Source organism: Chrysiogenes arsenatis DSM 11915, from assembly GCF_000469585.1.
In the GTDB taxonomy this organism is placed as follows: domain Bacteria; phylum Chrysiogenota; class Chrysiogenetes; order Chrysiogenales; family Chrysiogenaceae; genus Chrysiogenes; species Chrysiogenes arsenatis.
Genome location: NZ_KI273144.1, coordinates 46753 through 104423 on the forward strand (window position 1 = coordinate 46753; position 57671 = coordinate 104423).

A 57671-nucleotide genomic window follows, 5' to 3' on the forward strand; every position below is an offset into this window, starting at 1 on the left:
TCACCCCTTGCGTCACTTGATGCGCCGTAACCGTAGCGACATGCGTTCCGTCGGCCGCATAGCGTTCCATACTCAAACGATCACTGGTAAGCAATTGTGCCGCACCCTGAAGTTCCTGCACGGTTGGCAGGCGACTGTGTTGCAACCACATACTTCCAAACACCAGCAAAAGTGCCACCAGGGCGATGCCATAGGCAATTCGCCTCATCTGCGGTAGCGTTCCATAATCTGTTCCCAATGGCCGGCATGGCGCAGAATCAGCTCGATAAATTCGGCAACGGCCCCATTACCGCCCGTCGCTTGCGTTACATACTGCACCGATTCGCGCACCTCTTGTGGTGCTTCCGGCACACACGCCGCAAAGCCAACGCGCGCCAGCACCGGCAAATCGATATAATCATCGCCAATATAGGCAATCTCGCTATCACAAAGCGCGTGCTCGGCTTTCAACTGCTCATACACTTCAAGCTTGTCTTTCGCCCCTTGATAGAGCCAGTGAATTCCCAACTCCTTGGCGCGATGGTCAACAATCGGCGTGCTCCGTCCCGTAATGATGCCAGTGTGATATCCAGTACGATGCAACAATGTAATCCGATGCCCGTCGCGGACGTGGAAATTTTTATACTCCACGCCGTGCACATCATAGGTAATTTTCCCATCGGACAGGACGCCATCCACATCAAAGATAACCGTCGTAATCAAGCGAATTTTATCGGCAAGAATTCCCATGCTGCTCAACGCATGCCAAGAACGTCAAACATATCGTATTGCCCCGCGGGTTGGCGCGTCAGCCATTGCGCTGCTTTTACCGCACCGCTAGCAAAGGTTTCGCGCGTGTGTGCGCGGTGCGTAATTTCAATCCGTTCGCCGTGGCCACAGAAGTACACGGTGTGCTCGCCAACAATGTCACCACCACGAATGGTCTGGATGCCAATTTCATTTTTCGTCCGCTCGCCGATCATCCCTTCACGGTGATAGACGGCATCGGTAGTCAGGTCGCGATCAAGCACTCGCGCCAACACTTCTGCCATCTTCATGGCGGTGCCGCTTGGAGCATCTTTCTTTTTATTGTGGTGCGCCTCAACAATTTCCACATCGACATCGTTGCCTAAAATACCAGCGGCCACTTCAAGTAACTTCCACGTGACATTCACGCCGGTACTCATGTTCGGCGCATACACGATAGGGATCTTCGTTGCGGCTTCTCCAACCAACGCTTTTTGCGCTGGATTTAATCCAGTCGTACCAATGACCAACCCTTTGCCAGACTTCACCACGTGAGCAAGAGTAACCGGAACCGCGTCGGCAACGGTGAAATCGATGGCGACATCGGCCTCTTCCATCACCAGCGAAATGTCGTCAGTGATAATGATGCCGTTACGGCCAAAACCCGCCACTTCGCCCGAGTCAAGTCCGAGAAAAGGGGAATTTGGCGCATCAATGGCTCCCGCAAGTGTACAGGTGTCACTCGACTCAATAATGTTCATGATATAGCGACCCATCCGGCCAACCGCACCGATTACGGCAATTCTTGTCATGGTGTTTCCTTTCATATCAGCCCAAGCCGTTGCATCTCCGCACTCAGCTTGCCATGGTTTCCTTCATTCATACGGCAAAGCGGCAAGCGGAAATCGCCACCACATTTCCCCATCAGACTGACTGCGGTTTTTACCGGGATAGGATTCGCATCGAGATACAGCAAGTTGTTGATATGGAAATAACGGTCGTGGATCGCCACCGCACTTTGCCAGTCGCCTTTCAACGCCGCGTGGGTCATCGCACTCCATTCGCTAGGAATAATATTCGCAATGACAGAAATCACCCCTTTACCACCCAGCAATATCTGAGGTAAGGCCGTGAAATCATCACCCGACAGAAGCGTGATGGTATCGCCGCACAAACGGCGGATCTCTGAAGCCACGCTCATATTCCCCGTCGCATCTTTAATGGCAATAATGTTTTTCTCGACTGCCAGCCGCGCCACGGTCGCTGGAACCATATCGACGCCACAACGACCAGGGACGTTATAGAGGACAATCGGAATACCAATTTTTGCCAACTCCATATAGTGTTGATACAACCCTTCTTGGGAAGGTTTCACATAATATGGCGTAACCACCAGTGCCGCATCCGCACCATCTTTCATTGCATTTTCGGTCAGACTGATCGCCTCTTCAGTCGAATTCGAGCCAGTGCCAGCAATAACCGGAACGCGCCCAGCCACCTGCTCGATACAGATTTGAATCACGCGGCGATGCTCTTCGTGCGACAGGGTCGCACTTTCACCCGTCGTTCCGCACGGTACGATCCCATCAACACCACTCGCAATCTGGAATTCGATAAGTTGGCGATAAGCAGCTTCGTCTACAGCGCCATCTTTGAATGGAGTGATAAGGGCGACAATGGTTCCTTGCAATTGCAGCATACGTTACACCTCTACTTCTCTGATTTTTGGTCGAGCCTGTAAAAGCTCGGGGTCAATTTCACCACGGAATAGCACGTGAGCTTCGCCGGACATGGTAACATGCTGCAGCTCGCGGTCAAACTCTATCAACAATTCGCCACCATTTGTCACCACCGTTACGCGATGAGCAACCTCTTGATCATCAAGAGAGGCCACGATGGCCGACGCGACACTCCCTGTGCCGCATGACATCGTCTCCCCCTCTACACCCCGCTCGTACGTTCGTACGCGAATAGTATCAGGAGCGATCTTTTCATAGGCATTTACATTCGTTCCGCGAGGATAGATTTCGTGAAAACGAATCTCTGGCGCGACATTCAACAGATCAAAGCTTTCGATATCGTGCACACGCAGCACGGCATGCGGCACACCCGTATTGATACTCGAAAGCAGGTATTCGGTTTTGATCGTTTTAATCGAATAATTCGAACGGTGATCGAAGGGTTGTGTCAAGTGGAGCCGCATCAGATTTTGCCCGGCGCATTCAATCCGCACCACTCCCGCCGCCGTATGCAAATGAAACCACGGCGTTGTGACGAGGTGATTATCAAAAACAAAGCGCGCTGCACACCGCGCACCGTTGCCGCACATTTCGGCTTCTGAACCATCAGAATTATAAAACACCCACTGCACATCACTCCCGCCCAGACAGCGGAGAATAATCACGCCATCGGCTCCAATACCAAAATTCCGATCACAGAGTTGGTTAACATGCGGGCGGAACAGTTCGTGGTTGACACGGCCATCCAGATCGGCAATCACGATAAAATCGTTCCCTGCCCCCGTTAGCTTGGTGAATCGGCCATCCCATCCACAGAAATCATTCATACCTCTTCCTCCAATCGAACCAAATCATCGAACGTTTCACGACGGCGCACGACACGGTACGTATCGCCATCCACCATCACTTCCGCTACTCGCGGACGACTATTATAATTCGAACTCATTGTGAAACCATACGCCCCAGCACTCATCAGCGCCATCAGATCACCTGCGGCAAAGGGAGCCACCGATCGCTCACGCGCAAAGAAATCACCCGTTTCGCAAATCGGCCCTACCACGTCAGCCAAAGCCGTTCCCTGCCGACCTGCGGCCTCATCTGCCGGGAGAATGTCGTGATAACTGCCGTACAGTGACGGGCGTGCGAGGTCGTTCATAGCGCCATCGACGACAATAAACTTCCGCTCATAATTGCTTTTCGTATAAATAACGCGGGTCAGGAAAATCCCAGCATTGCCGACCAATACCCGTCCGGGCTCGAAAATCAGCTCACAACCAAGATCGGCTACAATCGGGCGGATGGCACGCGCCAGCTCTTCTGGCGAAGGTGGCGTTTCCGCGTTATACCGAATTCCAAGTCCGCCGCCCATATCAAGGTAGCGCAACACAATCCCCTGCTCACGCAAATCGAGCACCAGCTGCCGAATAATTTGCAAGGCATCAACAAAGGGCTGAATATCGGTCAATTGACTTCCAATATGGCAGTGTACGCCAACGACTTCCACATGACTCAAACCATGCGCGTACTGGTAGTCGTCCATCACTCCTTCGATACCAATGCCAAACTTATTTTGACGTAGACCAGTCGAAATATAGGGATGCGTCCCGGCATCAACGTTCGGATTCACCCGAATGGCAATCGGTGCTACCTTGCCAAGCGATTTGGCCACCTGCTGAATCACGTCCATTTCGCCACGAGATTCGACGTTAAACATCTTGATGCCGATTTCCAGCGCGCGGGCAATTTCATGCGACTGCTTGCCAACACCCGCATAGACAATCATCGCAGGGTCAATGCCAGCCTTCAGGGCACGGAATAATTCGCCACCACTGACAATATCAGCACCAATCCCTTCGCCAGCAATCGTCCGCAAGACACTCAGATTACTATTGGCCTTTACTGCAAAACAAATCGTATGGGGAATTCCCGCAAAGGCTTCACGAAAGACGCGACAATGGCGCACCAGCGTTTGACGCGAATAGACATAGACTGGCGTTCCCACCTCATCCGCAATGCGCGAAAGCGGCACCCCTTCGCAGTGTAACTCACCGTGCTGATATGAAAAATAGTGCATGATCCCTACCCATAAAAGAAAAAATTGATCCGTGAAATACCCCTACCAATAAGCCAAAACAGCGTTCTATTGCCTCGATTGACTTTTGCAGATCGCCACTATATAAACATTTTCGTGAGAGTTCAAAATAAAATTCAGGTGAAAACAAATGAGAAGAATTGGAATCATCGGCGGCAGCGGCCTCTACCAGATGGAAGGACTCACAAATCGGCACGAAATAGAAATCGAAACTCCCTATGGTTCGCCCAGCGACTCCGTTCTCGTCGGCACCTTGGGCGATTGCGAACTCTGTTTTCTGCCACGACACGGGCGGACGCACACCATCGCCCCCAATGAAATTAACTTTCGCGCCAACATTTATGCCCTGAAAACACTGGGAGTGGAAACCATCGTCAGCGTGAGCGCCGTTGGCAGCCTGCGTCAGCACATTGCGCCCGGAGATTTCGTCATCGTCAACCAGTTTATCGACTTCACCCGTAGTGGCCGCCCGTCGACTTTTTTTGAAAAAGGGATTGTCGGACACGTCAGCATGGCCGATCCCGTATGCCCATCGCTCCGAAAAAACCTGATAGAAGCCGCAACACAAACCGGCGTCAACGTCCACACAACGGGCACCTACATCTGCATGGAAGGGCCGCAGTTTTCCAGTCGCGCCGAAAGCCATGTGTACCGCCAGTGGGGAGCCGACGTGGTCGGGATGACCAATATGCCGGAAGCCAAGCTGGCGCGCGAAGCAGAAATCTGCTACGCCACCGTTGCCCTTTCCACGGATTATGATTGCTGGAAAGAAGAGGAAGAAGCGGTCAGCGTGGAAATGATTCTCGACACCATGCACCGCAACGTGGTGAATGCCAAGAAAATGTTGGAAATTTTCGCTCACATGGCACCAAATCAAACCGCCTGCCACTGCCAAGAAGCCGCTCGCTACGCGATTATTACCCCTCGCGATGCTATCAGCGAGGAGATTCAAGCCAAGCTTGAACCGCTGTACGGGAAGTATTTCGCAATCTGAAACTTCATCCATGCAGAGCACGTGTAACATACATCGGCGCATTCTAAAGACAACAGGGCAATGCGACACCACCTGACGCATTGCTCTGTTACCCTCCTCTTCGTAGCAAAATATTCCGCAAGAGGAGGAGAACATGAGCAGAGTCTGGCAATGGATGTTTCGAGTGGGTATCGTTCTTGGCACAGTGGTTATACTCGCAGGCTGCGATAGCGCCTATGAGTCAATGGTAAGGAACGGCACGCTCGACATGGATCCAACAATCAGCATTGATGATGCCTTCAGCAATTACCCCTATCTCAAAGCAAAATCATGGCAAGTATTTGACGATGCCCAAGGGCGAAAAGTCGTCGAGTTTACCGCAACTCCTGATTACAACGTCTATCTTGGATCAACTTTTAACCGGATGGAAATTACGGCTGACATACTTGAACGGGCAAAGTTGAAACTCGCCCCAATGCAAGTCACCTATCAAGCACAGTTTGTTATTAACAAAAACGCCAAAACCTTTTCCATCCGCTATAGCGGTATCAAAATAGTAAACACGCAAAACCCAAATCCAGAAGCCGTGCAAGATGTGACCGATAACCGACTTGAAATGGTCGCAAACATTTACCGCAACGTGCCCGACACATCCATTTGGGGTTTACTGTATTCCGCTGGTAATAGTCAAAAATAACACACTTCGAGGTGCTGCATGCTACTTGCTCTCACTCGCGGTAAGGGGCGTTATTTTCAATGCGGTTATGGATGGCACCACGATCATGGAGTCTATCTGTGTGATGAGCCAGAACTGATTTCAATGATCTTTGGGAGCTTATCGCTCCTTCCACCTGAACTTATTGCTCGTTTCTGGGTGTATTTTCTACGAACTTGCGTCGCACCAAATGTGCCGGATACGGCTCCGGCTCAGGCGCACATGAATCTGTGGCCAGAACGAAGTGACGCTCAGGGGCATACCACTATCATGCCCGATGCCCATGTGCGCCTGATATGGCCGCATGGCAAAACGTTTACCCTGTTAATCGAAACAGAATGGAACCATGCCAGAGTGCGTGATCCAAGGCAGCTCTACCGCCAATGGAGCGAATACCTGAGTGCAGAAGAACAACAGAGCGGCTGGCACCTGTATATCGGCCATGATACCAGCGCGGCATTGCGCGAGCAACGCTTAGGCAATATCTGGGCAGGACGCCTGATCGCCATTAACTGGTTCGCATTTCTTGGAATGTTACTCAGAGTCGAAACCATCATCCAGCAGTGCTTCGACACACAGCACGAACTCACTCATTTGCTGCCGTGGACAAGCAACGTTATCGCTTTGTTAGAGCGTCTTGGCGTGAGGACGTTTGAAGGATTTCGCGACTTGCCTGAAGGCGGCGTGATCGTTCACCAAAGCTCATCCCTGTTTTGGCGCGAGTATTCTGGCTTTGCATGGTTGCGTCATGCTAATCGCAACACTCTCCTGCCAACAGGCATTTTCTTTACGTCAAAATCAAAGAAAGGGATCACCGATGAACGTAAAAACTATTAGTGAAAGCCTTGCCAGCAGCCTGCATATAGTGAACCTTGCGGGTCGCGAAGTGAACAGCTTGCTTGACCTTATCAAGCAATGTATGAATCTCGAAATCACCCGCCTAAGTCACATCGTAAAAATCACCCAGGCGTGGCAATCCAACAGCAGGATTTCAGAGACAGGTTGGGTGATGACCGATAAAGCCATATCGTTAGGTCTTGGCATGAGTGGTTACCCTACGGGACGCTTTTTTAATATACAGGTCAGCATGATGGGCGATGGCGTGTGCACGCAGGAGCACGAAAATACCTTCCCTTTGTTACATGTCTATCTCTCCGGCTCTGCAACATCATTTTTGAACGGGAAATGCCTCTCAATCGGTGATATTTCGGATCAAACCATGACCCTCCAAGAGGGGGTGTTTTTCAATGGAGCCGTCGATGCCGAGTGCTGGGTGGATAAATGCTGGTCATACACGCTGTATCTTGCTTCCATCAATTGCCTTGATGACATTCAATCAAACATTGTGGCACCATTTTCTGACCTGATGACCGGAAAAGATGTTATGAGTTCCAATATCAAAAAACTTCCCGGCATTGTTCGGTACGAATCGCTCACCAATCGCATGTACCGCGTAAGGCCGATGCAGGTGAAATCGCAACTATCCGAGGAGTTATGACCACACTGTCAAAATCGCGCCTCATTGCATATCGTCAATGTCCCAAACGGCTGTGGCTCAGCGTTCACGCGCCCGAACGTGCCAATGAATCAGAAACGGGAAATCGTATGGCGATGGGAATCGGAGCTGGCGAGGTTGCTCGCACCCTATTCCCTTCGGGTGTACTGATACATGCCGGAACCATTGCAGAAGCGCTGCAACAAAGCGCTCAGCTTGTCGAACGCAAACCAAAAACCCCACTCTTTGAAGCCACCTTTTGCCATAAAAACGTGCGGGTGCAGGTTGATATCCTGCGCCCTGCACGTGGTGGCTTTGACATCGTGGAAGTCAAATCTTCAACAGAACCCAAAGAGTACCATACTGAAGACGCCGCCATCCAAACGTGGGTGTGCCAACAAGCTGGTATTGCTGTCAAGAAAACGCACCTTGCCACTCTCAATAAATCCTTTATCTATCCTGGAAAGCAACAGTACGACGGGCTCTTTACCTTTACTGATATCACCAGCGAAGTCGAAGCCCTGCAAAAAGAGGTTCCCCGTTGGGTGCGAGCCGCCCGAAAAACGCTCACCACAGCGAATGCACCGGAGATTGAACCCGGTGCGCAGTGTCACGCTCCCTTTGCATGCCCGTATATTGACTTCTGCACTGAAGGGCTGCCACAAGAAAAGTACCCTCCAGAACTTTTTGGCACGCGAGGAACATTTGCAACAGACCTGCGTAAGCAAGGGTATACCGACATTCGGAAAGTTCCCAAATCACTGCTGGGCGAGTGCCCCAAACGCTTGCGCATCTGGCGAGCTACCCGCAGTGGCAAAGCAGAACTTGACCCCGCCGCCGGTGAATACCTGCAAACCCTTTCCTATCCGCGCTACTATATTGATTTTGAAACTATCTCGCTTGCCGTCCCCATCTGGAAAGGAACAAGCCCCTTTCAACAAATCCCTTTCCAATGGTCGTGCCATAAACAAAGCGCCAGCGGCACAATGCACCACCGTGAATTTCTGGATATCAGTGGCAAAGATCCCAGCAAGCAGTTCCTTGAAAGCCTCATCAAAGAGCTTGGAAAACGTGGTTGCATCTTCGTGTATAACCAGTCATTTGAAGCCGGAAGACTAAAAGAACTCGCAATGCGCTTTCCTGAATATGCCGAGCAAGTTGCTGCCATTATTGAGCGCATGGTAGACCTGCTTCCCCTTGCCCGTGATAACTACTACCACCGCGACATGCGCGGGAGCTGGTCAATTAAAGCGGTGCTACCCACCATCGCGCCCGATCTTGACTATGCGCAACTGAGTGACGTGCAGGATGGCAAACAGGCGGGGGTGGCATACATGGAAGCGATTAATCCAGTAACAACGGCTGCGCGTCGCAATGAATTGTGGCGCGCCATGGTAGGGTATTGTAAGCTGGACACAGAGGCAATGGTGAGGTTGGTGGCGTTTTTTGAGGCTCGTTATTAGTTCAAAAAGTTTTAGACCATCTTTAATCGCCTCAACACATGTAATTAATAAACACACATGGAGGGAACATGGCTAATCGACTATCTATGCAGGTAATTGTCGAACAAGTTTTGGTAGGCATTGAAGAAGCCCAAAAATCATATCAGGAGTGGACGGGTGGATCGTGGCTTTGGGAGGCTCCCGAATATTTAATCACGTGCTCTATCGCTAAGCGGATAGCCGAAGCTGATGGAGCTAAATATTTAACCCTTGAGAATGGTTCTACAAATGCGCTCAAGGATGCAGGAGCCCTAGGTAGGGGGAAGCTATCGCATAAGATACGTGAAAAAGGGCGTGTTGATATACTGGTTTGGTGGGGAAATGGACACCCTCGGGGGATAATAGAAGTGAAAAACCAGATTTATTCAAAAGATTCATACGCAAAAGATATTGAGCGAATAAAAGGATTTTTATTACGAAAAGGAAACGACTCGTCGTTGCAATTCGGAGCCTTCGCGTTTTATGAGTCAGCAGTCTCTGGCTCACGGAAAACAGCACAACAGAAAATAGATGGTCGTATCCAGACAATCTTTAGCCGTGCAAAAGAAATATGTGGCGATACGCTTAGCTTGTCACTTCATGAAACAGATTACCATGAAGACATTCAGGATAATGCTTGGGCCGCAGCTTGTATTTTAATAAAAAAGATTTCAACTGGAACTGATATTAGCGAGGAATAGTTCCCTCCTGCCAATGCGACATATCTTGTCGTACCACCGCGCTACACTTTGGACATACCAACCGTAGCGAGGTGCAATATGTCCAAGTTAGAGCAGTACGAACAAAGTATCATGTGTTTCTACCTTTACAATGCGTTGCGTAAAGCCGATAGCGGAATCAACAGAGTGATTTCTGAGTTTGTTACCTATGTGTATCGCAACTCCGTCTTGCTTGGGGTTGAATTGCCGGACGAGCTTGTGGAACACACTCAGGATTTTACTGGAAAGCGATTGCCACTCAGGGTATGCATTGAAACGAAAGTTGCGCTGATTGAACTCCTTGAACCGCAAGTGGCACGGTTGCCATCAGTGCCACTCAGCGAATTAGAAAAAACCTTGCGTAATTTATCCGACATTGTCGAGCTTGATCCACTTGACCACCGTATTTTCGGCTTCTTTGTACGTATGGAACGTTACAAATTACACGAAGACCCATTCGCCTATTTCAGAAATTGTTGTGATCATGCACGAACTGCTTTTGCATGTATTCTTGATATGTCGATATCTGAGATAACCAAACGAATTCATCTCGCTGGAGAGCTGTATCTTACTGGTTTGTTTAAAGATGCTATCAACTGGAATCATCAGTTCATTCAAGACACTTGCTCGTTCAGTGACCAAGTGTTGCAGGCTATTGAAGATGCCCCTCAAACAAGAAAGGGACTCCGCGCTGCGCTACTGGGCGCTTCGTCAACTCCGAGATTGCGATGGGATGACTTTGCCCATATAGCAGAATTGCGTGATAATCTTGCAAAATTCTTGCAGCACGCATTGCAGACTGGCGAGCGCGGCATTAACATTTTGCTGTATGGCCCTCCGGGAACGGGTAAAACAGAGATTTGCAAATCACTTGCAAAAAATCTGCACGCCCAGCTTTATCCTGTTATGGAAATGAACAATGATGGTGAAGAACCTAACCGCAATGATCGCTTGAGTTCGTATCGCATACTCCAGCGCCTGCTGAGCAAGCAACAGAATTCATTGATCATGTTTGACGAAATTGACGATGTTTTTAGCTCTAGAGACATCTTGGCGTATAGCGGAAAAAGGATCGGGTCGCTTTCAACATCGAAAGTTTATATGAATCGTTTGCTGGAAGGGAACCGAGTACCGACATTCTGGATTATAAATGATGTCAGCAATATCAGCAGTGCCATTATCCGCCGTATGACACTGGCAGTAGAGATGCCGGTTCCACCCATCGATGCGCGGCAGAAGATATGGAAGCGGATTACACGCAAGCGCGGCATTACACTCACCAATGCAGATGCCACAGCGCTAGCGGCCTTCGATGCGTCTCCGGCGATTGCCGAAAGCGCCACGATTTATGCCAAAGCGATGGGGAATTCCCTTGATGATTTTCGTTTTGCAACGTTTGGCCTTTTAAAGGCGATGCACGGCAAAGAGGTTGTGGAAGATTCCTTTCACGTTGGTGCCGATCATTACCTGCCGCAGTTAGTTCACCACGATTCCGGTATTGCTGGCATCGAAAGCAATCTGAGCAAGCTCCGTCAGCATCCATTTTCGTTGTGTTTGTACGGTGCTCCCGGAACGGGGAAAACGGCCTATGTGCGCCATCTCGCCAAACAGCTTGGTATGCCGGTATTGCAAAAGCGAGCGTCTGATTTGCTGGGTATGTTTGTTGGGGAAACGGAAAAGCAAATTTCCGAAGCGTTTCGCGAAGCGGCGAACAGTAAAAGCTTTCTGGTGTTTGACGAAGCGGACTCATTTCTGGCGGATCGTCGCCATGCGGTACGTCAGTGGGAAGTAAGTCAAGTCAATGAGATGCTTACGTGGATGGAGCGCCATCCGCTCCCGTTTGCTTGCACAACAAATCTGATTGAACGGATTGATCCTGCGTCGCTGCGTCGTTTTACGTTCAAGTGTCGCTTCGATTTTATGAAGCCAGAGCAGGTGAAACTCGCATTCCGGCACTTCTTTCGGATAACGGTGGACGATCGGCATATACGCGAACTTACCATGCTGACGCCGGGTGATTTTGCCTTGGTGCAGCGTAAAGCTGAGCTTACTGGTGCAAAACACGAAATTACTTCGCTGGTCGCGTTGCTGAAAAATGAAATGGTAGCGAAACAGTTGACGCAATCAAATCCCATTGGTTTTTGATTCTTGACAATGGTGGCGGAACTTTATACGACCCTCCATGTCGCACGCATCGGTATGCTTGGTGTTATTTGACAGGGGGTGTGGTGATATGGAAAAGAATTTTGACACGCTCTTGCGCCAATGGGCAATGTTGCAGATGCTCAGCACTCGCCGTTATGTTGCAGCGCGTGAGATTCTGGAAAGGCTTCAGGACGCCGGATACCGCACGACCATCCGTACGGTTCAACGTGACTTGCAAAGTCTTTCAACGGTATTTCCGATAGAAAGTAATAACTGCAAGCCAATCGGATGGCGTTGGGTAAAGGATGGTCAGATTTTCAGTATTCCTGGCATGGATACAGCCACCGCGCTCACGCTCCGTTTGGTTGAGAGTTACCTCCAGAACATACTGCCGCATAGTTGCATGGAAACGCTGGCACCACACATGCTACACGCCAAGGAGGTGCTCAGTGCACATGCTGGGAATGCCTTTGTGCAGTGGCCGGAAAAAATCCGGGTTATCTCCCGCGCATTTCCGCTTATCCCACCGGCAATTAACCCCGAAATCATGGAGACCGTATATCAGGCGCTGCTTGAAGAGCGCCAGATAGAAGCCCACTATCGGCGGCGTGGCGAGAAAGCGCATCAAGTCTACACCATTCACCCTTTAGGTATTGTGGTGAACGACCACATCCTCTACTTGGTCTGTACGCTGTTTGATGAGCAAGAGCCAAAGTTGCTGGCGCTTCACCGTTTTTTAGAAGCACACAAGACTGACGCGCCAAGCCTGCGATCGGCAGGGTTTACGCTTGATGGCTACATTGCCAGTGGCGCCATCGGATTCGCTGACGCTGACGCGAAAATGATTACGTTGAAAGTGATATTTGCGCACCACGCAGCTGGTCATCTGCAAGAAACTCCACTATCGGAGAACCAAAAGCTGACGCCACTGGCTGATGGCCGTGTTGCGCTGAGCGCCAAAGTGGTTGACACCAGACAATTGCGCTGGTGGCTTCTGGGATTCGGATCGCAGGTTGAAGTTATCGCTCCGAAAAGGTTGCGCCAAGAGTTTGCTGGCATAGCGCAGGAAATGGTGTGTCGGTACACAGAGTAGGCACTCGTCTGTTCTGCCACTTACCGCAAGGCCTCTGTTGCGCTCACCATACGGGTAAAATTCAACCCATCGCCGATACCAACGACCGCCCTTGTTATATCAGCCCCTTCTAACGTGTACTCCGACATGAGTCCAAGGATTTCCGCCCCGCCACTCGTTGCGGCCAGAAAGGCTTTTTCCCACCCCACTTGCGCAGCAACCAAACGGTAGTCGCGCAGAAAATCAAGATCGGGATGGGAGCATTTTCCATCCGTACCAATGGCATAGCGTATGCCGCGTGCTTCCAGTTTTGCCAGCTCCACATGCGGAGCATACAAATAGTGGTTGCTGACAGGACACGTAATGACCTTCGCACCTGACGCCGCCACGAGGTCAAGATCATCGTCACTTGCCATCCCCATATGTACGAGCAGCGATTGCGACGTCAAAAGCCCGAGTGACTCGAGTAAGCGTACTGGCGAAAGCGGCTCGCCAAGGTAGCGCCGCACCTGAAAGCGTGCCAAATAGGTATCGTAAAAATGATCTCCGCTTGGTTCGTGCAGAAAATATCCCGTTTCTCCCGGCGATTCGGCCACGTGCATTTGGAACAGCGAGCGGTTATCGAGCGCAAAACGGCGCAGAAAATCATGTGGCACCGTGTAAAGCGCATGAGGCGAATAGTGAAGTTGCGGACGAATATACTCGGGATAGCGGTTGATAAACTCACAAAAATTACGAATATAACAACGCCCTTGCATGCGATCGGGCGAAAAGTGTAATGGCTCCTCACCGGTAATGACATGACGTAACTTGTTTATGGGTGATATATTGGCGCAACAAGGACTCCCCGGAATCGGGCGTGCAATATCGCCAATAAAGCGCACTCCTGATTGCTCCAGCAACGCTAGAGACGCATGGATCCCATCAGCCTGACTATAATCAGTCAGAATTTTTTCGATCAACAGAGGAACCCATTGCTCAAAAGGGAGCGATGGGAGATCAAAAAACAAATCAAGATGCGCGTGCGCGTTGACAAAACCAGGGAAAAGCACGCCATCGAGCACAATTTCGCGATCAAAGCGCGCGCAATCGGCAAATGTCAAACGTCCATCTTCAACTATACCCGCATGACGCCAAGCGAAACCATCGTATATTCTTCCGCAAACCCGTAGTCGCATACCCTCACCATTCACTCAAAATAGTCGCGTGGCACTAAATCTGCATAAATCGACTTCCGCAGGAGGTGCCACATGCTTACATTCGCCACAGGATTCCCAACACTTGACCTTGGCAACACCATAAAAAGCGGTAATAGTCGCACCGGAACTCCCTCTGAATCAGGGTTTTTCGGCCTACTCAATAGTATGCTGCAACGCAGCACTCCGATAAGCGGAACCGCCACCACATTTTCATCCGAACAGCGCCAAGCACTCCTCAGCGGTGCGCGCGATCAGCTTGGCCAGCAACTCAAACTCGCCGGCATTGACGACGCCACGCTGAGTGCGTTCTATACCGCAGAACCGGAAACCATGCAACTCACCCACCTGTTGGAACAGATCGCGGGGCAACTGCTCCCTGCATCTCCTATGCAGCAGGCAACGCAGTGGCTCGCCGAAGCCAATAGCGCACTTGTCGAAGCAAACACGACTGAATCCAATACGCTGAACCCCGACCAATGGCGCGAGTGGTTTTTACTGATGGAAAAATTTTCGACCTCGTCCGCACAGAAAAAACCCCAAGAGAATGATGGCGAAAAGGGGTTTACTCATCTGCGACAATCACTCCTGCTAGGCGCGATGGCTCAAAGCGTAACTACTGAAAAAGACAAGCAAAAACCTGAATTAAATGGCGCTGAAATACAAACAGAAAACCTCTTTGCACTTCAACAGATACCAGAATCACTTCCTGAAATAGATGAGAGCGAAACGGAGACGCTCGCCGCGCTGCGACAAATCGTTCAATCGTTGCAAGAAGCATTGCGCGAAATGAATCAACTCACCGAGTCCATGGGCATTAACCCCAACGACTACCCCACCGCATTCGCGCAAATTTTCCAGTCAATCGACGCCATGAAAGATCAGCAAAAGGCGTTGACCGAAATGCTCACCGCTGTCATGGAAAGTTTTTCCCAACCGCTAGGCGAAGGGGCAAACGCAACACCTCTCGGGCAACTCCCACTTTCTGAAACGGGGAAGGCACTCCTTGATACGCTGACACAAACCAACTTCGATCTCCGCCAGCTTCTGCAAAACTGGCAGAATACTGGCGCAATGAATCCCACCGAAGCGCTGCCGCAACTCGCACAATCACTGGCCAGCATCCAAATGGGACTGAGCCGCGCCGTTGCCATTCCGGCGGCTGACGGCGCAAGCGTCTTGCAAATCGTGCAGCGCGACTATCACGCCCTTTTATTTGGCACCGTCAGCGCCGTGGAAAATCTGCCGCAAGATACGCTTTTCTCTAACTTTAAAGAGCAACAACCGCGCCGTGACAATCCACTTGCTACCCCGCCGGAAACTACCGCCAAAACAGGTGAAACCGCAGTGAAAAATTTTGCCGTGGCCGAAACTTCTGAAAGCGAAGCAAATAAAGCTCCGCTAGTGGCAACTTCCACAAAAACAGATCCTGCTTCCCAAGCAATGAATGCTCACCTTCAGGCCACAGAAAAAGACCCCAAAGCTATGACCGAAGCAACGGTAGAAAAAGCCCCTGTCCATGAACCTAAAAACATAGCCGATGGGTCGACTCCGGCGAAGGCCACCGACAGTGACGTAAAAGCATCGACTGAGCCTAAGGGTAACACAGAGCCCAAAACTACTGTTGAGCCAAAAACGGTTGAGCCAAAAACACCTTTGCCAACGAATACCCCTGCCGATCCCAAAATAGTCACACTCACGCAGACAAAAAGTGATCTACCTGTTGACGCCGCGTTGAGCGAAACCGACGACGATGCAGAAAACACCATCCCCATGGCGACCGCACTGAAGAAAGATATCTCCAAAGAATCTGACACGATCTCTCATCGCACGCAACTCAAAGAACCTGAAAAAATTGCCGATCCCCTTGCGCCAAAGACGAGCGAAGAGCGCGAACGGATCGCACAGGCGGCACGTATCGCTGCTATGGAACAACCAACATCAGATACCGGAAAATCTATCGCACCACCATCAACCGCAATCGTTGCGCCGAATAGTGAAGTTGGTACCGAAAAAATTGCCGCTCCACCCATACCAAACAATACTCCCGCACCAAGCACTGCGGCAACACCAAGCAGTAAGGAGCAGGCCGAACCAACATCTCTTATGATGAGCAGCGGCAGCCAAAACGGCCAAACCCAAGACCAGAATAGTCAGGATACACCGCAGCAACAACAGAGCGGACGTGAATGGATGAGTCGCGAAACCGTCGCACCCCGCACCACCAGCGAGACGCCCGCCACCCCGCTCACCACCCGTGAAATCGAAGACGCCACCGATCAAATCATCCGTAAAGTCACCATGAGCACCCGTGGCGAACTCAAAACACTTACGATTGCCCTCAGACCAGAATACATGGGGAAAGTAAATATCCGCCTCAGCGTCGAAGCCGGCGTTCTCACGGCACGGGTTATGGTGGAAAACCCTTCGCTGCGGCACGGTTTGGAACAAACTTCCACGCGCATACAGGAAGCTATTTCTTCTCTTGGACTGAAAGTAGAGCGCTTTGATATCGTACAACCATTTGCAGAATCACAGTCTAACCACAACGGCAACCAGTTTGCTAATACTCAGTTCCAGCAAGGACAGGAAAACCAACAGCGAAAGAATCGCTCCCTGTCATCAGACCAAAGGGGCGCGCCCCAGAAAAACGAAGATGAGCCACAAGGAGGAGAGAATCAGTACCACTATCGTACGTCTCAATCTCTGAACCTCATAGCATAACAACCCCACTTGGGAGGGATACCGTGAACGACGTAAATATTATCAAAAACATAGGCAACATTGATGACTGGCAGACACTCAAACCTGCACTGCCAAAACAAGAAATGGGGAAAGACGAATTCCTCAAGCTCCTTATCACCCAAATGCAACAACAGGATCCCACCAATCCGATGGACAACGCTCAGATGATTGCGCAAACCGCGCAGTTCTCCTCGCTCGAACAAATGAGCAACATGGCCAAATCCATGGATAAGCTGGTGGATATGCAAAACCAACTCCTGACCTTTGGTGCCGCCTCGTATGTCGGGATGGAAACCAAAGCCGCCGGTGATGCGCTGGTGGTGTTCGGCGGTAATACCGAACCCATCGAGTTCAATCTCGCCGCCGATGCCAAAGAAGTGAAAGTAAGTATTTACAACGATAAAAGTGAACTTGTGCGGATTATCGATCCGGGCGGACTCGATAAGGGGTCGCAAACCCTTTACTGGGAAGCGATCAACAGCGGCGGCGATCCGCTGAAAGACGGCAACTACCGCTTTCAGGTAAGCGCAACCGATCAACTCGGCGAAGCTGTCGGAGTTGACACTTTCACCGTCGGACGGATTATGGCCATTCGCTACGATGCCGATGGCGTGAAGTTTGTCGTCAACGGGAAAGATTTCCAAATGAAAGACCTACAGTCCATCTTCCCACCATCCGCACCATATGTGCCTGATGATGAAGATGCCGAAGCAGAAAATACTGAACAACCAGAAACAAGTACAACCTGAAAATAGAAGAGAGGCGCTATCATGTTACAGTCACTCTATGCCGGCGTATCCGGCCTGATCAATCACCAACGCAGTATGGACGTCATTGGTAACAACATCTCGAACGTCAACACCGTCGGTTATAAGAAATCACAAGCAGGATTTGCCGACATCATGAGTATGAATATCGGTGGCTCCTCCGTTAATCCTATGCAGGTTGGTCTTGGGACACGGGTCAACTCGACGAACCTCATCTTCTCGCAAGGTGGTATCGAAGCAACCAATAAAGCCACTGACCTTGCGATTTCTGGGCGCGGCTTCTTTGTCGTGAGTAACGGTGTCATGGATTATTATAGCCGCAACGGGAACTTCATCTTTAATAACGCAGGGAAACTCGTTACTCCAGAAGGGTTGGTTGCTCAAGGGCGCTTGGCGACTCAGGATAAATACGGCGATTTCTTCATCAACCAAACCGGTGAAATTGTTGACATTCAAATCCCTGTTGGCGTTAAAAGCCCAGCCAAAGCCACCACGAACGTTGAGCTTGGCGGTAACTTGAACTCCGTTGCACTCGGGACTATCCTTGAAACACCAGAACTGCGCGCCATGGTTGATGGGACTGACGACATTTCGCAACTCTACAATCAGACTGGCACCCATATTTCACTCCTGAACGATCAGCCGGTTATTTTGAAGGCACATGGCACGTCCATTACGAACATTGGACAGTTGTATAACTCGGGGGATGAAAACCTTGGCATTCGAGACGGGGATACTTTTAAGATTACCCTTACCAAAGATGGTGCCAGCCCGGCTCCCCTTGTATTAACCTACCGCGCAAAGTCTGGTGATGAATACTCCATCAATGGCATTCCGCGCGATCTTGATCCGAGCGATACGAACTTCAGCACCCTTGGTGGACTAGCAGACAAAATAAAATCGGCCTTTGCCTCAGATATTGCAGAGTTGACCATTGTTGAAGGGAAGTTACAAATGAAGGCGTCAAACCCCATTGCCTCCTTCTCGTTGGACTCCAACACGGTTCCCTCGAATTCTAAATTCAACAACATCATGGCCGGAGTCGAAGGCTCCTATGCTACAGGAGATATTAAAACCTCTGGCGAACTGTTTTTTCAATCCAAGTACGTCAAAGGTGATGACTTCAACTCGCTTGCCGAACTCACTGGACGACTTGAAAGTGGCATGAAAAATATTAGCCAAGCGGCCAAAGTCTACTTAGGTGATGTGGGGGCATTTGAATTCAAAGACAACAATGACCGGATTCGCGTCTCCATGAATGTAGCCGGCACGACTGTCACACAAGAATACTACTACTCAACCGCCTCTAACCCTGAAGGGCGCGATGCTTCCAATGAAGGTGGTGTTGACAGTTTTGCCAAACCATTTTCAACCCTTGATGAGCTGATACAAGCTATCAATAGTGACTTTGCGCCGGGGAATAATACTATAACTATGACTGACGGCGATATTATTGGGGCTGCATCAAGCGCTATTGTAAATGGGAAAATTGCTACACTCGCTGCGCCGCTTGTAGAAAACACAATTATTACAAACACTACCGCAGCTGAAATTATCTTGAGAGATGGAAAAAAAGATGCCAATAACCAGTATCGAACCTTAACAATACCTGGAACCGTCCCAGGCCCAGCTGGTGTAGTTACAATTCTGGCTAATGGAAAAGTAGATGTAAATGGAACAGAATACGACTTTACCTTCCCCAAAGGAATGCAACTTCCAAATGGCCTGCAAATTGATAATCAAGATACTAAATTTTACTACACTGCCATTGGATCGACTACCGGCGGCACACTTGACACGGTTCAACATAACTTGATTCGCGCCAGTAATGACGGTGGCCGCATCCGTTTTGAAAACATTTCTGGGGTGGAATTGCAAGATGTGCAGGTGGTTTACAGTGGCGTCAACATTGGCAACGATAAAAAAGTCAATGAACTCCTTGATGACCTGAATGGAGTCTACACCGCCGATTCTGACCCAAAAATATCTGATCCCCTTGGCGGCAAAATTGTTTACGACAACAACAACGACGGCGGATTTAGCCTTACTGCTATGGGCTTTGCAGATACCAGAGACAGCTTTAGCATCTTACTTTCGAATGCGCCTATTGCAGCAAATAATGCCCCAGTAATGGCGACGTTTGTCTACGACCCAACGAACCAACTCCCAGAGGTCACGAGCGATGGCTCCTATACTTTTAGCTCACTTGATGAATTGCTTGCAGTTATTCAAGAGGCGCAAGGAACCCTTGTTACCGCGCCTGCTGAAAGAATTGCCTACTCCATTACCGCTGATGGGCGAATTAAAGCAACCACGGCTGTTGCTATTGATCCCAGCAGTGACGGCAGCCCTGAGACCTTCTTCAATATTAACACTATTGCACCTTCACTGGTACCCAACTCAATTGGGGACGGAGCAGTAGCGCCCGGCAATCTTCCGCTTACCCTTAACCTTACCAAACGGGGAGAATCGACGCCAACTACATTAAACTTAAACCTTAACGCTATCGCTACGTTCGATATGGATGGAATTGCAAAATATCTTGAAGACGAAATTGTCGCTCAAGGGGTCACTGGCTTTAAGGTAGAATGGACAGGAAAAGACTTTCTTTTCAAAAACCCGAGTAGTGGCGGCTTGACCAAGCTTGAGATCACCTTTGACGATACAAATAACTTTGATAACATTTTGAATCCACTCTTTGCACCAGTCAATAGCACGATTTTTTCGGAAGGGGTACATGCCCGAACCCGACAAATTGGATATGAAGAGTCGCCAATAGTCTATAGCGGTACCAATATTACGACACGCTACCTGCTCAACGCGGCTCCATCGGCTCCATTTAATACCGCAAACGGGTTGAGCTTCGCAGGTACTGGCGAGTCAGGGATCCTCCGCGCAAACTTCTCGCACAACATTACGGGAGCAGAAATCATATCTTCGCCATCGCTGGAGCAAGCACTTGCCCTCGCGAATACCATCAATAGAGGGTCAGTTGCTACTTCGCAAACGCTACTGACCATTGCCACCGCAGACGACAAACTCGCCAACCTCTACAACAGTACGGGCGCATGGCTCGGTCTGCAAACCAACGACAAAATAGCGGTATCCGCCTTGGTAAATGATAAAAAATTTGAATCAAATATGGTGGTTTCCAACAACCTTGGCTACCCCAGTGACACCACGTTAGGCGACTTAGTTCAGGCACTGACCACAACATTAGAGTTGAAAAACCCAGTTGGCGCGTATGTTAGCTCAAATGGTTCAATTATCGTTAATGGCGACGATGGTGAAAACTACGCTATCCTTGATATGAGCTTACGCGCTGCGGGACGCGACCAATTCAACTCGCTTTCGACCTTTACCATCCAACAACAGGCTTCAGGCGGCTTCCATTCTACGACGATTCCAATCATCGACTCGGAAGGGCATGAGCACTCAGTGGTCATTGAATTTGAAAAAGATTCTGACCCACGGAACGTCAACCAGTGGAAGTGGAAAGCAACCATTCCCCGCCCAGCACAAGTTACTGGTGGCGCGGGTTCAACACTCCTTCCATCAGGGGTTGTTACTTTCACGCCTGACGGCGGATTAGGGGTCGTGGTTGGTTCGCCCATCAACATTGTCCCGAACAACGGTGCCAATCCGCTTGAGATTCGGCTAGACTTTGGGACTATCGGCGGCGGATTCGACGGATTTACACAGTACGCCAGTAAGTCCATCACCACGAAGCAGCGGCAGAACGGCTATAAAGAAGGGTCACTCGAAGATTACGTGATCGACGATCGTGGGGTTATTAGTGGGCTCTTCAGTAACGGCCAGTCACGCCAGCTTGCGCAAATCGTTATGGCAGACTTCACCAACCCGCAAGGGCTACAAAAAGTCGGTGGCTCGCTCTACGCGGCCAACGATTCGAGCGGTAAGCCAACCATCACTGAGCCTGGCGAAGGTGGCTTAGGCTTTGTGGTCAGCTCTTCGCTTGAAATGTCGAACGTCGACCTTTCGATGGAAATCACGCAAATGATCACCATTGAGCGGGGCTTCCAAGCGAACTCGAAAATCATTACGACTTCCGATGCCATGATCCAAGAGCTTTTGGCGATGAAACGGTAATACAACTTAACGCCGCGCTAGCCTACGGCTAGCGCGGTAATACTCGCGGGACATGGGAGTCGATGGCGATACGCGCCTTCGCCTGCCATGTCCTGCGGGACATTGTACGAAAGGAGGCAACACGCAGATGCAACCCTATTCCGTTGCCCCGTCCGGCGAGAGTACCAGCCTTGCCAGTACGGATGACTCTACCCCTTTGTGGCTTATTGGAGCGAAAGCTGCCATTGAGTGGAGTGCGATGTTTTTCCTTCTCGTGATCCTTTTAGCCCTGTAATAGCTACGCGATCAACAGGGACTCATGACAGTATCCTTCCAACCTGTTTTGTTTTTCGCTCCATATTGGCCCGCTTCGGCGGGTTTTTTTTATTTTCAGCGTGTCAGTGAAGTTATCTTTGCAAAGAGGTGAGAATACATTCAGCGATGGCGGGGGCATTGTCCAGATCAAGAACGGGCAAAGAAAGTTCATGGCTCGATTCAGGGATCAATCCCTTCGGCGTAGCAAGAGCAATAACATGCTCAAATACTGGCCACAGGAATGGATGCCCAAGCTCTGGGCGATGCACTTCTATCTTGGGGTGTGGGCCAGCTTTATGCCCTTCGACAAGGATAATATCTTCATCAACAAAAAGATCGAGCAGATCAGCGAGTGGAGTTTCTTCCGCTGTCCGTCGTTGCAACACAATGAGTTCGGCACTGGAAATAACGGTCGTTTGTGCGCCCGCTTCGCGAAATCGCCAAGAATCTTTACCGGGTTTATCTACTTCAAAGCGATGCGCATCGTGCTTCAGCGCGCCGACGCGCATTCCGCGGCCATGCAATAACAGAACAACCTGTTCCATGAGTGTGGTTTTTCCCGACCCTGAATAGCCGATAAAGCCCAGAACAGGGATCTTATGGCTGTTGAAATACACCCGACTTGCCCCCCGATTTGTAGGTAAGCCGCACATCGGTAATCGTCATGCCTCGGTCGACCGCTTTACACATGTCGTAAATGGTACACGCCGCGATATTCGCCGCCACAATGGCTTCCATCTCAATGCCAGTTTTATACGTTGTACGCAGCTCGGTCGTGATAATAACGCGATCATCTTGAATATCAAAGTCAACGCTGACCCCTTCCAGCGGAATAGGATGACACATCGGGATCAGGTCAGCCGTCCGCTTGGCGGCCATAATGCCCGCGACACGCGCGACACCAAGCACATCGCCCTTTTTGTGTGTCCCCTGACGAATCATATCGATCGTATTGTGTTGGGCACATATGGTGGCAGTGGCGCGAGCGATACGAACCGTTTCGTCCTTGGTGGAAACATCCACCATGATGGCGTTCCCTTGGGAGTCAAAATGAGTCAGTTCCATGCTGGTTCCTTTTGTGTAGTATTCCGTCAGCCGCCGATACGGGTCATATTGCGCGAACTGCTGTATTTATCATCGATTTCTGATGCCTTCCGTGCTACCGACTGGCAAAGATAGTCGGCAATCTCACGATCGCCATACTTCCCGCGCAGCCATGGGAGAAGATCGTATTCTTCGCGCGAAAAGAGACAGGTTTTAATCTTCCCGTCTGAGGTTATCCGTAACCGGTTACAGTCATTGCAGAAATGTTGCGTCATGGGAGAGATAAAGCCAAATTTCCCTTTGCCTCCGACTACGCGATACATGCGCGCTGGCGCACCGGGGTCGTCAGGTGTCAACGCTTCCACGATATAACGCTCTTTGACCCGCCCAAGCATTTCCGCAACACTGACGAGTTTTTCATCACGATACCCTTGACCAACGCCAATGGGCATATATTCGATGAAGCGAACTTCGATATCGTCCTGCTCGGCGCTCATCTGTACAAAGTCGCAGATTTCATCATCATTGACACCGCGAACGATGACGGCGTTCATTTTAATCGGCGTTAACCCTACGCTGCGAGCCGCAGCCAACCCTTTTATGACCGCATCGTAATAATCACGTCCAGTAATCGTATGAAAGCGATCCGGCCGCAAGGAATCAAGACTCAGGTTAATTCGATGCAGCCCGGCTTCACGCAACAGCGGAGCAAACTTATGCAGCAAAACCCCATTCGTTGTCATCGCAATATCGCGAAAACCAATTTTACCAATTTCGCGCACCATGCGGCCTATGCCGCGCCGTGCCAATGGTTCGCCACCTGTCAAGCGGACTTTATTCACCCCGCATAAATGAGCAATTTGCAACAAACGGATAATTTCTTCGGTACGAAGTAACTCCTCTTGCGTGCTTTGGCAAATCCCCTCTTCAGGAACACAATAAAAACAACGTAAATTACAACGATCAGTAACACTTAATCGTAAATAGGTAACGGGATTCCCCGAAGCATCGCAGAGTTTTGGAAAAGACATAGTAGGCATCTCGTTTCAATAAGCTTACTCAGGAACCCCAAGGGCACTGAGAATCACAAGGTACTCGGCACGTGTCAGAAACTCAAGCGAACGGTCATTGCGTACAATGAATCGCCTCACCTCACCGCGCGTCCCGACAGGTTCTTGGCGCTGCCCATCAATGGAAACTTCGACCAGAGCAGCGTTACCAAGCGAAACAATAACTTCATGTCCGGACAGAATTTCAAGCGTTCCCCCTTGATTTAGGGTTGTCGTCCGAACAGTTTTCCCTTTATCGCCGACCATCTTCACCCAAACGAGCCCTTTGCCACGGAGCACGACACGAATCGCATCTGAAACCGCATGAATCTCATGTCGGGTAGGTTCTTCTGCCATCGGTTGTGGCTCTACTGCGGAAGCTACTGGTGGTGCGAGTGGCGCAGAAGGGATCGTACTCTCCTGCCGTGAATCGGCCACCGCCGGCTCGCTGGCAACGCTTGGGAGAACTGGCGCAGTCTCGCGCGTTTCAGAAAGAGGTGTCGCCATTGACACAGCCGCTGCAGCATCTGGCGAATCGGTCGATTCAACCGGAAACAGTGGCACTTCTTCGCTATCATCAGCAACCACGTCAAGTACAACCGAGTTCCGGCGCACCTCTTCTATAATATTCAACCCTGCCGATGTTTGTTGTGGACGCGGGTCTGACGCATAGAGATACACGGCAACGACAAGGAGCGCCACCACGATAACGCCGAAGATATACGGTGAAAGCGATATGTTACGTCCCATAACTTCGCGCGTTTCGGCGGAAGGCTGCGGTTCTTTATTGGCTGCCGCACGTTGCTGCGTATACATCTCGACAACATCATTGCTGAGAATAAAATATAACTGCTTTGCCTGATTATAATCGCCATTCAACTCCATACACAGCGAGCGCAAAAAACCCAGCGAAAAGGATTTCGGAGGAAGTCCACTGAGATTATTCTGCTCAAACGACTCAAGCTGAGCTAAAGTTATTTTTGTCCGCTCAGACAAATCGGCAAGGCTCATCCCTTTTTTTTCGCGAAGCTCCGAAAGATAGCGGCCAAGGGTCAGGGTCTGCTCAGTGGTTGCGTGTGTCTTATCCATGGCGGTTCCTTTCGTACAATATTTTTAGCCCTTGCAAGGTAAGATCATGTAAGTATTCATGAAACAGGCCCTCTTCTTGGTGAAATAATGAACCAAGGCCACCTGTTGCAACAACGAGTGGCGTCAGCTCCATTTCCTTCGCAATACGACGCACAATCCCTTCGATCAAGCCGACATATCCGAAATATATCCCTGACTGAATGGAGCTTACCGTGTTTTTCCCGATAACTCGTGCTGGTTTGACTATTTCAACAGGGGGCAATTTATCGGTACGATTCACCAGCGCATCAAGCGAGATACCAATACCCGGCACGATACATCCACCTAAATAACACCCATCGGCAGAAACGACATCGAAGGTTGTTGCCGTGCCGAAATCAACCACAATCAGCGCTTGGCGGTGGCGTTCATACGCCGCCACAGCATTGACAATCCGGTCAGCACCAACCTCTTTCGGGTTTTCCATACGGATAGGCATACCGGTGCGAATGCCAGCAGAAACAATAACTGGCTCAGTCGTAAAGAGGAGTTGTGAAAGCTTGCGAAATACGCGAGTGAGCGGGGTCACCACACTCGAAATAACCACACCACTCACCGTGTCGGGACAAAGTCCCTCATGTTCAAGGAGAGAGGTGATCAGTGCCATATACTCATCCGTCGTTCTTTGTGTGTTCGATTGAAGGCGCCACTTGACCCGCAGATCCGAAGAGCCCGCGTGAAACACGCCAAGCACTACGTTTGTGTTGCCAATATCAATAGCTACGAGCAAACCTCTACCACCTCTCCGGAGTTGAGTATCCCTATTGAGCCGTCGTTGTAGCGCACCACAAGCGAGCCATCAACATCAAGATCAACCGGAACACAAAGGGTGCCAGTTGTTTTGTACCAGTATGGCTTACCAAACATCCGACACCGCTGTTTCCATGCGTCTCTCACTGCCCCCTTCTGGCCTGCCAGAAAGGCATTATAGCGAGCCTGAAAAGCATAGATGATTTCCTTGATTACTGCAACTTTTCTATACCTGACGCCGCCAGAGATACAGAACAAGCTGGTCGCAAGAGCAGAGATCTCCCCTTCGAATGACGACTGGTTCACATTGACGCCAACACCAATGACAAGCGCACGTAATTGCGCGACATCGGCCTTCATTTCGGTAAGGATACCACACAGTTTTTTCCCGTCGGCATCAACGACATCATTTGGCCATTTCAAATAAACCTGACATCCCAATGCCTCAAGCCCTTCCGCAACGGCTACAGCAGTTAACAGTGGCAAAAGAAGGGTCTCCATCGGTGCCAGAGGCGGATGAAGTAGGAGCGAAAAATACACACCATCACCATCGCCCTGCCACACTCGCCCCATCCGACCCCGACCAGCATACTGCCGCCCAGCAACAATCAGAGAACGATCGGGGAGGTCGTCACTTTGATCATACGCATAGCGATTCGTGGAATCTATTTCCGGAAAAAAAATGAGCTGCGAGAAACTCGAAGCACTCACCGCCGCGCAAAGTTCCTGTGGATCAACTCGCTCATAATCGTTACTCATTGAAACCTTCCTGAAAAAGAATATCAATATATTTCCCTATAATGCCGATACGTATAACAGCGGATAGGCGCTCTCGGCTCCTAGTGTAAAGCGACTCGACAGGAGGTGCAACATGCGAATGCCAGACAAAAACAGACAACTTCTCTCTTTATTTTTTATGTTGGCATTTTTCTTTGCCGTGGTGCTCCTGTTGAATCAATACGTAAAAACAGTTGATAAGCCCTACGGCTTCGTAACCACGTTCTTTGGTGACGGGAAAAATCCGCCTGAGCCATAACGTGTCGCACAAAAAATGCCTTTACCATTGCCATGCGCACACTTCGCACCGTGCCGCATGGCAATTTTGTTGATAACTCGCAATAAAATCGTTTATATCTACCCTTCTATTCGAATGCTAAAGCAAAGAAGGAGCCCATATGCGAGTTGTACTCATTGAAGATGAAGCACTAGCACTTGAAGAGCTGCGTTATATCCTTGACCAAGTTGATGATGTTGAAATTGCCGGCTACTCGCAAAGCGGAGTAAAAGGGTTAGAATTGGTCAAGAAACTCAAACCTGACGTGGTTTTTCTGGATATAGAAATTCCCGACCTCGGTGGGTTTGAAATAGCTCTCGAAAGCATGAACCTCGCCCAACAGCCGCTCATCGTCTTCTGCACCGCATACGATGAACACGCCACGCGCGCTTTTGAAGTCAACGCCATTGACTATGTCCTCAAGCCCTATAATGACGAGCGGATTTTTCAAACACTCGAACGCCTGAAAGAGCGGCTTGAAGAGAAAAAAGTTTATTCCGAACAACTGCGCGGCGCCATGGGGCAAATCGCCTCACACCGTATTCGCAAAATCGTGGTTGAATCTCGCGGGCGCTTGAAAGTGATCGATCAAGAGAAAATCTACTGGATTGGGGCATCGGTCGGAAAAACCGAATTTCATACCTTCGACGAAGTGTATCACTCAAATCATACCTTGCAAAACCTTGAAAAAATGCTCGACTCCAAACTCTTCCTACGCATTCACCGCTCCCATATTATCAACCTTAACCACGTGCGGGAACTTATTCCGTGGTTCAGCGGTTCGTTTCAGGTTGGTATGGATGATAAAGAAAAAACCAACCTAGCTGTCGGACGCGACAAAGTCAAACTTCTCAAAAGCATACTCAACTACTAATGCATGTACTCCGCGAGTTACCGACCACGTCACTCGCGGATTTTTTTATGTTCGATCTTGCCCGCTTCATTCAGGAAGAATTCTGAACGGTGCATGGGCTCTTTCACGATAAAAACTTCATCCTTAATACGGAACGTAACGCCAGGATGGATCGCGCCGTAGCATTGAATCTTCGGCGTTTGACTGACATCTTCCATTTTGGCTTGCAATAACTCTTGCTGCGCGTCAATCTTTTTCCGCTCTGTATTCAGTTCAATATATTTTTGATACGCTGCCATAAGTTTTGTACGCGTCTCCACAGGGAGCAGGTTAATCTTTTTTCCCAGTTGCGTCACCTTAGCGACCGGTTCGCGCAATTTTGTCAACAGTGGCGCCATCTTATTGGCTTTCATCGCATTCAAATTACGCAGCATAATAAGCTTTTGCAGGGAAAATTCCTGCAGACTAATCAGCGTTCGCGTATGCTCTTCACTACCGACATTGCCCAATTTAATCTTTTCGCAGGCATTCACGCAGCAACCATAAATTTCACCCTGCACGGTTAGTTTGCCGTGCGCGCTCAGGTGCGAATACGGCAAAATATCTTCCTTCACATTGACTTCCCCAGCCACCAACAGGCGCGAGTGGGAGTCGATATATCCATTCACTACCAACCCCGCATCAAGCTTGACACTCCCATGCTGCTGCTCTACCACGTCGACATAATAGAGTCCCGACTTCTTTTCAAATTCGCAAATAGTTCCATCGTCGACAAACACCCGCAAATTACGCAGGTTACGATCAGCAATGGTACGCAGCAGCGCTTCGTCAACCAAGTAACCTTTGGCAAGCAAAAGCGTACGATCTTTATAAAGATTCCGCCCGACGCGAACGCCAGGACGAAGCGCGCGGATATCAATGATTCGCATGATCGCCCCTTTCACAGATGCTCTTTCTCTCTTTATCGTACGAGAAAGTCACCTTCTGCTTTTCATTATAGAGCTGTACTTCTTTCCCGTACAAATTGATGACAGTAAAATTATCGGCTCGCCCAAGGTTAATCCGCCCATCGCACCGGCCAGCCATCTCGGCAATCGCCGCCTTAAAGCGACTGGCAAGCTTCAAGTCGCGCAAGAACGTATGTGCCTCTTTCGCCGCATCAGCCGGAACATCGCTTGGAATACGCTGCGATTCAATGAGTTCAGTAAGTTGTACACCCGAATTACTTAAGTAGGCTTTATTGAGATCAATCCGAAAGCGGATCAACGCATATTCACTTTTAAATTGGTTGATAATATCAAGCACGGAAGGGAGATACTGCACCTCAAGCGACGAGGGATTGCTTTTGGGGGAAATAACTTCGGCTATAGCAATATCTTCATAGGCCACCGCTTTGCTGGCAGAAAATTTATTGACCCCAATGTGCGAACCAATCAGTTGGGAACGATTGACCGTCTTAATCCCGACCGATTTTCCCGCTCGCACCATGGCATTTTCCGCAAACTCGGCTTGCACATTGCGTTCCGCATTTACCTGGCCGTAGCAGCCCTTCATGATAACAACATTCGATCCCGTAACCTTGGAGTCCGGCTCCACAAACCCTTCAATCGTCACATCGCCTTTTGCAATAACCTCGAAACCCGTTTTGACGCTCCCTTTGACGACCACTGTACCCTTATAACGGACATTGCCTGACTTGAAGTCAATATCGCCATCAATCGTGAGCACATCACTCACCGAAAGGACTTTCCCTTGCGTGACAATAACGCCCGACGCAAGCGCATGAAAAATCTGCGTCCCGCTCTCATCGGTAACGCCAATTCCTTCGCCCGCAACATACTGCGTAACCCATGCCCCATCAGCACCTATAGCCGGATTGCCAAAAACATCAAAACCGTTTTCCCCTTTTGTTGGGGGAATCAGCTTGAGGATAATATCCTCTTCTTTAACCTGTTTGACAATGTCGCGTTCGCGGAAGTCCATCTGCCCCGTTTCGGGATCGACCGTTCCCGGCTTTGTTCTCAGGTCGATAATATATTCCACCTGGGAATCCGCTCCAGGCTTTGGGGGAATACCGCGCGCTAGGTCTATTCGTGCCGGAAACGCCGTTGGAGGTTTTCCTGAAAGTTCTTTTAAGTTCCGATTCACCGGCTCTAACACATACACTTCGGAGATTTTTCCCGCTGCCACGGCATCGGCTACCAGCGAGGCACTCAGCCCTTCTGGTTTCTTGATAATCAACGTGGCACTCACTCGATCTGCCGACACTTCGAGTGAAACCATTTTATTGATTTCGATGACCTCTGACATGGCAAACTCCTGACATTAAGCTTGCAAAATGCTATTTATCCTATTTCAGGCTTTTCGACTAACACACACCTGAACATAAGAAATAACTTACAAAATCTGCTTACGCAAAGCATCTACATCAACGCGTAACCGCTCAATAGTCACGATGGTAGTATCATAGCGTTATTTTGTTGCGAAATAAATAGCAATCTAAAATCACTTCACCCCTTTAGCAAGCAAGCGGATTTGTGCTACTATTACCGCGTTACAAAGAGATAGTAAAAAATAAGGAGACAAAAGCCGTGCGCAAACGAGAGTGTGTTCAAAAATTTTCGAAGGGCTTTACGCTCATCGAGATCATGGTAGTCGTTATCATCCTTGGAGTCTTGGCAACCTTTGTGGTTCCGAAAATCCTTGATCGCCCAGATCAGGCTCGCGTCACCAAAGCACAGGCCGACATCAAAGCCATTGAAGCTGCGCTGAAACTCTATCGACTCGACAATGGATTCTACCCGACCACCGAACAAGGCCTGGTCGCATTGGTCAGGAAACCGGAGATTTCTCCGTTACCGCGCAACTGGAAAAGTGGCGGCTACCTTGACCGCCGCGAAGAACCGAAAGACCCCTGGGGAAACCCTTTTGCATATCGCTCACCAGCTGAAGACGGACGAGACTATGAAATCACCTCCTACGGTGCCGATGGCGAACTGGGCGGAGAAGGGGTAAATGCCGACATCCGGAATGAATAATCCATTCCCACGTCATATTATGCTACGCCACCACGCCGCTTTTACTTTGGTAGAGTTGCTGGTGGCGCTCGTTATGGTGGTTATCCTCGGAGCGGCAAGCTATTATGGGTTTCGTGGCGGCAGCGATAATCTTGGATCGTTGCGCCACGAATTGCAGCAAATCCTTGCCGAAGCGCGTCAAATATCGTACCGCGATACGCAACAAATCATTATCACACTCGAACCAAACAATAAGCGCCTCTTGTGGGACACCACTATCAAACCACTCCCGCAGTCGTTACGCTATCGCGCAAAAACACTCTTACAAAGCGACTTCCGGGAAGAAAAAATCGAAATACGGATACTCCCTGTTGGATACATTGAGCCCTTCTGGCTCGAAGCAATCAACGAAAAAGGAGAGCGGGTAGTATATACACTTGTCCCATTAACAGCAGAGGTGTACGTTGACGAGGTGCTCAGTGAACGTCCATAACCAAAGCGGATTCAGCTTAATCGAGGCCATTGTCGCACTCGCCCTTGCCGGAATGGGAGCCGCAATTCTGACCTCTTACCTTTTTACCGCCGTCAACCTTGAACAGGCCTACCGCGACACCTTGCAGGCCAGTTCGATTGCCCAAGAACGCTTAGCAGCAGACCGCAACAATCAACCACTCAATGCTCCTCTCCCCGACGGATTTACCTTTGAAAAAAAAGTACTCAGCAACGCCATGCCCTTTGCCGACCTGCACAGCTACGAAGTAACCGTCCCTGGAGGGCGCAAAGTGATACTGAATGACTACCGCCAACAATAAATCATCCACCAAGAAAGGGTTCACCCTCATTGAAGTTATGGTGGCGTCGATTGTTGGCGCCGTCGCCATCATGACACTCTGGAGCGTCGCTTCCGCTATTCAGCGCGGCTATGCTTCGCTCGAAGAAGGCGAAAATCGCTTCGACCAAATCGCTGCGCTTGACTATTTTTTTAGCCACGATATGCGTCAACTAAGCGGTCGCGCCGTCTTTGTCGGCGGCAAGCTGGAAATATCTACCGACAACTCCTTTCTGGATGTGCCACCTCCTCTCACCGTAAGTTACTACGTTGAAAAAGTGCGTGAAGAAAACTGGCTTTTTAGACGCGAACAGGGCAATCTCCTTGAAGCACCCATCGCCATTCCGCTCGCCAGTGGCATTCAAGAAGTAAAAATATTCTTTCATCGCGGCAATCGAACCTTTACTGGTTGGGGATACAATAACCTTGCTCCAGACAAAATCGAAATGGTACTGACTGACGAAAGTGATCGCGAGTATCGCCTTCAGGCATTTCCATTCCTTGGCACCACCTATGAACGATAAAACCAAAAAAGGGTTTGCCCTCTTTAGCGTCATGATGCTCCTCGTCGCCATTATGCCATTTGCGGTGTACCTCGTTGCGAAACGGGAAGATGCCGTCGCACGCGTCACCCTTTCCATCTGGCAACGTCAAGCGGCTCAATACGCCCTGAATATCACCGAAGGGTTTATGCGTGCCATTGTGCTCGACGATAACCTCTATGATGCCACGACCGACTGGTGGTTTTTCGGATTTCCCCGCTACATGACGACTCCTGATCATTACGATATTTCGTTTCGCGTTACCCCGTCCAATGCACGCATCAACCTCACCCAACTGCTGGGAAGACCGGGATATGAAGAGTTTCTGACACAGCAAACCGAGCGCGATCCCGAAGAGCCCCCGTTTCCGCTGGCCACTTTTTTAGACTGGGTTGATAGCGACGACACCACGCGACCGGGCGGTGCCGAAAAAGACGAATACCTCCGTGCCGATAAAAATTATCGCCCTCGAAACGCTCCTCTGGTACGATACGCCGAAGCACGCATGATTCAGGGATTCACGCAGCGCGATGTCGACCTCCTACGCGAGGTTGTTAGTATCGGCCAAACCGAAAAACTCAACATAAACTTTGCGGACGAAGAGCAAATCGCTTTTTTGACCGATCGCCCATCGTTGGCAGCACAAATCGTCGGCGAACGGACCAGTGGCCCCATTCAAGCGGTGGTCGATATCCTCAATCTCGATCCAACTATCGAGGCCGATGAATATGCTGCTATCGAAGGGGTGCTGGGAGTCCGTTCTGACCGTTTTGAACTTGATATGGAAGTTGTCCGTAGCGGAATCATCTTTCGCTACTTTATTATTGTCGAAAGAACCTTTAACCGGAGCGCCAGGATAGTACTATGGCAGGAAATCAGATAACTCTCGACCGCTACCCCCACCTCGGCTGGTATGACGGTCGCCGCGAAAATGAACGTGGCATTCTGCGCGACACCGGATCACGCGAAGTGATCATGGTGCTTGCTGATCACCTTTTCTTTCCCATCATACTCACCTTGCCACCGGTGGAAAAAAGCCGCCGTGAAGCGATTGCACGGAGCGAACTGCGCGCCCAATATCCCATCACGCCACAGCACGCCGTCATGCTGTTTAGTATGAATAACGTCGACCTCGCATTTGTGTCGGACACCTCACTGATTCGCACCGAAGAGCGTGTGGCTCGCTCCAGCGGCTATCGCCCCGTTGCCGTACTGTGCAACGCCGCAACGTGGTTACTGCAACAGGTACAACTCCTTCCTGCAGGGCAGCGCGCCGAATATCGCGGTGGCGTCACTATGGTCGTGGAACGTCATGAAACAGGGAAATTCCAGATTGTTACTTGGCAACCCCTGTTTGAAGCAGAATCGCCCCTTGATCACCTAACAACCTCTAAACCGATTCCTGATTTCTCTGTGGCTCTGGAAAAGCGCCCAAGCTTTTTGAGCCGCCTCCCAAAAGGGAATCAAATCATCAGCGGAGTTGCCATTGCGGCGGTGTGCTTGCTCGTCAGCTTCGGGCTCAGCGGGTATGCCGGAGCATTAGTGAATGACGCCAGCAAAAAACAGATCGAAACCCTCTGGAGTGGTGCCTTCCCCGGAGAACGAGTTCCCGTCGACCCCGTTGGCATTCTCCTCTCGCGCATCCGTAGTGCCAGTGGTAATGCCGCTGGCAGCATCGCGCCTCATACCTCACTGAGCACCCTTTCACTGGCCTTTAGCGGACTGGAAGGGATTACATTGCAAGAAGTGACTCTCGAAGATGGGAAAGTGGAACTGGTCGGTCGCAGTGCGACCCTTGTTCTGGTCGATGCGCTCATGGAAAAACTCGCTCAACTCGACATCCCCTTGCACTGGAGACTCTTACGCGCGGACAGTACCAGTGAGCAAATAGAATTCCGCATCACGGGAGGACGCTCATGAAAAAGTCATTCGCGCACTTAAACCAGAAATATCAGGCACTCAATGTCCGTGAACAAAAAATTCTGCTCTGGGGCGGGGTCTTTCTTGCACTTCTCATCCTGTGGCAAATCTGGGAAACGTCAGCGTCCGCCATCGGTAACTCTGAACAACGCTCACAACGAACACTGCAAACACAAATACGAGTGGAACAACTCCTTAGCGAATATCGCCACATCTCAACACAACTGAAAACGAATGTTGACACTTCTCAGGTATCTTACATCGAACGACTCGCAAGCCGACTCAATCTCCAGCCCCGCTTTGTCAGTGCACGCCCCATAAATTACGGCACTCAGCAAGCCTACGAAGCACGCTTTGAGGGCTTGTATGCCGAAGAAGTGGACACACTGTTGCAGACACTTCAGGCAGAACGAGCAGCAGTGCTACGCATGCATCTGGCGCGTCGCTTTGACAACGCCACCCGCGCTGATCTCGTGATCATCATTCAGCGGGGGGCATAACCGATGATGCAGCGTGCACTAAAAATTCTCGCCTTTGCCGGGATAACCCTGCTTTTTCTGTTGATACTCATGCCGTGGCACCGCATTGCGAACTACGGAGCGACAAAAATTCCCGGACTCCGTTTTGTGGCCTACGACTCGCATCTTTCGCTGAGTGGCATCAAGCTCAACCCCGTCGATATTTCCTGGCAAGGGTATCGCGTACAACTCGACACCCTGACACTCGGATTTTCGCCGTTTCAGTGGAGTGCCAAAATCGCTGCCGGCCTTGCTCCAGCCGGCGAAGCGGCATTTCAGATTCCGCTTGGTAACCGCCAAGGCAATGGCACGATTGACACCATTCCGCTCGGCTCTATTTTCAGCCTATTCCAGCTCCCACTCACGGGAGGTGAACTTTTTGGAACTGCCACCTTCCACCCCACACAACAACATGGGAGCGCCACCCTGCGCATCCTCGGGCCGGTATACCCCATTGCCGGATTAAAAATGGTCTTGCAAGATTTACAACTGCGCGATGGGGTCACACGGATAGCCTTTGAAGGCGGCAAAGGGACACTCGACAATATTGAACTGACCACGAACCAAGGGCGGATCACCGGCACTGGCGAGTTCGATCAGCAAGGGATGTTTCGCCTGCGCCTTGCGATTACCGGTGACGGCTTAACCCAAACGATTACCAGCCTCACGGGTGTTATGCCCGGCGCAGACGGCACCATAAAACTCCAGCTTAGTGGCGGCAATCAGCCGCTGCAATACAGTGAATGGAACTAACCCACTTTACAAACCTCAAAACAACAACAGGGGGAAAACCATGTCTAACTTCCAAGCCTTCCGTGTATTTGAAGAAGACAATCAGTTTTCTTCGCGCGTCGTTGAGAGAACGACAGAAGAACTGCCCGATGGCGACGTTCTCATCCGCGTCCACTACTCATCACTCAACTACAAAGATGCCCTGTCAACAACCGGCAATAAGGGCGTTACCAAACAGTATCCACACACGCCCGGCATTGATGTTGTCGGCGAAGTGGTGGACGACCGCACTGGCACCTTCGCCCCACAGAACCCGGTACTCGTCACTGGCTTTGACCTTGGCATGAACACCGATGGAGGATTTGGCGAATACGTCCGCGTTCCCGCGAACTGGGTAATGCCGCTTCCGGCGGAGCTAACACCACCAGAATCCATGATTTTTGGTACGGCGGGACTCACCGCCGGACTGATGGTGCAGGCGCTGCTTGAACACGGAGTGCCGACCAATGAAGGTGAGATTCTCGTCACCGGCGCCACAGGCGGCGTCGGCTCGCTCGCGGTGGCCATCCTCGCGAAACTTGGCTATCAGGTTGTGGCCGTGAGTGGCAAAAGCGACGCGGTTGATTGGTTAAAAGCACTTGGAGCACAAGAAGTGATTGGGCGTGATGCGCTTGGCGACCCCAATCGCCCGCTCTTGAAAGAACGGTGGCGCGGCGTGGTCGATGTCGTCGGCGGCACAACGCTGGCAGCCGCTATCAAGTCAACCCGCTACGGCGGAACCGTCACGTGCAGCGGTCTCGCCGGTTCGGCTGATTTGCCACTCAACGTTTTTCCGTTCATTCTCCGTGGCGTACAGCTTATCGGCATTGACTCCGTGCAATGCCCAATGCCGAAGCGCCAGCAGATCTGGCAAAAGCTCAGCCGCGAATGGAAACCCGCCAACCTCGACGCTCTCAGCAGCACCATCACATTGAGCGATATTGCCGCGCGCGTCGAAGCGATGCTGGCGGGTAGTGTGCGGGGCAGAACCGTCGTATCGCTTATCTGACGAGAGTAACCCCACCAGCCGCCACTAATCCCGCCAACAACGCCCACTTACCGTACATCAGCTTGCGATATTTACTCTTCAGCCGAAACGAGCCGAGGTAGTAAATATCGCGCAAGTACGCTTCGTAGAGCGCTTCGCGGTCGTTGATTAGCTTTTTCCCAAGCGCAATGTACTCTTGTTCTGAAATTTTCGAAAAACTCTGGTAGTGAAAAATATCAATGCCGCTGACATCTCGAACCTGTGGCACAATCGTCAACAAGCTAAAGTAGATCGCCACCACACTCGTCAGCAATAGTATTTCGGGGACAAAACGATCCATCCGATCATACTGCGCCAGCGTGATGGTAATAATCACCGTCGAAACCGTCAGCAGTGCGCTGGCCTTATGGTCAGCCATCTTATTGTAATCCATATGCTTTACCAAATTAGCATTGAGCACATTGGTTGCCAGCAGCCGTGGTAAGAGTGGCTCTTCGGCTGGCGCTGGACTTGTGGTTGGTGTTATGGGCGTATCTAAATCTGACATCGCTTATACTCCTTTTTCACGCAAAAGCCGCTCCACCCGTTCACGATCTTCCGGCACATCCACTCCGATAGTTGTATATTCGGTGGTCGGCACACTAATCGCGTATCCGCGCTCCAGCGCCCGCAATTGTTCCAGCTCTTCCGCTTGCTCCAGTGGCGAGCGTGGCCACGTCACAAAATCGAGCAAAAACGGGCGACGATACACGTACAACCCAACATGGGCGAAGTAATCCGTGTAGGCCAAGCGGTTAAACGGCAGTCGCGAACGGCTGAAGTAGAGCGCGCGGTCGGTATGTCCGACGACAACTTTGACGATATTCGGGTTATCAGGATTTTCCTCAGCATCAAACGGACGCTTTAGACTGCCCATCATCAGCGTGTGATCGCGCAGCAGCGGCGCAACCGCTTGCTCGATCATCAGCGGATTGATGAGCGGTTCGTCGCCCTGCACATTGACAATAATCTCGTCGTCCACCTTCGCCGCCACTTCGGCCACGCGATCCGTCCCGGTCGCGCACTCCGGCGAGGTCAACGCGACATTCCCCCCAAAGCCCCGCACCACATCGGCAATCCGTTCATCATCGGTTGCAACCGTTACCGTAGCGTTTGGCACCAGTAAACACTGCTCATAGACCCATTGGATCATTGGTTTGCCCGCAATGATGACGAGCGGTTTCCCCGGAAAACGGGTTGAAGCGTACCGCGCTGGGATAATGATGTGCATAGCAACTCCCTTATGTGGTGGAATAGGCAAACGTCAACGTGCCTTCATCGTCCAAGTCAACCGCAACCGACCCACCTTTTTCCAAGGCGCCAAAAAGGATTTCATCCGCCAGTACGTCGTGCACTTCCTGCTGGATTAAATTCGCCAGCGGACGCGCGCCATACTGCGGACTGTATCCCTTTTTCGCTAGATAGCCGCAGGCCGCAGGGCTCAGCGCAATTTTTACTTTTTTCTCTTCCAGCTGCCGTTCCAGATCAAGCACAAACTTTTCGACAATCCGCTCCATCACCGTCGCTTCCAGCGGCGCAAACGGCACAATCGCATCGAGTCGATTGCGGAACTCCGGCGAAAAGAACCGCTCGACTGCCTCTTTGGAACGGGGCAGCAGGTCAGAACCAAAACCAAGCTGTGCCGACTCGCGCGCGCCACAGTTGCTCGTCATAATAATGACTGTATTGCGAAAGTCCGCACTCACACCCGTGTTATCCGTCAGCGTCGCATGGTCAAAAACCTGCAACAATAGGTTAATCAGGTCAGGGTGCGCCTTTTCAATTTCGTCGAGGAGCAAGACAGTATGCGGATTTTTGCGAATCGCTTCGGTTAACAGTCCACCCTGCTCAAAACCAACGTACCCTGGCGGCGCACCAATAAGGCGCGAAACCGCGTGTTTTTCCATGTACTCGCTCATATCAAAGCGGGTGAAATTGATTCCGAGCGCGAACGCTAACTGCCGCGCCACTTCGGTTTTCCCCACTCCCGTTGGGCCAGTAAACAGGAAAGAGCCCATCGGTTTGCGCGGATTCCCCAGTCCGGCACGCGAACGCTTGATCGAGCGGGAAAGCAGGCGGATGGCGTCATCCTGCCCAAATACCACCCGTTGCAGTTCTGACTCTAACGTCCGCAATACTTCGCGGTCATCGCTCGGCACCGTCCGTGCCGGAATTTTGGCCATCGTGGCCAGGCACCGTTCGATATCCGCCACTGTCACACTGCTGCGCTGGCGCGAAGGAGGGAGTAGCCGAAACGATGCCCCCACTTCGTCGATCAAGTCGATGGCTTTATCCGGCAAAAAGCGGTCGTTTAAGTAGCGGTGCGAAAGCTCGGCCGCCGCACGGAGCACCGCTTCGCTGTAGCGCACCTGATGATGCTCTTCGTAATGGCGACGCAGTCCCATTAAAATTTTGACCGTCTCGTCAACCGAAGGCTCGTTCACATCGATATTCTGAAAGCGGCGGTTGAGCGCCACATCTTTTTTAAAGTGCGTCCGGTATTCCTGAAACGTCGTCGCGCCAATGCAGCGCAATTTTCCTGACGCCAGCGCAGGCTTCAGGATATTGGCCGCATCCACCGAACCGCCGCTGGTCGCCCCGGCACCAACGATCGTATGGATTTCGTCGATAAACAGAATCGTTGTGTGGGTTGCATTCAGTAGCTCTTGCACGATCCCTTTCAGCCGCTTTTCGAAGTCGCCACGATAGCGCGTACCCGCTAACAACGACCCGACATCGAGCGAATATATACGTGCATCGCGCAACATTTGCGGCACATTGCCATCAGCAATGCGGCTGGCAATCCCCTCGACAATCGCGGTTTTACCAACACCGGGATCGCCGACAAAAATCGGATTATTTTTCTTACGGCGACACAACACCTGAATAGCGCGGCGCACTTCGGGATCGCGCCCAATCAACGGATCAAGTCCACCGTCACGGGCTTTTTCTACTAACTCTTCGGTAAACGCTTTCAGCAGCGATTTCTTTGCGCCACTTTCTCCGGAAACATCATCGGACGGTGCTGCGGCAGTGTGCTCGTCATCCTCGCGCAAAATACCGTGCGAAATGATTTCTAACACATCGGCGCGTTCAACACCTTGCGAACGGAGGATAAACGTCGCCATGGTATCCGTTTCGACCAGCAGTGACGCGAGCAGATCAGTCGTTTCGGCTTCGTTTTTCCCCGCGCTTTGCAGATGCAGAATCATCCGCTGCATCACCCGCTGAAACGCCACCGTCTGCACGGGCTCTTCGCGCGTATTTTCGGGGAGTGCTTCGAGCGAATCAAGGTAGATAAGCACCTGATTGCGAATCACCCGCGGGTCAGCCTGACAACCGGAAAGTACTTGTAAAATAAGTGTATCGGTCAACATCGCCAGTAGCAGGTGGTCGAGCGTTAAGTATTCGTGGCGCCGTTCCGTTGCCTCCTGAAACGCAAGGGCAATTACCTGATTAAGCCGTTTACTGAGCATCATTCCACCTCACGCATGGTGCAGCGCAGGGGAAAGCCTCGCTTTTTTGCCAGCTGGTGCACCTGTGCCACTTTCGTCTGAGCAATTTCCAGAGGATACACACCGCACATCCCTTCGCCGTTGCGATGAACATGGCTGGTAATGAGTTCGGCATCCGCCTGAGCTTTACGGAAGATGCGCATCAGCACTTCCACCACAAAATCCCACGTGCTGTAATCGTCGTTCAAAAGAATCACCACGTAGTTCCGTGGCTGGCGAATTTCTAACGCCACATCATCATGTGGCTGAAACTGATCGTGTAATGACATACAAATACCTATTCAATTGAGTCAGAGTAATCACTATTTTAAGGAAATTTCGACCGCAATTTCGTCGCATTCGGGAAACTTCGAACACTTAATGCAATCCGCCCAAATTTTATGCGGCAATTGATTTTTATCGATTTCCACAAATCCCATCTTTTCAAAAAATCCAAGTTGATATGTGAGGGCAAACACCCGTGCAATACCCAGCGAGCGCGCTTCTTCTAAACAGGCGCTGACAATCAACGCCCCCATCCGCTGCCCCTGAAATTCGCGGTGCACCGCGAGCGAGCACACTTCGGCTAAGTCTTCCCAAATAATCCGTAGCGCGCCGCACGCCACAACATCGCCATTCGCACTCCGCGCCACAAAAAAATCACGAATATTTTCGTACACATCGGTGAGCGACTTTGGCAGCATCAACCCTTCACCAGCGAAACTGTTAATCAGTGTATGAATGGTGCGTGCGTCGCTAATCAATCCTTTTTCAATAACAATCATGGCGTTACCTCACCGAATCAAATTGCCTATCCGCGACAAACGAACATTGCCGGCCTCTGAATCCCACGAAAAATAAATAATAAATGCTTTGCCTAAAATGGCTTCTTCGGGAACCGTACCCCAAAAACGACCATCAAAAGAGTTATCGCGATTGTCTCCCAAGGTAAAGTAATGACCTTCCGGCACCACAAACTCCGGCATGAAATCGCGCGCATCGCGCAGAATCATCGGATCAATAAACTGCTCATATCCGGTGTGATACGGCTTTCCGTTGACCAGCAATTCTTTGGCGCGAATTTCCACGCGGTCGCCCGGCAGTGCCACAACGCGCTTAATGTAATCCACCGAAGGATCGGGGGGAAATTTGAATACCACAATATCGCCCTGATCAATCCCCGTAAAATGGTGGATAAATTTATTCACCAGTAAATGATCACCAATTTGGAGCGTTTCCAGCATCGAACCAGAAGGAATCTTAAATGCTTGTGCAATAAACAAAATGATCACCAGCGCCATCGCCAGTGTTTGCGAAATTCCCTGCACTGCTTCGTAAAATTTCCCTGAAGGACGCAGCTTTTTCCAGTGCCACACGAAAAAGACCCGCGCGTGAAAAATCGCCAAGGAAAGTAAAATGATAATCATCGGGATAGAAACCGTTGATTTGCCAAGCTTCAGTGGCATTTCATCAGCCCACAACAAAACGGCCAGCAGATAAAAGACGGCAATAATGCCGTCGAGATATTCGAGTTCAATTTTCTGTTTTAACTGTTCAAAGCGAGACATGCGCCATTCCTTTATGTTTTCTCAAAATCAAACCTTCAAGACCGCCATAAAGGCCTCTTGCGGCACTTCTACCGACCCTACCTGCTTCATCCGCTTCTTGCCCTCTTTTTGCTTTTCGAGGAGCTTCTTTTTCCGCGAAATATCGCCACCGTAGCACTTGGCAAGAACGTTTTTGCGCATCGCTTTGACCGTTTCCCGCGCAATGACACGGTTGCCAATTGCCGCTTGAATCGCCACTTCAAACATCTGGCGCGGAATAATTTCCTTCATCTTTATCGTCAAATCACGCCCGCGCATATTGGCCTGATCGTTATGCACAATCAGCGACAGCGCATCGACCATATCGCCATTAAGCAGCACGTCGAGCTTGACCAATCGGCCTGGGCGGTAGTCCAGAAATTCATAATCAAGCGACGCATAGCCGCGTGTCATACTCTTTAGTTGATCGTAAAAATCGAGAACAATTTCGTTGAGCGGCAATTCATACGTGATCATGGCGCGATCCGAACCAATATACTGAATCGACTTCTGAATGCCGCGCTTGGTCTGGCACAGGGTGATAATTTGCCCGATATACTCTTCGGGGCACATCATCGTCCCCGTGATAAACGGCTCTTCGATCCGATCAATATGTTGCGGTTCTGGGAGCTGACTGGGGTTATCGACGCGCAACATATCGCCGCTGGTCGTGTAAACGTGGTATGTTACCGTCGGCGCCGTCGTAATCAAGCTCAGTTTATATTCACGCTCCAAACGCTCCTGAATGATTTCCATGTGCAAAAGCCCTAAGAAACCACAGCGGAAACCAAACCCCAACGCGACCGATGTTTCCGGCTCAAACGTAAACGATGAGTCGTTCAAAATCAGCTTATCCATCGCATCGCGCAAGTCGTCGTAGTCGGCACTATCGACAGGATAGAGCCCACTGAACACCATCGGCTTCACTTCTTTATAGCCTTCCAGCGGCGTCGTTGGACGCGAAGTCTGGAAGAACGTATCGCCCACCTTAACATCGTGAATATCTTTTATCCCCGCCACAATAAACCCAACACTCCCCGCCGCCAACTCATCTGTTTCGCGGGGAAACGGGTCAAAATAGCCAATCTGAAGCACTTCGTAATCGCGCGAACTGCGGTAGCCACGGATTTTCATACCGCGGCGCAGCGTCCCATTCACAATGCGCGACATGATAATAACCCCTTGATAGGAGTCGTACCACGAGTCAAAAATCAAAGCCTGCAACGGAGCTTCCGGATCACCTTCTGGAGCCGGAATGCGAACGGCAATCGCCTCCAAAATCTCACGAATGCCGATTCCCGCCTTGGCCGAAGCCAGCACCGCATCCGAAGCATCAATCCCGATCACTTCTTCGATTTGAGCCCGAATCCGCTCCGGTTCTGCCGAAGGGAGATCGATTTTATTCAACACCGGCACCAGCGCCAAATCGTTATCGACCGCCAAGTACACGTTTGCCAACGTTTGCGCTTCTACCCCTTGCGACGCATCAACGACGAGCAGCGCCCCTTCGCACGAAGCGAGCGAGCGGGAAACTTCATACGAAAAATCCACGTGCCCCGGAGTGTCGATAATGTTGTATTCATACACCTGACCATCAAGCGCCTCATACCGCAGCGTCACCGCTTGCGCCTTGATCGTAATCCCCCGTTCGCGCTCCAGCTCCATCTTATCCAGAATCTGATCCTTTTTTTCGCGATCCTGTACGCCGCCACAGAACTCGATAATACGGTCGGCCAGAGTCGATTTTCCATGGTCGATGTGGGCAATAATCGAAAAATTCCGTTTAAACTTCATGTCCATAGGTATCTAAATTCCTTCTACAAAGAGTGAATTAACGTGTATTTCCGCAAACAGACTATATATCATTACTCAGCAGCGAAGTCCTTGCAAAAAATTTTACGCGGGGAGGAAAAGGGAAAATCATGCTTCATGATATCGACTTGAAGCGGCTTGATAACGGGAAGGAATTGTGAAAAAAGAGGGTTGGAACGACAACGCTAATCGGCAGTCATAGAGCGAAGCGGAATTGCTCCGGCGATGAGAATGAAGCAAGCGGCAGCTTAATGTAAATGTCTACACCACCTCTACGCTAATATGGGTGATTTCCTTTCTCTGCCAGAGAAAAACCCCCTCGCATCCGTTTACGTTCGGCGAGGGGGTCAGAAAAAGCTACGCTTATGTCATTGCCGGAGGGTTATTTCCTTATTCAGCCGCTTGAACCTCAAGAACAATGGTCACATCATTCCCTACCACAATGCCCCCAGTTTCCAGCGCGCGATTCCACGTCAGGCCGAAATCGCGACGGTCAATCACCCCCCGCGCTTCAAAACCAACTACTTTTTTGCCCATCATATTCGTTGCCGAACCAACAAATTTCCCCTGAAGGGTTATTTCGCGGGAAACCCCACGAATAGTCAACACACCGCGTACCGTAATCGCCTCGCCAAGCCCTTCAGCCGTAAGCGACTGAAACGTCATTGTCGGGTGATTGGCAACATCAAAAAAATCCGCACTGCGCAAGTGATCATCGCGCTTCACCACCCGCGTATCGATAGAGGCCACCTGAATCGTCGCCGTCGCTTCTGTGAGCGCACCTGTAGCCGCATCGACTCCTACCGTACCCACAAAGTCACTGAAGCCACCCGTCACTTTGAACACTCCCATGTGAGGAATGACGAAAGAAACTTGCGAGTGCGCAGGATCAACCTGAAATGTCTGTACTGCACCGAATGCTGTGGCAACACCGAGAGAAACAACCGCTAGACAAAGTACCAGTATGCGTCGCATGATCTTCACCTCCAACCAAACTGCTTTTTGGCAGAATTTAGAATGATTACTGTTTTTGTCAAGATTATCTTCTGCAAAACCAGTGCGGGCAGAATGCCACCGCCGCGAAGAGCACCTGTGCTGTGAGAGTGAAGAGAGTCGCCTACACCTTTTTGACAAACTCCGATTTGAGCTTCATCGGGCCGATGCCATCAATTTTGCAATCAATATTGTGATCGCTATCGACAAGTTTAATATTTTTGACCTTCGTTCCTACTTTCACCACAAGGGATGAACCTTTCACCTTCAAGTCTTTTATGACCGTGATAGTGTCTCCGTCGGCCAACACGTTTCCGTTTGAATCTTTCACTACCAGCTCGTCGCCCGGCACGCCAACCTTCCATTCGTGCGCACATTCTGGACAAACCAGCATTCCCATATCTTCATAGGTATACGTTGAATTACAACTGGGACAATTTGGCAAAGTACTCATGCAAGGAACCTCTAAATTTTTCGATTACGGTTTGGTAACCCGCGTAGCGGACTCCACACCTTTCTTATTATCACTTGCCCAACATATTCACAAGAGAACGCAGGGAGGTCAGGTGATTTGAACTTCCGAAGATCCTGTCGATAAATCGTGTTGGTGAAAACAACTTTTCCCCGTACAATTTTTTCTTTGCCTATCGTGCGGTACTTCTTTACAAAGACTACGGAGATTTCTCCTCGCTGCCACTTGTTCGCAATAACGCGGTGGCGCAGTCAATCCATCGTGTTTCACAAGAACAACTTACGGAGCAAAGAGAATTCATGAAACTGTTCCTGCGTTTTTGTACCATCGGCATACTCAGCCTTCTCAGCGCCTCGTTAGTCTACGCATTTCCCCGCTCGCTGGCCGTTCCTGGCGGGGTGGTGATTATCGACCTTCCGGCAAAAACCATCGAATCGGTGCGCTTCGGCGATTCCCTCGGTGCGGTGGTTGCAGCGCCATCCCAATCGCAAGGCATTGTGCCAATTCCGCTGAATACACCCCCTGGCGCACATTCCATCACGCTTATGTTCACCGATGGCACGCGGGAACTGCGTCAGGTTGTCATTACCGCCAAGGAATATCCTTCACAACACATCACGCTCAAAAGCAATGAAGCCGTCTCCCTGTCGCCGGAAAATCTGGCGCGCTTTGAGCGGGAAAAACCAAAGATTCAACAGGCATTCAGCACGTGGACGCCAAAGGAAATCGTCCCCGCCAGTCTCTTTTTCACTTTGCCGACTCCGGGTCGCATGAGCAGCCCGTTTGGTTTTCGTCGCTTTTTTAATGGCGAACCACGCAGCCCGCACAGTGGCATCGACATTGCTGCCCCGCAAGGGACGCCAGTGATCAGTGCAGCAAGCGGAACAGTCATCCGTACCGGCGACTATTTTTTCAACGGCAAGTCGATTTTTATCGACCACGGACAGGGAATTATCACCATGTATTGCCATCTGCACACGATAGACGTCAATCCCGGCGATCAAGTAGTGCGCGGCGAAAAAATCGGCACTGTCGGTTCCACCGGACGCTCCACTGGGCCGCACCTGCATTTCACCGTGAGTATCGGCAACGTGCGGGTTGATCCGCTACTCTTTCTGAGCGACACTGACCTGAGCGCCATCGGCGCGAAACTCGAAGAGGGAAAGTAGTGTCGCTACCAGTCACTTTTTGCTGGACAGTTGATCTGAGTTGACTATAACGGCTCCAATGGGATATCGCTTTTAATAAACTTGAAAACTGACTTAACCTTCGCGGAGGGGAAACATGCTGCTCGATGAGTTGCGCACCAAAAAATCAGCCATCATCAGCGTAGCAGCTCGATACGGAGCCCGACGGATTCGCATCTTTGGCTCAGTTGCCCGTGGCGAAGAGCGACCAGACAGTGATGTTGATTTCTTAGTGGACTTTCCGCGCTCGAAAATTGCATCAAAGCAATGCTGACACAGGACTCTCATGCACTTGACAAATAAAAATGCCGGCAGTGATGCCATGAACCACCAATACTTCATGAAAATCGCCATTGAATTGGCGCAGAACAACATATTGCAAGGCCGTGGCGGCCCTTTTGGTGCTATAGTCGTGCAGAACGGTATAATTATTGGCCGTGGCGTGAACACCGTCACCAGCGATTGCGACCCAACGGCACACGCCGAAATTGCAGCGATACGACAAGCCTGCCGCTCACTCGGAGCATTTCATCTGCATGAATGCGACCTGTACACCACCTGCGAACCTTGCCCCATGTGCCTTGGCGCCATCTACTGGGCGCATATTCGCCACATTTACTACGGCGCCACCCGCAAGGAAGCATCACTCGCCCGTTTTGATGACGAATATATCTACCGCGAAATCCCATTAACCCCGGATACGCGTTCGATTGCTGCTACACAAATTATTGACACAGAAGCGAATACCCTCTTTAACCTCTGGAACTCACTCGACGAGAAAGTGCAATACTAATGAAAAATAACCAACTCATCCGCTGCCCATGGTGCGAAAAAGACGACCTCTATCGCCGCTACCACGACGAAGAATGGGGCGTGCCGCTCCATTACGACAATCAACTCTTTGAACTCCTTTGCCTCGAAGGATTTCAAGCCGGACTGAGTTGGCACACCGTCCTGAAAAAGCGCGAACACTACCGCGAAGTGTGCGACCACTGGGATCCCGCCAAAATCGCCGCTTATACCCAGAAAAAAATCGCCACGCTCCTCGACGACCCCGGCGTCATCCGCAATCGACTCAAACTTGCGGCAATGGTCAGCAACGCGCAAGCCTTCTTGGCTGTCCAGCAAGAACACGGCACTTTTTCCGAATTTATTTGGCATTACGTGGACGATACCCCCATCGTCAATCACTGGGAAACCCTGTCAGAAGTTCCCGCCCGTACCGACCTGAGCGACCGCATCAGCCGTGATTTGCAAAAACTGGGCTTTAAGTTCGTTGGCAGCACCATCTGCTACGCATTTATGCAGGCCGCCGGACTGGTAGATGACCACTTGCTGAGCTGTTGGAAGCGGAAGGGGTAAGTGGATTTGTGCTCGTGTTTGATCTGATCTCATCCGTTAATCGGCATGCTTTAACTCGACAAAAGGTGACATAAATTGCAACCTTTTGTTGAGTTAGATATTCGCAACTTCGTGCCTTAGCATTCAGACTCTCCGTCAGTGAGCGGTTTTGGTATAGTAAAACTTCTCACACCGCAACCACACTCCAAAATTTTCCTACTGACAGATGACGAATTTTGGCCTATGAATCGAACGGATTCTTTCGCGCCGTATGCCGAAAATTGAGGAGGGTGTATGTCGACAACACAAACCGCATCTGCCACACATCGCTGGCGTTTTTTCCGTTCTGGTGGTTTTGATCAGGTCAGAATTGAAACAGCTGATGATCTGCGCCATCTCGGCGAGTTGGATCAAAAACTCTGGTCAGTTTTGGGATGCCCTACGTCGGGGCTGGAGTTTGACACCCGCACACTGCAAATGATTGACAGCGAAGGTGATGGCCAGATTCGTAGCCCCGAGCTGATTGCCGCAGTCAACTGGACGTGCAAGGTCTTGAAAGATCCCGCGGTGCTTTTTGATAATCCACAAGGATTGCCGCTCCGCGCCATCGACGATTCACACCCTGAAGGGGTGAAATTACTGGCCACGGCGCGTCAGGTTTTGCAGAACCTTGGGGCGGCGGATGCTGATATGGTTACGTTGGCCGATCTTTCCGATCCAACTCGCCTCTTTGAGCCACATCATTATAACGGCGACGGGATTATTCCCGCAGCGCTCTGTCGTGATCCCGCGCTGGCCAACGTGGTCGAGCAGATCATGGCGTGCTGTGGTTCTGAAACCGACCGCAGCGGGGTGCCGGGAATCAGCGAAGCGTTGCTGGAAGCGTTCTTTGCTCAAGCAAATTGCTATCTTGAATGGTGCACTGTGGGCGCGGATAATGCCGCCGATATCCTCCCTTTGGGCGAAAATACGGCGGTGGCCGCCGCGCTGTTTACGTCAGTTGAGGCGAAAGTAGAAGATTTCTTTACCCGTTGCCGCCTGGCCGCATTTGATGCCCGCGCCACCGATCCACTCAACCCCAGCGAACCGAGTTATGTCGCGCTCAGCACGCAAACCTTGGCGACAACAGGCAGCGATATTGCGGCGTTACCCTTGGCGCTGGTTGGAGCCGACAAACCGCTGCCGCTGAATGAAGGGTTGAATCCTGCGTGGGCAGAGCGCATGGCCGTGTTGCAAATACAGGTAATTGAGCCATTACTTGGCAAGCGCGATCACATAACGCCGCAGGAGTGGGCGACTATCGCCGCAAAGTTTGTGGCCTATGCGGCGTGGATGGCAACCAAACCGGTAACAACCGTCGAAACCATTCCGACCGACACGCTCCGCACACTCGCCACAGAAGCCAATCGTCAGCAGTTGCAAACCCTAATCGAAACGGATCGGAACGATGCGACCGCCGCAGATGCCATTGATCAACTGGAACGAGCCGTGCGCTACACACGCGACTTGGTGACCCTGTTGCGAAACTTTGTCACGCTCAGTGATTTCTATAACAGCGATAACAAAGCGATTTTTCAGGCGGGTACGTTGTACCTCGATCAACGGAGTTGCATCCTCTGCATGCGGGTAAACGACATGGCCAAACATGCCAAGTTGGCACCGCTCAGTGGGGCGTTCTTACTTTACTGCGAGTGTTCGCGCAAAGGTGAAAAGCCGTTCCAGATTGTGGCCGCGATGACGGGTGGCGATGTTGATGACATGCTGGTTGCGGGGCGTAACGGCGTGTTTTACGACCGCCAAGGGCGCGACTGGAACGCGACCGTTGTCAAAGTAGTGGAAAATCCCGTAAGTGTGCGCCAAGCCTTCTGGTCGCCGTACAAACGCATTGCGCGGATGATCAGCGATCAAATTCAAAAGTTTGCCGCTTCGCGCGACAAGGCCGTAGAAAGCAAAGGGGCTGCCGCGGTGGCAGACGGCGCGACAAAAGCGAGCAGTGGAACGGCTCCTGCTGTGCCGCAACCATTTGATATCGCCAAGTTTGCCGGTATTTTTGCGGCGATTGGCCTTGCTCTTGGTGCGATTGGAACAGCGTTGGCGGCGGTGGTGTCGGGCTTGATTTCACTGCCTTTCTGGCAAATCCCGTTGGTCTTTGTGGGCGTTATGCTGCTGATTTCCGGGCCATCAATGCTCCTTGCATGGTTCAAACTACGGCAGCGCAACCTTGGGCCGCTGCTGGACGCCAATGGCTGGGCGGTCAACACGCGTGCGCGGATCAATATTCCCTTTGGTGCATCATTGACCGGGATTCCACGATTACCCGCGGGGGCGAGTCGCACAGTGGAAGATCGCTATGCCGAAAAAGGACTCCATTGGGTACGCTACATCTTTCTTGTTGCTGCCATTATCGCTTTCCTCGCACTCTGGCAGAGAAATCTCCTGTGAATGGCAAGAGTCGAGTCGCTGCTTAATAGGAAAGATTATCATTTTTTTGACTTGATATTCATTACCATTCATAGTAACAATAACGACATCGCATCAATAAATCATTCTTACGGAGGACACTATGAGTCTTGTTACCAAGTCAGCACCCGTGTTTCAAGCAGAAGCTGTTGCCAATATGGCCTTTACCAACATTAACCTTGAAGAGTACCGCGGTAAGTGGGTCGTACTTTTCTTTTACCCGCTCGACTTCACCTTTGTCTGTCCGACCGAAATAACTGCCTTTTCTGACCGCGCGGCTGAATTTACCGAGCGTGGCGTGCAAATCTTGGGCGTTTCGACCGACAGTAAGTTTTCCCACCTTGCTTGGGAAAATCAGCCCCGCGCCGAAGGCGGACTTGGCAAAATCGAATATCCACTGATCGCCGACTTTACCAAACAGATCAGCACCGACTACGGCGTGCTGCTCCCCGGCGGAATGGCGCTCAGAGCGACCTTCATTATCGACCCAGAAGGGGTTGTGCAGTATGAACTCGTCCACGCCCTTGGCATTGGCCGCAACGTGGATGAAATCCTACGCAGTATTGACGCGCTGCAGTTCACCCGCCAACACGGCGAAGTGTGCCCGGCTGGCTGGAGCAAGGGAGCGGCGACTATCGTTCCGGACGTTGCTAAATCAAAAGATTACTTCCAGAAACACGGCAATAAATAATCGCGTATAACGCAAAAAAGCCGCGAGGAGATCAGCTCTTCGCGGCTTTTTTGTATGCGTAATGTGCTATTTCTGCTTCTGCTCCAGTTTTTCCAGGAAGCTTGTGGTGACATTGCCACCGACAAAGTCGGAATCGCCGAGCACACGGCGATGGAAGTCGATGGTGGTTTTGATCCCTTCAACTTTCATTTCCCCCAGCGCCCGCTGCATCCGGTCGATGGCTTCCAAGCGATCCTTGCCGTGGACGATCAGTTTGCCGATCATAGAATCGTAATAGGGCGGAACATTCCAGCCAGCATACGCAGCTGAATCAACCCGCACTCCATAGCCGCCAGGCACGTGATAGCCCGTGATTTTCCCCGGACATGGGGTGAATTTCACGGGGTCTTCGGCGTTGATGCGGCACTCCATCGCGTGACCGGTAATCTTGATCTGCTCCTGCGTAAAGGAGAGTTTTTCGCCGGATGCCACGCGCAGTTGTTCCTTGATCAGGTCGTATCCGGTAACCATTTCGGTGACGGGATGCTCTACCTGAATGCGAGTGTTCATTTCGATAAAGAAGAATTCGCCGTACTTATCGACCAGAAATTCAATTGTTCCGGCGTTTTCGTACTGAATGTGCGTGACGGCTTTCACGGCGGCTTCTCCCATTTTTTGGCGCAGTTCCGGGGTCAAAAATGGGCTTGGCGCTTCTTCAATCAGTTTTTGGTGGCGGCGTTGTACGGAACAGTCGCGTTCGCCAAGGTGGACGGCGTTACCGTGGGCGTCGCCAAATACCTGAAACTCGATGTGGCGCGGATCTTCGATGTACTTTTCAATGTACACCGAGGCATCGCCAAAGGCACTTTTGGCTTCGTTGCGCGCCATGTTAAAGCCGGATTGCAACGAGGCATCGTTACGCGCAATGCGCATCCCTTTGCCTCCACCACCGGCTGACGCTTTAATGATAACGGGATAGCCGATGCTCCGCGCAATTTCGAGTGCTTCCATTTCGTCGTTAATCACGCCATAACTGCCCTGAATTACTGGCACTCCGGCTTCCATCATGGTTTGCTTAGCGCGCGCTTTATCGCCCATCAGTTTAATGTGGTTGGAGGTTGGCCCGATAAACTTGATGTTACAATCTTCGCAGATTTGGGCAAAGCTGGCATTTTCGGCCAGAAAGCCGTAACCGGGATGGATGGCATCGACGTTTTTCAGTTCTGCGCTGGCAATGATGTTTTTGATATTGAGATACGATAGCGAGCTGGGAGCAGGGCCGATACAGACGGATTCATCCGCGAGTTTGACGTGCAACGCTTCACGGTCGGCTTCGGAATAGACGGCTACCGTTTCGATCCCCATTTCACGACAAGCTCGGATGATCCGCACGGCAATTTCGCCGCGATTGGCGACGAGAACTTTCTGTATCATGGGCATTACGCTTCGTCGATCAGGAACAGGGTTTGCCCGAACTCGACCGGCTTACTGTTCTCCCCAAGGATTTTGACGACGGTACCGCTGACATCAGATTCGATTTCGTTCATGATCTTCATCGCTTCCACGATGCAGAGCACATCACCCTTCTTCACTTTTGAGCCGACGGCCACATAAGGCGAGCTTTCGGGAGTTGGCGCTGCATAGAATGTACCGACGATGGGTGATTTTACTTCGGCATAATTAACATCCGGAGTCGCTGCTGGAGCTGCCGCGGGAGCTGGCGCTATCGCGGTGTTTGCGGCCGGAGCGGGAGCGCTCACATACGCTACTGCTGGAGCGGCTTGAGCTGCGACAAGTGACCCTTTGCGAATGGTCAGCTTAAATGTTTCCTGTTCAAGTTTGAGCTCAGAAATAGAAGAAGCATCAACTTGAGCGACTAACGCTTTAATGTCATCAATGTGCATAATTATACCCTTTCTAGATAGTCGGCGGTGCGGGTATCAACGCGGATAACCTCGCCTTGGTTGACGAAGAGGGGCACCATGACCCGCTTGCCGGTTTCAAGAATAGCTGGTTTCGAACCACCCGTGACGGTATCGCCGCGAATGCCTGGTTCGGTTTCGATAATTTCGAGTTCCATAAACATGGGGGGTTCAACGGATATAACTTTGCCGTTGAAGGACATCAAACGGTATACAGCGTTTTCTTTCATATAGTCGCCCGCGAGTCCGAGTTGATCCTGATTGATGGTCACTTGTTCGTAGGTTCCATTATCCATAAAGTTGAAGGCATCCCCTTCGCGATAGAGATACTGAAACTCTTTTTCTTCTAAGTCGGGGCGTTTGACTTTTTCGCCGCTGCGCCACGTAATTTCGACCGTTTTTCCATTGATGAGATTTTTGACGGTAGCACGAACAAACGCGCCCCCTTTACCAGGCTTATAGTGGACAAAATCAACGATCAAATACGGTTCACCCTCGTGCTCAATTTTCAATCCTTTACGAAAATCGCTGGTACTCACGATGCTCATATATGCCTCCTCACAAAATCATGCTCTCAAAATCTTTGACAAGCGGTGCCGTTACTATTTCAAGTCGATCGTCATGGACGATGATTAAATCTTCGATTCGCACTCCGCCAACTCCGGGCACGTAAATCCCCGGCTCAACAGTTACGACCATCCCCGCTTCGGCTATCGCCTCTTGAGAGCGGGGAGAGAGCACTGGCGCTTCGTGAATTTGAATCCCAACGCCATGTCCCGTACCATGTCCGAAAAATTCACCGAAACCGGCGTTGTGTATCACACTACGGGCTATCTGGTCTACTTCCAACAATCTAACGCCGCATTTCAGGGCGTCGATGGCACGTAATTGCGCCTCAAGTACGGTGCGGTAGATGCGTTCGAGTTCTTTGGAAGGGGTGCCGATAAAAACCGTGCGCGTCATATCGGAGCAGTATGTGGCGCGCGCTCCCCAGTCAATAACGACGCTATCGCCCGCTTCAAGCATTTTTAAGCTCGTTGAATGGTGGGGCAACGCGCTGTTGCCCCCAGAGGCCACTATTGTGGGAAACGCTTGGGTCGAGGCACCCATCTTGCGACATTGATATTCGAGTTCGGCGGCCACGTCGAGTTCACTGACCCCGTTCCGGATATGCTGGCGTATCGCCAGAAAAGCATCGATGGAAATGCGCGTACTGCGGCGGATTTCATCCAACTCCACATGGTCTTTCTTGGTACGGAGTGCGCTTAATGAAGGCGTTATCCAACGTGACTCGATGCTGGCGGATAGGCGCGTAGAGAGCAGATGCCACCGCTCGCAGCTCATGCTCTCTTCCAGCCACAGACGTTTCACCCCTTTTGCGTGCACGGTATCAGCAAGAAATCCATCCATATCTGACGGGCTTTGCAAGATTTCATGGTAAGCGCACTGCGTGCTGGAGCGGATAAAATAGCGCGCGTCAGTAATGAGCACTAACTGATTGGCGCAAACAATAACCGCGGCGCATGTGCCGCGGTAACCGGTAACGTATTGAATATTCGGAAGCGATGTCAACAAAGCGGCTTCATCTTCTGCCAAAGAAAGCGCTTGCAGCAATGCGCCAAAACGCGTGTCGTAAGGAGCCGTTAGAGGTGTCATGCGATAGTCTCGGTATAGGTTATTTTTTTGCGAACGTGATTTTACTAATCATGACACCGCGTCGGTCTTTCTGATCAATCAACACATCGACAAAAATATCGTTGCGTTGGTTGTTGTGCGCTGCCTGAATCAGACTTTCGACATGCTTGGCACGGGTCAGCGCTAAGCCATATTGCTTGAGATCAGCAAAGGGCGGTGCGTATGGGCGCTCATCCGCAATGCCGACGATGAGGTAAATAACGTCCGGCGATGGTGCGGCAATGCGCGTCAGAATGGCATCAATTTCTTTTTTCGGAAGCCGCACTTGGCCAACTGGCATTTGATAAAATTCGTAGCGTACAGAAGAAATGCGTCGCAACGCCGAACTTGCCATCCCCGCCAGTTTGCGTTCCATTTCGGCCATCTCTTCGGGAGTGCCGTCGCGCACTTCCAAAATAGCACCGCCCGCATACTCCTGCGGATTTTGTGCATTGCGCAGCAGCTCATACTCCGCGAATAGCTCACGGTATTCATTGCGCAACGTCGTCAATTCACCCTGAAACGTTGTATTGCTTTCAGCCAAACGTCGAGCATCATCCGGCGAAATACTGTTGCGCGGCATCACCCAAAACACAATGAGAGCTACCAGGAAACTGGCGGCAGCACCAAGGAGAAATGACTTCATAGAACCTCCTAAATACGCTTATTGGTTATACACTACGTCCAGAATTTCACGTGCCCCGTTATCCAATAGGGTTTGCGCGACGGCGTTGCCGAGTGCTTCGGGGTCATTTCCACGAGCGGAGTGGCGAATAACTTCTTGCCCGTCAAGACTCGCAACGATCCCTTCGAGTGCAATATTTCCAGCCGCATCGGAAGTTGCATAGCCACCGATTGGCACTTGGCATCCCCCTTCAAGGGTGCGCAACAATGTGCGCTCGGCACGAACACAACGCGAAGTGGTTTCGTCTGCCAAAAAGGCAATCATTTCGGCAACCGCACTGTCGTTTTCACGAATTTCTATCCCCAGCGCCCCTTGGCCTATAGCGGGAATCATCGTGGCGGGTTCGATATATTCGGTGATCAAATGCGCCAGCTCAAGACGGCGCAAACCGGCAGCGGCGAGGATAATCCCATCAAGTTGCAGTTCTTCCATCTTATTCAGGCGCGTCTGTACATTACCGCGAATAGAAACAATTTCCCACTCAGGATAGTGCGCCAAAAGCTGTGCCTGACGACGCAGTGAACTGGTGCCAATGCGCGCTTTTGGGCCAATTTCGGCCATCGTTTTTCCGGTGCGGCTGACAAACGCATCGCGCGGATCATCGCGTTCTGTGATTACCGACAGGGTCAACCCTTCAGGGAAAACAGTGGGAACATCCTTCATAGAATGGACGGCAAGGTCGATGGTTCCTTCAAGGAGAGCTGTTTCAAGCTCTTTGACAAATAACCCTTTGCCACCGACCAGCGCCAAAGGAGTATCGAGAATTTTATCCCCTTGGGTAGTGATTTTTTCGAGGACAACTTCCAAACTTGGGTAGCGTTTTTCAAGGCATGCTTGAATGTGTTCCGCCTGCCACAGGGCAAGTTTGCTAGCACGAGTTCCGATAACGATTTTTTTCATGATTGCTCCAAATCATAGAGTTTTTTGAAGGCGTCCACATAGGTGGCTCCATCTTCTTGTAAAGCCAGCTTTTTTAAGTTGGCACTGGGGATATGCAAAAATTTATTCATCAGCGCACGCCCGAAAGCGGCTAACTGCTCATCAGATCCTTTACCCGCAAAGCGTTGCAACTCATTATGTAGAACCCCTTCAAATTCACGGCGAAATCCAACGATAATTGGCGCAATATCATGGGTTTCAATCCAACGAAAATATCCGTCAACTTCTTCTTCTATCAAAGCAAGGGCAACGTCCAACTCTTTGATGCGCGACTGTTTGTTTTCTTCCACCACCTGCTGCAAGTCGTCAATATCGTAACAATACACCATGTCGATTTGATTGACAGATTCTTCCACGTCACGCGGCACGGCAATATCGATAAAAAACATGGGCGCATCGTACCCCCGCTTGCGCATCGCCCGTTTTACCATCGCATGCGTAATCACTGGCTCATTGGCGCCAGTGGATGAAATCACAATATCGCATCCTGAAAGGTGATCGCCAAGGTCATCCAGTGTGATCCCTTTGCCGCCAAACATCAGGGCTAACTTTTCCGCCCGCGCTAACGTGCGGTTCGCCACGACAAAGTCCTGAACACCGTTCGTGTGGAGGTGTTTCGCAGCCAGTTCGCACATTTCGCCCGCGCCAATCAGCATACAACGCTTCCCTTGCAGATCGCCGAATATTTTCCGTGCCAGTTCTACCGCAGCAAACGAAACGCTGACCGCGTTTTCCGCTATTTTCGTCTCATTGCGCACCCGCTTGGCAGCCATAAAGGCGCGCATAAAGACTTTTTCTAGCCGCTTTAACTTCAGGTGTTTGCGTGCCGCTTCATAAGAATCTTTCACCTGCCCCAGAATCTGCGGCTCGCCCAATACCATCGACTCCAGCGCTGAACTGACACGAAACAGATGCGCAACGGCATCTCGCCCAGTAAAAGCTTGTAGACACTGCTGTAAAAGTTCGCGCTTCAGCCCAAGCTTATCGCGCAAAGCATCAAAGAGAGCGTCGATCGTACGACTCAAATCGCGTGATAGGAAAACAAATTCAACGCGGTTGCACGTCGATATAATGACAAGTTCACTCATTTCAAAGTGGTCAATGTGTTGGTAGATATCAGCAATATGTTCGGGCGCTAGCGCCAATTTTTCGCGAAATTCCACCGGAGTTGTTTTATAGCTAAAGCTCAGTACACCAATCATGAGGGTTCACCGCTCGGGAAAAAGTGTCCTATCCCCGTCATCGTGATAAGCGCGAGTATAATCGCACAGATGATTCCATACGCATTTTGGCGCGGCGTAATCAAGTTGAGACGCGATAGAACCGCTAAAACAGCATACAACAGCCACGTAAAGAGTGATGCGATGGTTTTAGGATCCTGCAAAATCAGCAATTGCCCGTAAATTTGATAACTCCAGAGGATTGACACGGCAAGCCCCAAGGTAAAAACGATCAGTCCAAAATAGAGCGTCGCCCGCTGAATACGGATTAACGATGAGAGATTTGGAATGCGCTGGAAAAAGACTCCTTGCACATCCTTACTCTTCAGCTTCCGCTCAATCACTAAATAGAGCGTTGCCGTGCTGACTGCCAGAAAAAATGACGCGAAAGCCAACACAATCAAAATGATGTGCGCGCTAAAGAAATGTGACCGAAGCTCAGGAG

At 50.8% G+C, this 57671-nt stretch carries 60 protein-coding genes and 1 pseudogene (1 of these 61 running past the window's edge); 29 read left to right on the forward strand and 32 right to left on the reverse strand.

The window, feature by feature from the left end; genetic code table 11:
* The 6 genes from P304_RS17125 to lysA form a co-directional block, all read right to left on the reverse strand.
* Window positions 1-208 (reverse strand): hypothetical protein (locus P304_RS17125; RefSeq protein ID WP_034765415.1); only part of this gene is annotated, 208 nt, incomplete at its 3' end.
* Entirely contained in the window at window positions 205-729 is a 525-nt protein-coding gene (locus tag P304_RS0111395) for a KdsC family phosphatase (RefSeq protein WP_027390629.1), read from the reverse strand. The genes P304_RS0111395 and P304_RS17125, both read right to left, overlap by 4 nt.
* 5 nt (window positions 730-734) lie before the next feature.
* Window positions 735-1538, reverse strand: coding sequence for a 4-hydroxy-tetrahydrodipicolinate reductase (gene dapB / locus P304_RS0111400; protein WP_027390630.1), 804 nt, complete (start codon window positions 1536-1538; stop codon window positions 735-737).
* Window positions 1539-1549: 11 nt separating this feature from the next.
* A complete protein-coding gene (dapA, locus tag P304_RS0111405) occupies window positions 1550-2425 on the reverse strand; it encodes a 4-hydroxy-tetrahydrodipicolinate synthase (RefSeq protein WP_027390631.1) in 876 nt (291 codons plus the stop codon).
* Window positions 2426-2428: 3 nt separating this feature from the next.
* Window positions 2429-3292: a diaminopimelate epimerase gene (gene dapF, locus P304_RS0111410; RefSeq protein ID WP_027390632.1), complete on the reverse strand. Its 864-nt coding sequence runs from the start codon at window positions 3290-3292 to the stop codon at window positions 2429-2431.
* A complete protein-coding gene (lysA, locus tag P304_RS0111415; RefSeq protein WP_027390633.1) occupies window positions 3289-4539 on the reverse strand; it encodes a diaminopimelate decarboxylase in 1251 nt (416 codons plus the stop codon). The genes dapF and lysA overlap by 4 nt, the downstream gene beginning before the upstream one ends.
* 148 nt (window positions 4540-4687) lie before the next feature.
* Here lysA and mtnP point away from each other — a divergent pair, with 148 nt between their 5' ends.
* From mtnP to P304_RS0111455, 8 genes are all read left to right on the forward strand, one after another.
* Window positions 4688-5551 (forward strand): S-methyl-5'-thioadenosine phosphorylase, encoded by an 864-nt coding sequence (gene mtnP / locus P304_RS0111420; RefSeq protein WP_027390634.1) that lies wholly within the window; start codon window positions 4688-4690, stop codon window positions 5549-5551.
* 133 nt (window positions 5552-5684) lie between these two features.
* A complete protein-coding gene (locus P304_RS0111425) occupies window positions 5685-6227 on the forward strand; it encodes a hypothetical protein (RefSeq protein ID WP_027390635.1) in 543 nt (180 codons plus the stop codon).
* An 18-nt stretch (window positions 6228-6245) separates the two neighbouring features.
* Window positions 6246-7082: a hypothetical protein gene (locus P304_RS0111430; protein WP_027390636.1), complete on the forward strand. Its 837-nt coding sequence runs from the start codon at window positions 6246-6248 to the stop codon at window positions 7080-7082.
* The gene (locus P304_RS0111435; protein WP_027390637.1) at window positions 7063-7743 is read left to right on the forward strand and encodes a hypothetical protein; all 681 of its coding nucleotides are present in this window, start codon (window positions 7063-7065) and stop codon (window positions 7741-7743) included. The genes P304_RS0111430 and P304_RS0111435 overlap by 20 nt, the downstream gene beginning before the upstream one ends.
* Window positions 7740-9203: a DUF2779 domain-containing protein gene (locus P304_RS0111440; RefSeq protein WP_027390638.1), complete on the forward strand. Its 1464-nt coding sequence runs from the start codon at window positions 7740-7742 to the stop codon at window positions 9201-9203. Before P304_RS0111435 ends, P304_RS0111440 begins: the two co-directional genes overlap by 4 nt.
* Window positions 9204-9271: 68 nt before the next feature.
* Window positions 9272-9922, forward strand: a complete 651-nt coding sequence (locus tag P304_RS16360; RefSeq protein WP_027390639.1) for a hypothetical protein — start codon at window positions 9272-9274, stop codon at window positions 9920-9922.
* A gap of 78 nt (window positions 9923-10000) precedes the next feature.
* The gene (locus tag P304_RS15400; protein ID WP_051321641.1) at window positions 10001-12085 is read left to right on the forward strand and encodes an AAA family ATPase; all 2085 of its coding nucleotides are present in this window, start codon (window positions 10001-10003) and stop codon (window positions 12083-12085) included.
* Window positions 12086-12173: 88 nt separating this feature from the next.
* Complete coding sequence (locus P304_RS0111455) at window positions 12174-13178, forward strand: helix-turn-helix transcriptional regulator (RefSeq protein ID WP_027390640.1); 1005 nt, start codon at window positions 12174-12176, stop codon at window positions 13176-13178.
* Window positions 13179-13198: 20 nt separating this feature from the next.
* Here P304_RS0111455 and P304_RS0111460 read toward each other — a convergent pair whose 3' ends face one another.
* Complete coding sequence (locus P304_RS0111460; protein ID WP_027390641.1) at window positions 13199-14335, reverse strand: amidohydrolase family protein; 1137 nt, start codon at window positions 14333-14335, stop codon at window positions 13199-13201.
* A gap of 72 nt (window positions 14336-14407) precedes the next feature.
* Here P304_RS0111460 and P304_RS0111465 point away from each other — a divergent pair, with 72 nt between their 5' ends.
* From P304_RS0111465 to P304_RS17130, 4 genes are all read left to right on the forward strand, one after another.
* Window positions 14408-17077: a flagellar hook-length control protein FliK gene (locus P304_RS0111465; RefSeq protein ID WP_027390642.1), complete on the forward strand. Its 2670-nt coding sequence runs from the start codon at window positions 14408-14410 to the stop codon at window positions 17075-17077.
* A gap of 23 nt (window positions 17078-17100) precedes the next feature.
* Window positions 17101-17847, forward strand: coding sequence for a flagellar hook assembly protein FlgD (locus P304_RS16365; protein ID WP_051321642.1), 747 nt, complete (start codon window positions 17101-17103; stop codon window positions 17845-17847).
* 21 nt (window positions 17848-17868) lie between these two features.
* The gene (locus tag P304_RS0111475; protein ID WP_027390643.1) at window positions 17869-21975 is read left to right on the forward strand and encodes a flagellar hook-basal body complex protein; all 4107 of its coding nucleotides are present in this window, start codon (window positions 17869-17871) and stop codon (window positions 21973-21975) included.
* Between the two features lie 127 nt (window positions 21976-22102).
* Window positions 22103-22249 carry a hypothetical protein gene (locus tag P304_RS17130; protein WP_160165070.1) on the forward strand — a complete coding sequence of 49 codons (147 nt, stop codon included), beginning with the start codon at window positions 22103-22105 and terminating at the stop codon, window positions 22247-22249.
* A gap of 112 nt (window positions 22250-22361) precedes the next feature.
* On the opposite strand, the gene mobB is transcribed toward P304_RS17130, so the two are convergent.
* The 6 genes from mobB to P304_RS16370 are packed head-to-tail and all read right to left on the reverse strand — an operon-like array spanning window position 22362 to window position 26999.
* Window positions 22362-22922, reverse strand: coding sequence for a molybdopterin-guanine dinucleotide biosynthesis protein B (gene mobB, locus P304_RS0111485; RefSeq protein ID WP_051321643.1), 561 nt, complete (start codon window positions 22920-22922; stop codon window positions 22362-22364).
* Window positions 22867-23334: a cyclic pyranopterin monophosphate synthase MoaC gene (gene moaC / locus P304_RS0111490; protein ID WP_027390645.1), complete on the reverse strand. Its 468-nt coding sequence runs from the start codon at window positions 23332-23334 to the stop codon at window positions 22867-22869. Before moaC ends, mobB begins: the two co-directional genes overlap by 56 nt.
* 26 nt (window positions 23335-23360) lie before the next feature.
* Entirely contained in the window at window positions 23361-24344 is a 984-nt protein-coding gene (gene moaA / locus P304_RS0111495) for a GTP 3',8-cyclase MoaA (RefSeq protein ID WP_034765421.1), read from the reverse strand.
* Window positions 24345-24368: 24 nt separating this feature from the next.
* Window positions 24369-25451, reverse strand: coding sequence for a helix-turn-helix domain-containing protein (locus P304_RS0111500; protein ID WP_027390647.1), 1083 nt, complete (start codon window positions 25449-25451; stop codon window positions 24369-24371).
* The gene (locus P304_RS0111505; protein ID WP_027390648.1) at window positions 25444-26220 is read right to left on the reverse strand and encodes a type III pantothenate kinase; all 777 of its coding nucleotides are present in this window, start codon (window positions 26218-26220) and stop codon (window positions 25444-25446) included. Before P304_RS0111505 ends, P304_RS0111500 begins: the two co-directional genes overlap by 8 nt.
* On the reverse strand, window positions 26211-26999 hold the full coding sequence (locus P304_RS16370) for a biotin--[acetyl-CoA-carboxylase] ligase (protein ID WP_051321644.1): 789 nt from the start codon (window positions 26997-26999) through the stop codon (window positions 26211-26213). Before P304_RS16370 ends, P304_RS0111505 begins: the two co-directional genes overlap by 10 nt.
* A gap of 112 nt (window positions 27000-27111) precedes the next feature.
* On the opposite strand from P304_RS16370, the gene P304_RS17135 reads away from it, so the two are divergent.
* Window positions 27112-27276, forward strand: a complete 165-nt coding sequence (locus P304_RS17135; RefSeq protein WP_160165071.1) for a hypothetical protein — start codon at window positions 27112-27114, stop codon at window positions 27274-27276.
* A gap of 139 nt (window positions 27277-27415) precedes the next feature.
* Window positions 27416-28168 carry a LytR/AlgR family response regulator transcription factor gene (locus P304_RS0111520; protein ID WP_027390649.1) on the forward strand — a complete coding sequence of 251 codons (753 nt, stop codon included), beginning with the start codon at window positions 27416-27418 and terminating at the stop codon, window positions 28166-28168.
* 29 nt (window positions 28169-28197) lie between these two features.
* On the opposite strand, the gene P304_RS0111525 is transcribed toward P304_RS0111520, so the two are convergent.
* Both P304_RS0111525 and P304_RS0111530 read right to left on the reverse strand, forming a co-directional pair.
* Window positions 28198-29076, reverse strand: a complete 879-nt coding sequence (locus tag P304_RS0111525) for a FapA family protein (RefSeq protein ID WP_027390650.1) — start codon at window positions 29074-29076, stop codon at window positions 28198-28200.
* Window positions 29063-30457, reverse strand: coding sequence for a flagellar assembly protein A (locus P304_RS0111530; protein ID WP_027390651.1), 1395 nt, complete (start codon window positions 30455-30457; stop codon window positions 29063-29065). The genes P304_RS0111525 and P304_RS0111530 overlap by 14 nt, the downstream gene beginning before the upstream one ends.
* A gap of 281 nt (window positions 30458-30738) precedes the next feature.
* Between P304_RS0111530 and gspG the strand changes: the two genes are divergently transcribed.
* The 9 genes from gspG to P304_RS0111575 are packed head-to-tail and all read left to right on the forward strand — an operon-like array spanning window position 30739 to window position 36753.
* A complete protein-coding gene (gspG, locus tag P304_RS0111535; protein ID WP_034765425.1) occupies window positions 30739-31185 on the forward strand; it encodes a type II secretion system major pseudopilin GspG in 447 nt (148 codons plus the stop codon).
* A gap of 19 nt (window positions 31186-31204) precedes the next feature.
* Entirely contained in the window at window positions 31205-31657 is a 453-nt protein-coding gene (locus tag P304_RS0111540; protein WP_160165072.1) for a pilus assembly FimT family protein, read from the forward strand.
* Window positions 31644-31976 (forward strand): type IV pilus modification PilV family protein, encoded by a 333-nt coding sequence (locus P304_RS0111545; RefSeq protein ID WP_027390654.1) that lies wholly within the window; start codon window positions 31644-31646, stop codon window positions 31974-31976. Before P304_RS0111540 ends, P304_RS0111545 begins: the two co-directional genes overlap by 14 nt.
* The gene (locus P304_RS0111550; protein WP_027390655.1) at window positions 31957-32517 is read left to right on the forward strand and encodes a PulJ/GspJ family protein; all 561 of its coding nucleotides are present in this window, start codon (window positions 31957-31959) and stop codon (window positions 32515-32517) included. The genes P304_RS0111545 and P304_RS0111550 overlap by 20 nt, the downstream gene beginning before the upstream one ends.
* Complete coding sequence (locus tag P304_RS0111555; protein ID WP_027390656.1) at window positions 32507-33418, forward strand: type II secretion system minor pseudopilin; 912 nt, start codon at window positions 32507-32509, stop codon at window positions 33416-33418. Before P304_RS0111550 ends, P304_RS0111555 begins: the two co-directional genes overlap by 11 nt.
* Window positions 33400-34455: a type II secretion system protein L gene (locus P304_RS0111560; RefSeq protein WP_027390657.1), complete on the forward strand. Its 1056-nt coding sequence runs from the start codon at window positions 33400-33402 to the stop codon at window positions 34453-34455. Before P304_RS0111555 ends, P304_RS0111560 begins: the two co-directional genes overlap by 19 nt.
* Window positions 34452-34955, forward strand: coding sequence for a type II secretion system protein GspM (gspM, locus tag P304_RS0111565; protein WP_027390658.1), 504 nt, complete (start codon window positions 34452-34454; stop codon window positions 34953-34955). The genes P304_RS0111560 and gspM overlap by 4 nt, the downstream gene beginning before the upstream one ends.
* 3 nt (window positions 34956-34958) lie before the next feature.
* Window positions 34959-35726, forward strand: coding sequence for a hypothetical protein (locus P304_RS0111570; protein WP_027390659.1), 768 nt, complete (start codon window positions 34959-34961; stop codon window positions 35724-35726).
* Between the two features lie 40 nt (window positions 35727-35766).
* Complete coding sequence (locus P304_RS0111575; protein WP_027390660.1) at window positions 35767-36753, forward strand: YhdH/YhfP family quinone oxidoreductase; 987 nt, start codon at window positions 35767-35769, stop codon at window positions 36751-36753.
* Here P304_RS0111575 and P304_RS0111580 read toward each other — a convergent pair.
* The 9 genes from P304_RS0111580 to P304_RS0111620 all read right to left on the reverse strand — a co-directional run bounded on the left by P304_RS0111580 (window position 36746) and on the right by P304_RS0111620 (window position 45110).
* Complete coding sequence (locus P304_RS0111580) at window positions 36746-37279, reverse strand: Pycsar system effector family protein (RefSeq protein WP_027390661.1); 534 nt, start codon at window positions 37277-37279, stop codon at window positions 36746-36748. The genes P304_RS0111575 and P304_RS0111580 overlap by 8 nt on opposite strands.
* 3 nt (window positions 37280-37282) lie before the next feature.
* The gene (kdsB, locus tag P304_RS0111585; RefSeq protein WP_027390662.1) at window positions 37283-38002 is read right to left on the reverse strand and encodes a 3-deoxy-manno-octulosonate cytidylyltransferase; all 720 of its coding nucleotides are present in this window, start codon (window positions 38000-38002) and stop codon (window positions 37283-37285) included.
* Window positions 38003-38012: 10 nt separating this feature from the next.
* Window positions 38013-40247: an ATP-dependent Clp protease ATP-binding subunit ClpA gene (gene clpA / locus P304_RS0111590; protein WP_027390663.1), complete on the reverse strand. Its 2235-nt coding sequence runs from the start codon at window positions 40245-40247 to the stop codon at window positions 38013-38015.
* Window positions 40247-40555: an ATP-dependent Clp protease adaptor ClpS gene (locus P304_RS0111595; RefSeq protein ID WP_027390664.1), complete on the reverse strand. Its 309-nt coding sequence runs from the start codon at window positions 40553-40555 to the stop codon at window positions 40247-40249. The genes clpA and P304_RS0111595 overlap by 1 nt, the downstream gene beginning before the upstream one ends.
* Before the next feature lie 33 nt (window positions 40556-40588).
* Window positions 40589-41050 carry an N-acetyltransferase gene (locus P304_RS0111600; RefSeq protein ID WP_027390665.1) on the reverse strand — a complete coding sequence of 154 codons (462 nt, stop codon included), beginning with the start codon at window positions 41048-41050 and terminating at the stop codon, window positions 40589-40591.
* A 9-nt stretch (window positions 41051-41059) separates the two neighbouring features.
* Window positions 41060-41833 (reverse strand): signal peptidase I, encoded by a 774-nt coding sequence (gene lepB / locus P304_RS0111605; protein WP_201766968.1) that lies wholly within the window; start codon window positions 41831-41833, stop codon window positions 41060-41062.
* Window positions 41834-41860: 27 nt separating this feature from the next.
* Window positions 41861-43651, reverse strand: coding sequence for a translation elongation factor 4 (lepA, locus tag P304_RS0111610; RefSeq protein ID WP_027390667.1), 1791 nt, complete (start codon window positions 43649-43651; stop codon window positions 41861-41863).
* A 402-nt stretch (window positions 43652-44053) separates the two neighbouring features.
* Entirely contained in the window at window positions 44054-44638 is a 585-nt protein-coding gene (locus tag P304_RS0111615; RefSeq protein WP_027390668.1) for a YceI family protein, read from the reverse strand.
* Between the two features lie 142 nt (window positions 44639-44780).
* The gene (locus tag P304_RS0111620) at window positions 44781-45110 is read right to left on the reverse strand and encodes a zinc ribbon domain-containing protein YjdM (protein WP_027390669.1); all 330 of its coding nucleotides are present in this window, start codon (window positions 45108-45110) and stop codon (window positions 44781-44783) included.
* Between the two features lie 317 nt (window positions 45111-45427).
* Between P304_RS0111620 and P304_RS15415 the strand changes: the two genes are divergently transcribed.
* The 6 genes and pseudogenes from P304_RS15415 to P304_RS0111650 all read left to right on the forward strand — a co-directional run bounded on the left by P304_RS15415 (window position 45428) and on the right by P304_RS0111650 (window position 50807).
* Window positions 45428-46297, forward strand: coding sequence for a peptidoglycan DD-metalloendopeptidase family protein (locus P304_RS15415; protein ID WP_051321645.1), 870 nt, complete (start codon window positions 45428-45430; stop codon window positions 46295-46297).
* Window positions 46298-46412: 115 nt separating this feature from the next.
* Window positions 46413-46562 (forward strand): annotated as a pseudogene (locus P304_RS15420) (nucleotidyltransferase family protein); the annotation flags it as partial.
* 45 nt (window positions 46563-46607) lie between these two features.
* Window positions 46608-47108 (forward strand): nucleoside deaminase, encoded by a 501-nt coding sequence (locus tag P304_RS0111635; RefSeq protein WP_236613354.1) that lies wholly within the window; start codon window positions 46608-46610, stop codon window positions 47106-47108.
* Complete coding sequence (locus tag P304_RS0111640) at window positions 47108-47677, forward strand: DNA-3-methyladenine glycosylase I (RefSeq protein ID WP_027390671.1); 570 nt, start codon at window positions 47108-47110, stop codon at window positions 47675-47677. Before P304_RS0111635 ends, P304_RS0111640 begins: the two co-directional genes overlap by 1 nt.
* A 273-nt stretch (window positions 47678-47950) precedes the next feature.
* Complete coding sequence (locus tag P304_RS0111645) at window positions 47951-50098, forward strand: hypothetical protein (RefSeq protein WP_027390672.1); 2148 nt, start codon at window positions 47951-47953, stop codon at window positions 50096-50098.
* A gap of 121 nt (window positions 50099-50219) precedes the next feature.
* Complete coding sequence (locus tag P304_RS0111650) at window positions 50220-50807, forward strand: peroxiredoxin (RefSeq protein ID WP_027390673.1); 588 nt, start codon at window positions 50220-50222, stop codon at window positions 50805-50807.
* A gap of 66 nt (window positions 50808-50873) precedes the next feature.
* On the opposite strand, the gene accC is transcribed toward P304_RS0111650, so the two are convergent.
* The 8 genes in view from accC to P304_RS0111690 are tightly spaced (at most 19 nt apart) and all read right to left on the reverse strand, a layout consistent with a single transcriptional unit that may run on beyond the window.
* Complete coding sequence (gene accC / locus P304_RS0111655; protein ID WP_027390674.1) at window positions 50874-52220, reverse strand: acetyl-CoA carboxylase biotin carboxylase subunit; 1347 nt, start codon at window positions 52218-52220, stop codon at window positions 50874-50876.
* A gap of 5 nt (window positions 52221-52225) precedes the next feature.
* Window positions 52226-52690, reverse strand: coding sequence for an acetyl-CoA carboxylase biotin carboxyl carrier protein (gene accB, locus P304_RS0111660; protein WP_027390675.1), 465 nt, complete (start codon window positions 52688-52690; stop codon window positions 52226-52228).
* A gap of 2 nt (window positions 52691-52692) precedes the next feature.
* Window positions 52693-53250 (reverse strand): elongation factor P, encoded by a 558-nt coding sequence (gene efp, locus P304_RS0111665; protein WP_027390676.1) that lies wholly within the window; start codon window positions 53248-53250, stop codon window positions 52693-52695.
* A 16-nt stretch (window positions 53251-53266) separates the two neighbouring features.
* Window positions 53267-54364, reverse strand: a complete 1098-nt coding sequence (locus P304_RS0111670; protein ID WP_051321646.1) for an aminopeptidase P family protein — start codon at window positions 54362-54364, stop codon at window positions 53267-53269.
* Between the two features lie 19 nt (window positions 54365-54383).
* Window positions 54384-55028: a hypothetical protein gene (locus P304_RS0111675; RefSeq protein WP_027390678.1), complete on the reverse strand. Its 645-nt coding sequence runs from the start codon at window positions 55026-55028 to the stop codon at window positions 54384-54386.
* Window positions 55029-55046: 18 nt separating this feature from the next.
* Entirely contained in the window at window positions 55047-55967 is a 921-nt protein-coding gene (gene hemC, locus P304_RS0111680; protein WP_027390679.1) for a hydroxymethylbilane synthase, read from the reverse strand.
* Window positions 55964-57208: a glutamyl-tRNA reductase gene (hemA, locus tag P304_RS15425; RefSeq protein ID WP_034765431.1), complete on the reverse strand. Its 1245-nt coding sequence runs from the start codon at window positions 57206-57208 to the stop codon at window positions 55964-55966. The genes hemC and hemA overlap by 4 nt, the downstream gene beginning before the upstream one ends.
* Window positions 57205-57671: the 3' portion of a cytochrome C assembly family protein gene (locus P304_RS0111690; protein ID WP_027390680.1), read on the reverse strand. It continues 352 nt past the right edge of the window; 467 of the gene's 819 nt are visible here — the last part of the coding sequence; its start codon lies off the right edge, out of view; it ends in the stop codon at window positions 57205-57207. The genes hemA and P304_RS0111690 overlap by 4 nt, the downstream gene beginning before the upstream one ends.

Excerpts from the sequence above, each read along its gene's own strand:
- P304_RS0111395 (WP_027390629.1), bottom strand. The coding sequence starts at position 729 with ATGGGAATTCTTGCCGATAAAATTCGCTTGATTACGACGGTTATCTTT.
- dapB (WP_027390630.1), bottom strand. The coding sequence starts at position 1,538 with ATGACAAGAATTGCCGTAATCGGTGCGGTTGGCCGGATGGGTCGCTAT.
- dapA (WP_027390631.1), bottom strand. The coding sequence starts at position 2,425 with ATGCTGCAATTGCAAGGAACCATTGTCGCCCTTATCACTCCATTCAAA.
- dapF (WP_027390632.1), bottom strand. The coding sequence starts at position 3,292 with ATGAATGATTTCTGTGGATGGGATGGCCGATTCACCAAGCTAACGGGG.
- lysA (WP_027390633.1), bottom strand. The coding sequence starts at position 4,539 with ATGCACTATTTTTCATATCAGCACGGTGAGTTACACTGCGAAGGGGTG.
- mtnP (WP_027390634.1), top strand. The coding sequence starts at position 4,688 with ATGAGAAGAATTGGAATCATCGGCGGCAGCGGCCTCTACCAGATGGAA.
- P304_RS0111425 (WP_027390635.1), top strand. The coding sequence starts at position 5,685 with ATGAGCAGAGTCTGGCAATGGATGTTTCGAGTGGGTATCGTTCTTGGC.
- P304_RS0111430 (WP_027390636.1), top strand. The coding sequence starts at position 6,246 with ATGCTACTTGCTCTCACTCGCGGTAAGGGGCGTTATTTTCAATGCGGT.
- P304_RS0111435 (WP_027390637.1), top strand. The coding sequence starts at position 7,063 with ATGAACGTAAAAACTATTAGTGAAAGCCTTGCCAGCAGCCTGCATATA.
- P304_RS0111440 (WP_027390638.1), top strand. The coding sequence starts at position 7,740 with ATGACCACACTGTCAAAATCGCGCCTCATTGCATATCGTCAATGTCCC.
- P304_RS16360 (WP_027390639.1), top strand. The coding sequence starts at position 9,272 with ATGGCTAATCGACTATCTATGCAGGTAATTGTCGAACAAGTTTTGGTA.
- P304_RS15400 (WP_051321641.1), top strand. The coding sequence starts at position 10,001 with ATGTCCAAGTTAGAGCAGTACGAACAAAGTATCATGTGTTTCTACCTT.
- P304_RS0111455 (WP_027390640.1), top strand. The coding sequence starts at position 12,174 with ATGGAAAAGAATTTTGACACGCTCTTGCGCCAATGGGCAATGTTGCAG.
- P304_RS0111460 (WP_027390641.1), bottom strand. The coding sequence starts at position 14,335 with ATGCGACTACGGGTTTGCGGAAGAATATACGATGGTTTCGCTTGGCGT.
- P304_RS0111465 (WP_027390642.1), top strand. The coding sequence starts at position 14,408 with ATGCTTACATTCGCCACAGGATTCCCAACACTTGACCTTGGCAACACC.
- P304_RS0111475 (WP_027390643.1), top strand. The coding sequence starts at position 17,869 with ATGTTACAGTCACTCTATGCCGGCGTATCCGGCCTGATCAATCACCAA.
- P304_RS17130 (WP_160165070.1), top strand. The coding sequence starts at position 22,103 with ATGCAACCCTATTCCGTTGCCCCGTCCGGCGAGAGTACCAGCCTTGCC.
- mobB (WP_051321643.1), bottom strand. The coding sequence starts at position 22,922 with ATGTGCGGCTTACCTACAAATCGGGGGGCAAGTCGGGTGTATTTCAAC.
- moaC (WP_027390645.1), bottom strand. The coding sequence starts at position 23,334 with ATGGAACTGACTCATTTTGACTCCCAAGGGAACGCCATCATGGTGGAT.
- moaA (WP_034765421.1), bottom strand. The coding sequence starts at position 24,344 with ATGTCTTTTCCAAAACTCTGCGATGCTTCGGGGAATCCCGTTACCTAT.
- P304_RS0111500 (WP_027390647.1), bottom strand. The coding sequence starts at position 25,451 with ATGGATAAGACACACGCAACCACTGAGCAGACCCTGACCCTTGGCCGC.
- P304_RS16370 (WP_051321644.1), bottom strand. The coding sequence starts at position 26,999 with ATGAGTAACGATTATGAGCGAGTTGATCCACAGGAACTTTGCGCGGCG.
- P304_RS17135 (WP_160165071.1), top strand. The coding sequence starts at position 27,112 with ATGCGAATGCCAGACAAAAACAGACAACTTCTCTCTTTATTTTTTATG.
- P304_RS0111520 (WP_027390649.1), top strand. The coding sequence starts at position 27,416 with ATGCGAGTTGTACTCATTGAAGATGAAGCACTAGCACTTGAAGAGCTG.
- P304_RS0111525 (WP_027390650.1), bottom strand. The coding sequence starts at position 29,076 with ATGCGAATCATTGATATCCGCGCGCTTCGTCCTGGCGTTCGCGTCGGG.
- P304_RS0111530 (WP_027390651.1), bottom strand. The coding sequence starts at position 30,457 with ATGTCAGAGGTCATCGAAATCAATAAAATGGTTTCACTCGAAGTGTCG.
- P304_RS0111540 (WP_160165072.1), top strand. The coding sequence starts at position 31,205 with ATGCTACGCCACCACGCCGCTTTTACTTTGGTAGAGTTGCTGGTGGCG.
- P304_RS0111550 (WP_027390655.1), top strand. The coding sequence starts at position 31,957 with ATGACTACCGCCAACAATAAATCATCCACCAAGAAAGGGTTCACCCTC.
- P304_RS0111555 (WP_027390656.1), top strand. The coding sequence starts at position 32,507 with ATGAACGATAAAACCAAAAAAGGGTTTGCCCTCTTTAGCGTCATGATG.
- P304_RS0111560 (WP_027390657.1), top strand. The coding sequence starts at position 33,400 with ATGGCAGGAAATCAGATAACTCTCGACCGCTACCCCCACCTCGGCTGG.
- gspM (WP_027390658.1), top strand. The coding sequence starts at position 34,452 with ATGAAAAAGTCATTCGCGCACTTAAACCAGAAATATCAGGCACTCAAT.
- P304_RS0111570 (WP_027390659.1), top strand. The coding sequence starts at position 34,959 with ATGATGCAGCGTGCACTAAAAATTCTCGCCTTTGCCGGGATAACCCTG.
- P304_RS0111575 (WP_027390660.1), top strand. The coding sequence starts at position 35,767 with ATGTCTAACTTCCAAGCCTTCCGTGTATTTGAAGAAGACAATCAGTTT.
- P304_RS0111580 (WP_027390661.1), bottom strand. The coding sequence starts at position 37,279 with ATGTCAGATTTAGATACGCCCATAACACCAACCACAAGTCCAGCGCCA.
- kdsB (WP_027390662.1), bottom strand. The coding sequence starts at position 38,002 with ATGCACATCATTATCCCAGCGCGGTACGCTTCAACCCGTTTTCCGGGG.
- clpA (WP_027390663.1), bottom strand. The coding sequence starts at position 40,247 with ATGCTCAGTAAACGGCTTAATCAGGTAATTGCCCTTGCGTTTCAGGAG.
- P304_RS0111595 (WP_027390664.1), bottom strand. The coding sequence starts at position 40,555 with ATGTCATTACACGATCAGTTTCAGCCACATGATGATGTGGCGTTAGAA.
- P304_RS0111600 (WP_027390665.1), bottom strand. The coding sequence starts at position 41,050 with ATGATTGTTATTGAAAAAGGATTGATTAGCGACGCACGCACCATTCAT.
- lepB (WP_201766968.1), bottom strand. The coding sequence starts at position 41,833 with ATGTCTCGCTTTGAACAGTTAAAACAGAAAATTGAACTCGAATATCTC.
- lepA (WP_027390667.1), bottom strand. The coding sequence starts at position 43,651 with ATGGACATGAAGTTTAAACGGAATTTTTCGATTATTGCCCACATCGAC.
- P304_RS0111615 (WP_027390668.1), bottom strand. The coding sequence starts at position 44,638 with ATGCGACGCATACTGGTACTTTGTCTAGCGGTTGTTTCTCTCGGTGTT.
- P304_RS0111620 (WP_027390669.1), bottom strand. The coding sequence starts at position 45,110 with ATGAGTACTTTGCCAAATTGTCCCAGTTGTAATTCAACGTATACCTAT.
- P304_RS15415 (WP_051321645.1), top strand. The coding sequence starts at position 45,428 with ATGAAACTGTTCCTGCGTTTTTGTACCATCGGCATACTCAGCCTTCTC.
- P304_RS0111640 (WP_027390671.1), top strand. The coding sequence starts at position 47,108 with ATGAAAAATAACCAACTCATCCGCTGCCCATGGTGCGAAAAAGACGAC.
- P304_RS0111645 (WP_027390672.1), top strand. The coding sequence starts at position 47,951 with ATGTCGACAACACAAACCGCATCTGCCACACATCGCTGGCGTTTTTTC.
- P304_RS0111650 (WP_027390673.1), top strand. The coding sequence starts at position 50,220 with ATGAGTCTTGTTACCAAGTCAGCACCCGTGTTTCAAGCAGAAGCTGTT.
- accC (WP_027390674.1), bottom strand. The coding sequence starts at position 52,220 with ATGATACAGAAAGTTCTCGTCGCCAATCGCGGCGAAATTGCCGTGCGG.
- accB (WP_027390675.1), bottom strand. The coding sequence starts at position 52,690 with ATGCACATTGATGACATTAAAGCGTTAGTCGCTCAAGTTGATGCTTCT.
- P304_RS0111670 (WP_051321646.1), bottom strand. The coding sequence starts at position 54,364 with ATGACACCTCTAACGGCTCCTTACGACACGCGTTTTGGCGCATTGCTG.
- P304_RS0111675 (WP_027390678.1), bottom strand. The coding sequence starts at position 55,028 with ATGAAGTCATTTCTCCTTGGTGCTGCCGCCAGTTTCCTGGTAGCTCTC.
- hemC (WP_027390679.1), bottom strand. The coding sequence starts at position 55,967 with ATGAAAAAAATCGTTATCGGAACTCGTGCTAGCAAACTTGCCCTGTGG.
- hemA (WP_034765431.1), bottom strand. The coding sequence starts at position 57,208 with ATGATTGGTGTACTGAGCTTTAGCTATAAAACAACTCCGGTGGAATTT.